This window comes from Paenibacillus humicus NBRC 102415 (assembly GCF_004000905.1).
Taxonomy (GTDB): domain Bacteria; phylum Bacillota; class Bacilli; order Paenibacillales; family Paenibacillaceae; genus Paenibacillus_O; species Paenibacillus_O humicus.
In genome coordinates, this window is record NZ_BIMD01000032.1 from 1 (window position 1) to 57,185 (window position 57,185).

Genomic DNA, 57,185 nt, shown 5'->3' on the forward strand with positions numbered 1-57,185 from the left:
AAGGCAGAATTTCTGCCTTGCCCCGCCCTTGATGCAGTGACGAGCCGTCAGTTCCGGAAAGCGAACGTCACGCTCGGATTGTCTGCGCTGACCGTATAGGCAAAATCGCCGTCCTGTATTCGGGCGCATCCCCGACGCCGCCGATGCTGCCGGATACGGTGAACGTGCCCCCATCCGTCCCTTTGCTGGCATAGACGCCGTCGGCCAGATTCGTCGGCGAGCTCAGCTGGGCGCTGCCGACGAGATTGACGATCGCCATGCCTTATGTCCCGCGCTCGACCATTATGATCTGGCTGCCTTGAGTTCTCAGGTATTCGGATTGTCCGGCCATCGCATTATGGAAGCTGTTGACGGCAGCAATGTCGGCATCCTTCCACAGATCCTTGCCGATATCGCCGAGCTTGGCGGCGAACTTGCCGCCTCCGGACGATTATTCTCGTTCTGCCTTTGCCTATTTCTGTTTTGTTTCCATCGCTGGTCCTTTGGAACGATAGAATCAAGTCTGCAAGAATACGGAGGCTGTGGATGTTTCGTGCCGGTCAGCCAGGGTCGCGGCACGTCGCTCCATATTTTTGGATCGGAGTTCCGTGCTGGACCTGCAGGTTTAGGGATCCGGAAAGATTTGCCTTGCTAGCCGGACGGCAGGAAATAATAGATTTCAGCAGCCGCAGCTGCCGGCTGGGCATCCGCTGCCGCGGCTGGCGAGGGGGGAAGGAGCCTGGGGGATCGCAGGCGGCATCCATGAGAAAAAACCAATCCGGCCTGCATCCGGATTGGTTGAACAAATACCCCGTTTTTTGAGGCTGAGCCTAGCTCCGTTTCCAGACGCTTTGCTCGTTGTGTCCTTCGGTATAAACGATCGTCTCGGGCTTCAGCTCCAGCACGACGATGTTGGGGTCCTCGGGGCCGTCCCAATACTGGCTCATGTCATCTTCCCAGAGCTCTTTCACGATGCCCTCGTCTTTTTTAATGCTCGCTGTCCCCTGCATGTCCACGATCACCCCGGGATGCTTGCGCCCCTCGAGCCCCAGCAGCAGGCTGGCATGCGGATTGTCCTCCAGCTGATCGACCTTATGGGATCTGCGGTCGGCGAGAAACAAGGCGTTCAGTCCGTCATGGAAGACGGCCATGTAACGAGAGCGCGGCTTGTCGTCCTCAATCGTGGACAACACGCCGTACTCGTATTTGTGCAAGGCTTCGGCAATTTTATTTTCCAGTTCGGCACCTTCAAGCTTGTTCGCCATAAGGCAATCTCTCCTGTCTGATGATGGAATAGGAAAAAAGAGTCGTCGTGTTCCTGTACCCTGCCTGGACAGGAATGAACCGAAGCGGGAGCGCTTTAAGGAAGGAGGCTTGGGGAACGGAACGCTCTCTCCGGAATCAGCCATTCATTTCGTCCTGACGATGTCCCTCATGTCGGCAGATTCCATGGAACGATCGGTTATGTTCCCATTCCTTAGGTTAATGTCCTGTAACAATGGAGAACGGAAGGAGGGGCTGGCTGTGAATGAGTGGATCGGCATGTTCTCATGGATGTTCATCCTGGTCATCGTCACGCTGCTGCTGATCAGCTTTAGTCTCTCCCTGGAAAAGCGCGCGGCCTGGAGAGAGGCGAGAGGAAGCCGCAGCCGTTACGATTCGATCTTCGAGCATAACCCGGACATGGTCTGCCTGTTCAATCCGGAGGGCGAGCTCATTCGGCTTAATCCGGCCGCCCTCAAGCTGACGGGATACCGATTCGGGGATTTGGCGGGACTTTCGTTCTGGCAGCTGATCCATCCCGACGACGCCATGCGTGTCAGCCGCAGCTTTCTGCGTGCAAGGCAAGGGATGACCCAGACGGCGGAGGTCCGAATCATCACGAAGGAAGGACGGGAGCTGGAGCTGTCCACGGCTTTCGTCCCGTGGAATGCCGGCTCGGGAGTAGCCGACATATATACGATCTCCAAGGATCTGACCCCGCGCAATGCGGCCCAGAGGGAGTTGTTGAAGGCGAAGACCGAGGCGGAGGAAGCGTTGAAAATCAAAAGCGAGTTCCTGGCTGTGATGAGCCATGAAATCCGGACTCCGATGAACGGCGTGCTCGGCATGAGCGACCTGCTGCTGGATACGGAGCTTAGCGAGGAACAACGGGAATATGTGCATATCATAAGGGGGAGCGGGGTCAACCTGCTGGCCGTCATCGACGACGTGCTGGATTATTCCAAGATGGAGTCGGGCCATATGACGCTTGCTTCCGACCCCTTTTCGCTGCGGGACGTCGTCCTGGATTCCATGCAGCTGTTCATCGGGAAGATGCGCGAGCGGCAGCTGCAGGCTCTGCTGGAGCTGGATTCCGGGCTCCCGGAAGTGCTTGTCGGGGATGAGATGAGACTGCGCCAGATTCTGACCAACCTGATCAGCAATGCGGTTAAATTCACGGAAGAGGGCGGAATCGCGGTCAAGGTCAGGGAGACGGGACGCAGCGGCTCGGAGATCGAGGTGGAGTTCCTGGTGGCGGATACCGGCATCGGCGTAGATACGGATAAGCTCGATCTGCTGTTCCAGCCGTTCAGACAAACCGATTCGTCCATCTCCCGTCTGTACGGAGGGACGGGGCTTGGCCTTGCCATCTGCAAAAATCTCGTCCAGAGGATGGGCGGCGGCATCCATCTCAAGCCGCTCGACAAAGGAACGGAAGTCGCGTTTCGGATCAAAGCCGGCTATAAGGACAGCCAAGCGGCATCCTTCGGGCAAGACGAGAACCGGAAGCAGTCCGTTTGATACTAAGTAAAGAAATAACTTGAGAAACTAGGAGGATCGAGTATAATAAAGAAAAAAGCTTCCAGCCTATGGGAGCCGGAGGGATGGAGAGAACCATGAACATTGCCGTTATCGCCGGAGGAAACCGGATCAATTCGACCAGTACGCTGCTGCTTCGGTATATGGAGAAGGAGCTGATTAAGCAGGACATCGAGGTGACGTTCATCGATCTCCACAAGCTTCCGCTGCCGCTGTATTCCGCGGATCAGCCTGAAATTACGCAGGAGCTCCAGCTTCCGATCTTCACTTCTCCCGAGACGATGGAGTACTTCGAAAACAATGTGAAGCAGCTGGTCGAGGCGGCGCAAAAAGCCGACGGCCTCATCCTCGGCACGCCGGAGTACCACGGCTCCTTCTCCGGTACGCTCAAAAACGCGCTTGATTATCTCGGCTCTGCCCAGTTTGAAGGCAAGCCGGTGCTCGTCGCGAGCTCCGCGGCGGGAGCTGTCGGAGTCAGCTCGCTGACGCAGCTCCAGACGATCGTGCGCAACCTGCACGGCATCAACTGCACGGAGTGGGTCTCCATCGGCGGAGACAACCGCAATTTCGGCGAAGACGGCGAGCCCGAGCAGGACAAGGTCAAGCAGCGCGTGCTCTATGCGCTGGAGCATCTGACCCGTCTGGTTCGTCAGCTGAGACTTTCCGGAGAGTAAGCTTTTCGAGCGAATCTTCTTCGGAGTAAGCTTCCTGTGCGAAACGTCTTCAGAGTAAGCTTCCTGTGCGGAGCGTCTTTGGAGTAAGCTTCCCGTGTAAAGCGTCTTCGGAGTAAGCTTCCTGTGCGGAGCGTCTTCGGCGAGCCGACGGGGTTCCTCTAGCGGCCGGTATCTATCCTTCCCTATTGGAGGGGTGGCATTTCCTTGACCGATGATGAGAGCTGCGCTGGCCGCTGCCTCAATCAAAAAAACCGCGCTTTTCCTTCGACAGGAGAAGCGCGGTTTTTTGGGTTGGCCCATGGCAAACCTGGATGGCCGTAAATCCGGTTTTGGGCCGGTCGTGGTGGACTAGCGGTTCGAGGCCGAGGACGCAGCAGGCAGTCTGCTTGAAACTCGCCTGCAGATGAGTCGCTAGAGCCGAAAAAATCGTCTAATTCGCCTGCACGCGATTGGTTATACCATTATTTCAAGGCTCGTACAGGGCAGGAATACATGGAATTGAATTCAACATAAGCGAAAGTCCTGCGCAGAGAGGGAAAAGCCCCTCGCTCCCGTTCCAATCTTGAAGCGAGAGTAGGATGCAAGCCGAAAAGAGGCCGTACCCAAGTCAACGGTTGACTTAAAGGCGGCCTCTTTATGCCTTAATCTCGATTGCCGGCTTTCCTCAATAGCCCCGGCCGTAATCCACGATGTTCCGCGCCGGCTTGCCGGTACTCACATATTCCTTGAGATTCTCGATGAACAGCGCCGCAATGCGCTCCTTATAGCGGTCGGTGTCGCCGCCGACATGCGGGGAAATGATGACCTGCTCCAGCTCCCAGAGCGGATGGCCCTGCGGCAGCGGTTCCGGCTCGGTTACATCGAGGCCCGCGCCTGCAATGGCGCCGGAGCGCAGAGCGTCGACGAGGGCATCCGTATCGACGGATTTGCCGCGTCCGATATTGATGAACACGGCGGAGTCCTTCATCGCTGCAAATTGCTTCTTGCCGTAGACGTTTTCCGTCTCGGATGTATGCGGCAGCACATTCACGACGTAATCCGCCTGCTCCAGAACGGAAGTCAGATCCGAGATTCCGAACACCTCGTCCATATGCGGGGTCGGCTTGGCCGTGCTGCGTACGCCAATCGTCGTCATGCCAAGCGCTTTGGCGATGCGGCCGAGCTCGGTGCCGATCTCGCCCGCTCCGATGACGGCCAGCGTGCGTCCGTACAGCTCGGTATGACCGCTGCGCTCCTGCCATTCGCCGCTCATCTGGGCGCGGATTGACAGATGCAGCTTGCGCGAGAATGCCAGCATCATGCCGAGCGCCGTCTCCGACATCGGGACCGGATGGACGCCGCTGCCCGTCGTTAGGATGACGCCGGCCTGCTCCAGCTTGTCCAGCGGCATTTTTTCCACGCCGGCAGACCAGGACTGGAGCCATTTCAGGCTGCCGCCTTCGCCGAGCGATTCCTTCTCGACGGCAGGGCTCCAGCCGCAGACGATCTCGGCTTCACGGAAGAGGGCGTCCTCCAGCTCCTTGGGCCGTCCGAATACGATGTTCCAGCCCGGCGCGGCGTCGCGCACCTGCTGTTCGAGTTCTGGCGTGAGTCCGTGCAGACAAATCATGGTTGGCATAAGGGCTCATCTCCTAACGGGGTTATGCAGCCGCAGCTGCCGATGGTTCTTCTCCTAGTCTATCAACGAATGCGGTCTCAATTCAAACATCGGCCGCGGTCATGTCTTGACATTGCCGATTCGTGTTTGTAAGATAGTCCCTAATCGAATATGAGACGGCAATGACCGAAGACATGATCTCCGATACCGGACGGCACAGAGAGGGAAGCCCAGGCTGCAAGCTTCCCCGGGAACCGGGCGTGGATTACCCCTTCGCAGCCGTCCGCCGAAGCCCGCGCTGCGGGTGGGTAGGCGGCACCGGCCGATCCCCGTTACCCGATTCCATGAGGACTCGCAGCTCCGCACGCAGGGCATTTTTTCGCCTTTGCGCCTAGCGCCTGCTTGTCGAACAAGGGTGGAACCACGAGCTGAACGCACTCGTCCCTTTCCAGGGACGGAGGCGTTTTTTTGTTGGGCGAAAAGCAGTTGTCGGCTGCTCTTCCCCTCCGGCGCCAGCGTCCGCTGCCGGATAAGGCGGCGAACAGCAAGCATGCGTTCAATATTCGGAAAGGGAGGAAGAAATCGTGGACATCAACATTCGGCTGGCAGACGGAAACGCAAGGAGGTACCCGCAGGGAACCACGGGCAGGGATATCGCAGAGTCGATCGGCCCAGGACTTGCCAAGCAGGCTGTCGCGGCAAAAATCGACGGAAGCTTGGCGGATCTCGGAGTCCCGGTACGGGACGGCTCGCTCGTCGAGATCGTCGCACTGAGCAGCGAGGACGGACTCGGAATCTACCGCCACAGCACGGCCCATATTCTGGCCCAGGCGCTCAAGCGGCTGTACGGCCAAGAAGCCGTCAAGCTCGGCATCGGTCCGGTCATCGCGGACGGGTTCTACTACGACATCGACATGGAACGAAGCTTGTCCAGCGAGGATCTGGCCTCCATCGAGCGGGAGATGGAAGCCGTCATCCGGGAAAACCTGCCGATCATCCGGAGAGAGGCGAGCCGGGAGGAGGCTCTTGCCCTCTTCCGAGATCAGGGGGAGCCTTACAAGGTTCAGCTTATTCAGGATCTCCCGGAGGATGCCGTCATCACTCTGTATGCTCAGGGCGAATTCGAGGATTTGTGCCGCGGTCCGCATCTGCCTTCGACGGGGCTTGTGAAGGCGTTCAAGCTGCAGAGCGTGGCGGGAGCGTACTGGCGCGGGGATTCGGCCGGTCCCATGCTGCAGCGCATCTACGGCACGGCCTTCTTCAAGAAGTCCGAGCTGGAAGAGCATCTGCAGCTGCTGGAGGAAGCGAAGAAAAGGGATCACCGCAAGCTCGGCAAAGAGCTCGGCCTGTTCATGTTCTCCGAGGAAGCGCCAGGGATGCCGTTCTATCTGCCGAACGGAATGACGATCCGCACGGAGCTGGAGGATTTCGCCCGGGAGCTGCAGCGCAGGCGGGATTACGACGAGGTGAGGACGCCGCTCATGATGAACAAGCGCCTGTGGCAGGAGTCCGGGCACTGGGACCATTACAAGGACAACATGTATTTCGCGCAGGTGGACGAGGCGGAATTCGCGCTCAAGCCGATGAACTGCCCGGGGCATATGCTGGTGTTCAAAAACAGCCTCCATTCCTACCGCGAGCTGCCGATCCGCATCTCCGAATTCGGCCAGGTGCACCGCCACGAGTTCAGCGGCGCTCTGAGCGGCATGACGCGAGTCCGGACGTTCTGCCAGGACGACGCCCATCTGTTCGTGCGGCCGGACCAGATCGAGAGCGAGATCGCTTCCATCATGGAGCTCATCGACCATGTGTACACGGTGTTCGGATTCACCTACGAGATCGAGCTGTCCACACGCCCGGAAGACTCGATGGGCTCTGAGGAGCTATGGGAGGAGGCGGAGCGCTCCCTGCGGCAGGTGCTGGAGAGCCGCGGCGTGAAGTATCGGCTGAACGAAGGTGACGGAGCCTTTTACGGGCCGAAGATCGATTATCATATCAAGGACGCTCTCAAGCGGAGCTGGCAGTGCGGCACGATCCAGCTCGACTTCCAGATGCCGGAGAAGTTCGGCCTCTCCTATGTGGGCGAGGACGGAGGCAAGCATACGCCTGTCGTCATCCACCGCGCCGTGTACGGGTCGATCGACCGGTTCATGGGCATTCTGACGGAGCATTACGAGGGAGCGTTTCCGCTCTGGCTGGCGCCCGTACAGGTCAGGCTGCTGCCGGTATCCGACAAGTATTTGGACGATGCGCTCCGGGTCAAGGCCCAGCTCCAGGCAGCGGGAATCCGAGTCGAGGCGGATGTCCGTACGGAGAAGCTCGGTTACAAGATCCGCGAAGCCCAGCTGCAGAAGGTGCCGTACATGCTGGTGCTCGGCGAGCAGGAGGCTGCTTCGGGCCGTGTAGCGGTACGCAAGCGCGGTGAAGGGGATCTCGGAACGATGAGTCTGGAGGATCTGATCATGAGCATGCGGGAGGAGATTGCTTCCCAGCGGAGAGGAGACGGGCCGTGCTGATCGATTTGACCCATGCGGTGCGCCACGATCTTCCCGTCTACCCCGGCGACCGGGAGACGGTGCTCATCCAGTCCAGCGAGATCGGCCGGGATGGGTACAACAACCACCTCCTGACGGCCAATATGCATGCGGGAACCCATATCGACGGGCCGATGCATCTGCTCGACGTTCACGATTATCTGAGCCGGCAGCCGCTGGAATCGTTCATCGGGGAAGGCTGCCTGATCGAGGCGGAAGGCCTTGAGAAGGTGGAATACCGGGCGGAATATGAGGAGTTGTTGAAGCCCGGAGGAATTGTTTTGATCCGTACGGGGCATGACCGGCTGTTCGGGAACCCTGACTATTTCCAAGATTATCCGGTGCTGAGCGAAGCCTTCGCAGAGCTTCTCGTACGCAATCGGGTGAAAATGGTCGGACTGGATACGCCGTCTCCGGACCGGTATCCGTTCGAGGTGCACAAGCTCTTGTTCCGCAGCGGGATTCTGATCGCGGAAAATTTGACGGGCCTGGAGAAGCTGTCCGGCCAGGGGGCGTTCGAGGTCATCGCGCTCCCGCTCAAGATTGAAGCCGACTCGGCGCTGGCGCGGGTCGTCGCGCGCATTCTTGAAAAGTAAGTTCCTAAAAAGCCCGAATGCCCAGCGATATGCGGCATTCGGGCTTTTCTTCGACGTTCGACGAAAGCTCCAGACAGAGCGGTTATTAGCATCGACGGGCCAATTCGGAATAAATCTCGAACAGATCGGAAGCGAACTCTCGTTCAGTTTATGAAAATATATTCTATTATTGTAAAATCTAGCAATGAATGTATTCTATTTATACCAAGATACGATGTATAAGGAAGCGCATGAGACATGGCGAAAGGAGAGGGAACCCTTTTTCTGTATTGAACGAGCCTGCCAGCGTAGAAATGAACATGAGGTCCGTAATTCAACACATCGCTAAACCGATCGGAGAAGGCCATAATAAATAGGCGAGACCGCTCCGGCGCAGAAAGGCTCTATTCCGAAAGGGATACACAGTCAGCCCGGACGGTATCGCAACTATACCCGCAGCGGGGAGGGCAGAAGGCTGCGGCATGATGCCGCAGAAAATTGTAAGCGTTTACGGCTTGTCCTCTATCATTCTCTCTATTATTAAGGAGGCAATTGACGAATGGCAAAAACGAAACGCGCCTCAATGCTGCTGCTTGCCCTGGCGCTGATCTTCGGATCGCTGTCGCTGCATCCGAATGCGGCTGAAGCGGCGACGAACCTCGCGCTCGGCAAGTCCGTGGCGGCAAGCGGCTACGCGGATGTCTACCAGGCATCGAACATCAACGACGGCAATGCATCGACTTATTGGGAAAGCGTCAACAATGCTTGGCCGCAATGGGTCCGAATCGACCTCGGAAGCTCGCAGAGCGTCGGCCAAGTCGTCCTGAAGCTGCCTTCGGGATGGGAAGCCCGCACGCAGAATATCCTCATCTCCGGCAGTACGAACGATTCTGCTTATACCACTCTGAAAGCCGCCGCCAACTACACCTTCGATCCCGCCAGCGGCAATACGGTCACCGTCTCGTTCACGGCGGCAAGCGTACGTTACGTGAAGCTGACGATCGCCTCCAACACCGCTTGGCCGGCTGGCCAATTCTCGGAGTTCGAGATTTACGGAGGAACCGCGCCGACACCAACACCAACGCCAACGCCAACGCCAACACCAACACTGACACCGACACCGACACCAACACCAACACCAACACCAACACCAACACCGACACCAACCGTCACACCAACGCCTACAGCCACCCCGACGCCGGGTCCCGGCTCGAATCTTGCCCAGGGCAAGCCGATCTCGGCCAGCTCGACGGTGTATACCTTCGTAGCGGCCAACGCCAATGACGGCAACACGGCTACTTATTGGGAAGGCGCCGGCGGCTCCTATCCCAACACGCTGACCGTCAGCCTGGGCGCGAATGCTGCCTTGAGCTCGATCGTGCTGAAGCTGAACCCGGATTCGTCCTGGGGCAAGCGCACACAGACGATCCAGGTGATGGGCAAAACCCAGAACGGAAGCTCCTTCACGAGCCTCGTCGCCGCCAAGGACTACGTCTTCGATCCGGCTACGGGGAACACGGTGACGATTCCTGTCTCCGGCACCGCGAGCGACGTGCAGCTCGTCTTTACGGCGAACACGGGCTCCTCGGCAGGCCAGGTCGCCGAGTTCCAGGTCATCGGCACGCCGGCTCCGAATCCGGATCTGACGGTTTCCGCTCTCACCTGGACTCCAGCCTCTCCAGTGGAAACAGACTCCGTGACGCTCACTGCAGCCGTCCGCAACATCGGAACGGCGGCATCGGCCGCCACGAAGGTCAACTTCTACCTGGGCAGCACTTTGGCCGGAACAGCCGATGTCGGCGCTCTTGCGGCAGGCGCTTCCGTCAACGTGCCGCTCAGCATCGGGGCCAAGGACGCAGGCTCCTATCAAGCGACCGCCAAGGTCGACGAGAACAACGCGGTCGTTGAACTGAACGAGAACAACAACAGCTTCACGGCCTCGTCGCCGCTCGTTGTCAGCCCCGTATCGAGCTCCGACCTCATCGCTTCCAGCGTGAGCTGGAGTCCGGGCAATCCGGCTGCAGGCAATACGGTCAGCTTCTCGGTCATCCTCAAAAACCAAGGAACGGCGGCATCCGCGGCCGGCGCTCACGGCATTACTCTGACGCTGTCGGACGCATCGAGCGGAGCGGTGCTGAAAACGCTTACCGGTTCCTACAGCGGCACGCTTGCGGCCGGCGCTTCGACGGCTCCGATCAGCCTCGGCACCTGGACGGCCGTGAACGGCAAATATACCGTCAAAACCGTCATCGCCGTCGACGGCAACGAGCTGCCGGTCAAGCAGGCGAACAACACGAGCACGCAATCGTTCTTCGTCGGACGCGGCGCGAATATGCCGTATGACATGTACGAAGCCGAAGACGGCGCTACGGGCGGCGGCGCCTCCGTCGTCGGGCCGAACCGGAACATCGGCGACATCGCCGGCGAAGCTTCCGGCCGCAAGGCGGTCACGCTGAACTCGACCGGCAGCTATGTGCAGTTCACGACGAAGGCGAGCACGAACACGCTCGTCGTCCGCTTCTCCATTCCCGACGCTCCCGGCGGAGGAGGCATCGACTCCACCCTCAACGTGTACGTGAACGGCAGCTTCGCCAAAGCCATCCAGCTCACCAGCAAATACGCCTGGCTGTACGGCAATGAAACGAATCCCGACAACAGTCCTTCCTCCGGCGGACCGCGTCATATTTATGACGAGGCCAACATGATGTTCGACACGACGATTCCGGCGGGCAGCACGATCAAGCTGCAGAAGGATGCAGCCAACACGACGAACTATGCGATCGACTTCATCAACCTGGAGCAGGTGGCCCCGATCGCCAACCCGAACCCGGCGAAGTACGTCGTTCCGGCCGGCTTCACGCATCAGGACGTGCAGAACGCGCTGGACAAATTCCGCATGGACACGACCGGCACGCTGGAAGGCGTTTATCTGCCGGCGGGAACGTACTCGACCTCGAACAAGTTCCAGGTCTACGGCAAGCCGGTCAAAATCGTCGGCGCAGGCCCTTGGTATACGCGCTTCACGGCGCCGGCCAACCAGGACAATACGGACATCGGCTTCCGCGCCGAAGCGACGGCCAATGGCTCGACCTTCTCCGGCTTCGCCTACTTCGGCAACTACAAGAGCCGCATCGACGGACCGGGCAAAGTATTCGACTTCTCCAACGTGGCGAACATGACGATCGACAACATCTGGACGGAGCATCAGGTGTGCATGTACTGGGGCGCCAACACCGACTACATGACGATCAAAAATTCCCGCATCCGCAACACCTTTGCCGACGGCATCAACATGACCAACGGCAGCACGAACAATCTCGTCTCCAACATCGAGGCGCGGGCGACGGGCGACGACAGCTTCGCGCTGTTCTCGGCGATCGATGCAGGCGGAGCGGACGAGAAGGACAACATCTTCGAGAACCTGACCTCGATCCTTACCTGGCGCGCGGCAGGCCTGGCGGTGTACGGAGGTTACGGCAACACGTTCCGCAACATCTACATTGCCGACACGCTCTGCTACTCCGGCATCACGATCAGCTCGCTCGACTTCGGGTATCCGATGAACGGCTTCGGCGCTTCGCCGACGACCAATCTGCAGAACATTTCGGTCGTCCGCTCCGGCGGCCATTTCTGGGGACAGCAGGTATTCCCGGCCATCTGGGTGTTCTCGGCGTCCAAAGTATTCCAGGGCATCCGCGTCAGCGACGTGGACATCATCGACCCGACTTATGTCGGCATCATGTTCCAGACGAACTACAGCGGGGGCCAGCCGCAAAACCCGGTCACCGACACGATCTTCAGCAACATCTCGATCTCCGGTGCGCAGAAGAGCGGGGATGCCTACGACGCCAAGTCCGGCGTAGCCATCTGGGCCAATGAAATGCCTGAACCCGGCCAAGGGCCGGCAGTCGGTTCCGTGACATTCAACAACCTGAAAATGACGAACAACTTCACGAATATCAAAAACACGACCTCAACGTTCAAGATCGTGGTCAACTGATATCGACATGCGCGAGACTGCCCGCCGGATACATCCGGCGGGTTTTTTTGGCTTGGCAGCCAGCCTATCACACGACGATGCTCTATCATTCCTGCGTTCTCATCCCCGCAATCAATCGGTCGAAATAGAGCTCAATCGAGGAATAATCTTCATCCATCCATTTTTCATAGAAGACCTGATGCTTCATGGTCTTGAAAAAGTCCATCAGAGCTTGCTTCAAGGTCATATCTTGCAGCATCAGCCATTTGGGATCCAGCAGCTTCCGAAAGACAAGATCGACCTGGGTCAGATAAAGCCGCGTATTGATGGGATAAAATACCCCGAGCTGAATGCCGCTCTCGAAGTAGTCGGACAGCTTGATTTTGCAAAGCTCTACGGCTTCAGCAAGCTTGACGGCCAAGCTCGGATACGTCGCGCTCAGATCCTGAATCAGAACATCCGTCAAGTAGTAAGACAGCTTGATCGTGAGCTTGAACGCCTGGGCGAAGGATTCGTTGTAGAACCTCCGCTCCTCGGCGGACGGCTGCGAGAGCCGCTCCGGCGACAGCCTCGGCGGAGCTTCCGACAGCATTTGATCGGATACGAACGCCGCGAATTTGTGGACAATGCAGCCCACAATTTCATCTTTGGAAGCAAAATATTTATACATCGTCGCTTTGCTGATATCCATATATTTGGCCAGTTCATCCATTTTGAGCGGGCTGATGCCATGCTTATGGACATAGGGCATCAAGCGCAAGACAAGCTTCTCCCGTTTCTCGAACAGCGGATCAAATGGGGTTTCCGACATTTTAACACACCTCCAGGTTGGCCCCTTTAGTATAAATCATCTCTTCTTGAATATAAACGTGATATACGAATTGAACTTTTTTTATAAAATTAGTTTACTTTGTATGGTCTCCTATGCTACTTTAGGGGCAAGAAAATGAATACGCTTGGGGGAGATTGTCATGTCCACACAAACTGGAGAGTCCTTGCCCGTTCGTTCGCTTCTGGCTCCGCTGATTGCGATTGTCGTCGGGCTGTTCATGGTGATTCTGGATACGACGGCGGTGAACGTCGCTATTCCGGTACTGGCGGATGACTTGCATAGCAAGCTGAGCTTGATTCAATGGACGATTACGGGCTATTCGCTCGCGCAGGCTGTCGTCATTCCGATGGCGGGATGGTTCTCCGACCGGTTCGGGGCGAAGCAGACGTTCATCGTCTCGATTATCTTATTCACGGCGGGATCCATCCTTTGCGCTTTCGCGGGCACCGCAGAGCAATTGATCTTCTTTCGTGTCGTGCAGGGGCTGGGCGGCGGAATGGTCGTGCCGATTGCATTTGCGATGACCTACCGGATCAGTCCTCCCGAGTCGGTGGGCCGGATCATGGGCATGATGGGACTGCCTATCCTGCTTGCGCCTGCGCTCGGACCGGTCGTCTCCGGCTATCTCGTCGATTACGTCAGCTGGACGTGGATTTTCCTCATCAATATTCCGGTCGGGATTGCCGGAGTGGTCATGAGCGCCATGTTCCTGCCGAATCTACCGAAAAAAGCCTCGGCTCCGCTGGATTACGCCGGCATCGCGCTGGCGCCGTTCGCCTTCGGCGGCCTGTCGTACGGACTGAGCGAAGCGGGGGAGGGATGGTCCTCGGCAAAAACGATTGCCGGCCTGGCCGTAGGAGCTGTCGCGATGATCTTGTTTGCCGTCGTTGAGCTGCGGCGCCAAAAGGAGCCCCTGCTGGAGCTGAGGGTATTCCGGTCCATTCAATTTACGCGGGGAATTCTGGTGCAGTGGGTGATGCAATTCGCCATGTTCGGATTGATCTTCGCCATTCCGTATTTCATGCAGCGATTGATGGGAATGAGCGCGTTCGAGGCCGGGCTGTGGACGCTGCCGCAGGCGCTGGCCTCCGCGGTCATGATGCCGTTCAGCGGAAGGCTGTTCGATCGGATCGGAGCGCGTCCTTTGGTAATTGGCGGCTTGATCCTGATTACGGCCGGGGCTTATCTGGTCTCTCTCATCGATCCGAGCGACAGCCCGTGGCTGTTCTTGGTCCCGCGCGCGCTGATCGGATTCGGGACGGGAATGTCGTTCATTGCGCTGAATACGCACTTGATCCAAACGGCGCCCAAGGAGCTGGTCGGCAGGGTAACTTCGCTCACAAGCGCCGCCCAGCAGGTCGTCGGTTCGTTCGCGATCGCGGGACTTACGACGCTTCTGGTCAATCGCACCGACCATTATGCGCGCAAAGGGGAAGCGGTGCTTCCGGATGCGATGTCGCATGCGTTCCACAACGCGTATCAATTGATCGCCATTCTGGCGGCGGCAGGGCTGCTGCTGGCGATTACGCTGAAGAGGCCGGCCATCGAAAAAGCGGACCGGCCGGCTGTAGTCGCGGACGCAGGTCTTTGATGGAAGGCGATGAGGAGACGGCGCGGAGCCGGCCGCTCGGCTGGTCAGGAATCCTCGAGATCGGAACGTGGATCTCTTGACGCGCAGAATGCAAAAGACACCCGAAACGGGTGTCTTTTGCATTCTTGGGGTACAGCTGCGAGGCCATTCATGCGCCTTGCCCATGCAGCTCTCTATCCTTGGGCAGCAGCAGGGTGAAGATGCCGAGCAGCGGAAGGTAAGAGCAGATCTTCATGACCAGGCCGATGCTGGTCGCGTCCGCGATCTCGCCGAGCAAGGCGGAGCCGAGTCCGCCAAGTCCGAAGGCAAGGCCGAAGAACAAGCCGGAGACGAGGCCGATTTTGCCCGGCAGCAGCTCTTGGGCGTAGACCACGATGATAGAGAAGGCCGAGGAAAGCACGAACCCGGCGCATACGCACAGAACGGCCGACCAGAAGGGACTCGCATAAGGAAGCAAAAGGGAGAAAGGAGCGGTTCCCAGGATGGAGAGCCAGATGATATTGCGGCGGCCGAAGCGGTCTGCCAGCGGTCCGCCGATGAAGGTGCCGACGGCGGAAGCGACGAGGAAAGCGAACAGATACCATTGGGCCGACTGCTTGCCGATTCCGAAATCGTCGATCAGGTAGAGCGAGTAGAAGCTGGTGAAGCTGGACAGGTACACATGCTTGGAGAAGACAAGGAGCACCAGGATGCCGATGGAGAACTTCACCTTGCCCGAAGACAGCCTCGGCAGGGCGGAGCTTGCGGCCGCGGCCGTATTTTTGGGGCGGGGAGCGGCGTTGATGGAACTATACCAGCGCGCGACGAAAGTCTGGATCGCGATGCCTGCAACGGCGGCCGCGACGAACAGCAGCACTCCCTTTTGGCCAAGCGGGATGAAGATAAGCGCCGTCATGACGGGGCCGAGCGCGCTGCCGATATTGCCGCCGACCTGGAAGATCGACTGGGCGAGTCCTCTGCTGCTGCCTGCGGCCAGATAGGCGACGCGCGACGATTCGGGATGGAAGATGGCCGAGCCGACGCCGATTGCTGTTACCGACAGGAGAATGGTCACGAAATTCGGCGCAAGCGCAAGACAGACGACGCCGACGAGCGTGAAGCAGACGCCGAAGGGCAGGATGTAAGGGCGCGGCTTTTTGTCGGCGAACAGCCCGACGAGAGGCTGCAGGAATGAAGCCGTTATATTCATCATAAAAGCGATCAGGCCGATCTGCCCGTAGCTGAGATGCTGGGTCTCGCGAAGGACGGGAAAGAGGGCCGTCACGGTCGATTGCATGGAATCGTTGAGCAGGTGGACCGTGCTGATCATGAACAGGATCGGGAAAACGGTGGCATTCGTCGATATTCTACGGGCGACAGCTTGTGACATGGTTTCGGTTTCCTCTCTGTTCCAAGTGGTCTATTCATCTCTAGCTTCAAAACGTGGGGCTTCAGCTGTCATCAACCGAAATAAGCGGACATCCGCTTGCTCTGGCGGACATCGACCGGATCGGTTGGCATCAGCTGGCCTTGGCAGACATCGGCCGAATAAGCGGACAGGCATAAGGGATATCGGCTGGCATTAGCTCACATACAAGGCAGGGTTCTTTGCCGTCAAGGAATATCCCAGCCATAATCATGGCGGTAGCGGTCAAGCAGCTTCTCATAGTCGGAGCCGTAAGCTTCGGCCAGCTGAGGACCGAAGTCGCGCTCCATGTCCATCATCAGCAGGTCGTGATGGAATGCCTGCAGGAGCATTCCGGATACGGACGGATGGTCCGTCTCCAGGGCGGAAGGCTTGCCGGGCTCGTTGAAGCTGCCGAGCAGCCCGTCCTTCCAGTCGCAGAGGATGTAGAAGCCTCTCGATTTTTCCGGAAGCCACATCTCCATCCGCTTGTGGGTGAATACATGCCTGAGCCCGGTCTCGACCTCGCCGATCGTAATGACGATGACCGTCTTGCCCCGGCTTTCGGCTTCGGCCAGCATCGGCTCCAATTCATGGAAGTCCTCGCTCCATATATCGACGACGACGGTGCGGCGGGCGCCAGCGATCAGCCGGCGGATCGCGGTCCGCATATTCCCTTCGCCCGTCCAGGTATAGAAGCCCGGCGCAGGAGGCTGAGGCTTCAGATCCCGCTCCAGAATGCCGGCATTCTCTTCGAACTCCGAGCGCAGCTGGCGAATGACATCCTCGATGGGAATGGCGGCGTACATGGATGTCTCGCCTTCCGACACGCGGCAAATCCCCTTTTCCACGAGCGACCTCAGAGCCGCATAGACGTTCGTGCGCGAGACGGACACGCGCTTGGCGACTTCGTAGCCGGACAGCACAGGCTCTTCATGCAGCGCCAGATAACAGCGGGCTTCCAGCTCGGACATGCCGAGCCGCTTGAGCCGATCGATCATCGATGCCGACCCCCTTTATGTAGTAGTATTAATGAATACGACTAATTGGAATAAGCTGATTATGCCATTGAATCCGATTTTCCGTCAACAATAAAGATGAGCGGCAATTCCGAAAGATTTCCAGCCGGATATCATTATTCGCCGGCAGCTTTTCGATCGTAGGCGCAGCCTGCCCGAACTTTGCGGACGACGGACTTCGGTTAGGATCGCATGCTCCACTATGGTAAAGTAATAAGATCACGCATTTCCGCCCTGTAGGGGCAAGACTGTACATAAGGAGCTTGGTTGCCTCATGGAAATCTTCATCATGGTGATGGCGCTGCTGGTCCTGATCGGGGTCTCCAACATCATCAACCGCTTCATTCCGTTCGTTCCGGTGCCGATCATTCAGATCGCGCTCGGCATCGTGGCCGCCTATTTCCCGTGGCTGCATCATGTGCCGCTGAATCCGGAGCTGTTCTTCGTCCTGTTCATCGCGCCGCTGCTGTTCAACGACGGCAAGATCACACCTCGCGAGGAGCTGTGGAAACTGCGCTCCTCCATCCTGCTGCTGGCGCTCGGCCTCGTGTTCGCGACCGTGCTCGTGGCCGGCCCGTTCATCCACTGGATGATTCCCGCCATCCCGCTCTCGGCGGCGTTCGCGCTGGCGGCGATTCTGTCGCCGACGGATGCCGTCGCCGTCGGCTCCATCGCGAGCCGCGTCAAGCTGCCGGGCAGCATCCTGCGGCTGCTGGAGGGCGAGGCGCTCATGAACGACGCCTCCGGCCTCGTCGCGTTCAACTTCGCCATCGCGGCGACAGTGACCGGCTACTTCTCGCTGACCAATGCCGTCGGCAGCTTTTTCGTGATCGCGCTCGGAGGGCTGGCGCTCGGAGCCGCGCTCGGCTTCGCCGTCGTCTGGCTGCGCGTCTGGCTGCGCCGCTGGGGGATGGAGGACGTCACGGTCCATATGCTGATCCTCATCCTGACTCCGTTCGTCATCTACCTTGCGGCGGAGCATCTGCATGTGTCCGGCATCCTGGCCGTCGTGGCCGCAGGCGTCGTCCATGCCATCGAGAGGGATCGGATGGGTCCGTCCACGATCAAGCTCAACGTCGTCTCCGACAGCACCTGGTCGGTCATCATCTTCTGCCTGAACGGCCTTGTGTTCATGCTGCTCGGCCTCGAAATTCCGGATGTCATCCAGGTGGTCTGGGAAGATCCGAACTACAACAACGGCAAGGTCATCGGGTACATTTTCGCCATTACGGCGCTGCTGCTCCTGCTCCGCATGGCTTGGGTATGGGCCAAGGAACGCAAGTTCAAGACGTCGCTGCTGACCGCCTTGTCCGGCGTGCGGGGCGCGGTGACGCTGGCGGGCGCGTTCTCCATCCCGCTCTTCCTCGGGGACGGCTCCGTGTTTCCGGAACGCAACCTGATCCTCTTCATCTGCGCCGGCGTCATCCTGATCACGCTGCTGCTCGCCAGCGTCATGCTGCCGCTGCTGACACGCTCGTCCGAAGACGGCAAGACCAAGGATATGGAGGCGGCGTCCAAGGAAGCGGAGCGCCGCGCGCGCATTCTGGTGCTGGACGCCGGGCTGAGGACGGTGCAAGGGGAAATGCGAGAGGACAACCAGGCGGCCGCTCTTGAGCTGCGCGCCGATTATGTCCAGCGCATCCAGCAGCTGCGGCTTGGCCTTGCTTCGGAGGCGGAATCCAGAAGCGCCGTCGTCGACCTGCGCCTTCACGCTCTCGAGGCGGAGCGCAAGGTTGCCCGCGAATGGCTGGAGGAAGGCAGAATCACGCCCGACATGGAAGAAGCCTTCCAGCATTATCTCAACCGCGTCGAGCTGGCCCTGACGAACCGGGTCAAGCTGCTGGCTACGCTGCTTTACGGCTTGTTCCTCCGCCTGTTCACCAAGCGGGGCAGGCACCGCAAGGCCAAGCTCAAGGGAACCCGGAGCAAGGAAGCCTATCTGGAGCTCAAGCAAGCTTCGGTCAAGGCGGCCGGGGAACGGATCAAGGAGCTGGAAGGCCGTTACAGCAAGGATATCGTGCTTGCCATGGTGGCGCATTACCGCGAGCTGGAGCTCCGTCTCTGCAGCGGCCAGGCGGCGCTCGGCCGCCCGCTGGGCTCCAAGGAAGGGCGCAAGGAGCTGGAGCAGAAGGCCGTCCAGGCCGAGCGCAATGAAATCCAGCGCTTGTTCGAGAGCGGGAACATCGACCGGAAGCTTGCAGGTAAGCTGAGGGTTTACGTCAATTACCGGGAAGCCAGCCTGCACGAGAACGAAGAAGTAGGGGCCCATGCCCATTAGGCTTCTATAGCTCGCTGTACGACGGCAGGCCCCATGACAAGGCTGATCCAGCCCAGTCAGCGGAGCAGATGGAATGATTCCGGAGAAGCGGAAGGAACGCTTGCGAAATGGTTTTCTCCGAAAAACGTTGGCGTTGACCTTTTAGCCTCGATTCCAATCCTGGGAATTGTCCAAAAATCCGGAAGTTACCGCGATCTGAACGAACATTCCGCCTGCACAGCGGCATTCATGAAAGGGGAATTGAGCCCGATGGACGGCATTCAGGAGCAGAAGCAAATGCAAGAGCAGGTGTTGGAGCCGATACGGTACCTGCCGATGGACGACAGCCATTACGACGACTCCGTCTCTCTGTGGAAGAGGATGGACGGGCTGGTGCTGAGCGGGGCTGATTCGCGCGAGGCGATCTCGGCCTATCTGGAGCGGAATCCCGGCCTGAGCCTGATCGCCTCAGCCGGGGACAAAGTCGTCGGCACGCTCATGGCGGGCCATGACGGAAGGCGCGGCTGGCTGTACCATCTGGCCGTAGACCCTAAATTCCGGGGAAGAGGCATAGGCAGCGAGCTCGCGGAGCGTTGCCTGCGCGGACTCGGAGAAGCCGGCATCGAGCGCTGTTATCTCATGGTCATGGAGAGCAACGACGGGGGAGCGGCTTTCTGGACGAAGGCCGGCTGGGAGAAGCGGGACGGCATTCTGCTGTTTTCGAGGGATCCGGAGAAGCCGGCTGCCGGCGCGGACAGATCGGGAGCCGCCGTCTCCAAGGAAGAGAAGAGGGCGGGAAGCAGCTGCAGCTGCTGAGCTTGGCCGACAAATCCGAGAATGGAAGGCGGGGCGGTTCATGCACACAACAAAGCTGCCGAAGGAACAGAAGAAGCAGCTCATCGGAGAGCTGCAGCATTATTTCCTCATGGAAAGGGACGAGGAGCTCGGAGAGCTGCCTGCGGAGCTGATGCTGGACTTCATGCTCTCGCTGCTGTCGCCGGTCATCCGCAATCAGGCCGTCGAGGATGCCGTCCGAACCGTGCGCGAGCGGATGGGGGCGCTGGAGGAGGACCTGTATTCTCTTCAGCAAGCGAGCCGGACGGCGCGGAAATGAACAGCGGCTGGGATATGGCGCCGCTTGAAAGAACCGCGGCTGAAAAAGAAGCGAAGCGGAAAAAGAACCGAAGCGGGAAAAGGATCGCAGCCGAAAAACTGCAAAAGAATTGAACAAGCCTGTCCTGCAGCCGGCGAGACCGGCGCGGGACAGGCTTTTTTTTATTCAATACATGTTCTTGCCGTAGAAAATCTCGTCCATCTCGCCCTTGAGCTTCTCGGTTATCTCCTGCTGCTCTTCCTCGCTCAGCTTGTCCTTCGTATAACCGAACAAGTAGTTGTTGAGATCGAACTGCTTCAGCTTGCACTTCGTGTGGAAGATGTTCTCCTGATAGACGTTCACGTCGATCATGTGGAACAGGTCCTTCGCCTCGTCCGGAATGTAATTCTGGATGGAGCTGATATCGTGGTCGATGAACAGCTTATGTCCGGTAATGTCGCGGGTGAAGCCCCGCACCCGGTAGTCCAGCGTCATGATGTCGGTATCGAAGGAGGAGATGAGATAGGTCAGCGCCTTCAGCGGACTGATCTCGCCGCAGGTGGACACGTCGATGTCCGCGCGGAACGTGCTGATGCCTTCGTCGGGATGGAATTCGGGATACGTATGGACGGTGATATGGCTTTTGTCGAGCTGGAGGACGACGTTGGAGGGCATCGGTCCCGGAGATTCGCCGAAGGTACCCTGGGGAACCTGCACGACGGGGCCTTCGGAGACGAGCAGCGTGACGCTGGCGCCCTGCGGCTCGTAATCCTGCTTGGCCGTATTGAGCACATGCGCTCCGATGATATCCGACACATGATGAAGGATGTGGTTGAGACGGTCGGAGTTGTACTGCTCGTCGATGTAAGCCAGGTAGGCCTCGCGCTCCTGCTTGTTGCGCGTGTAGCATATATCGTACATGTTGAAGCTCAGCGATTTGGTCAGGTTGTTGAACCCGTGAAGGGCGATGACCTGCTCGTGGGTCAGTTTCATCCGGCAATCCTCTCCTTTGCGCGCCTGTGCCAAGTTATTCGTACTATTACCCCGGCCTGCAAAAGTTTACCCTCGCCCCCTTCTTGCCTGTGCCGGGGGAGGCAGGCGGCGAGGCTGAGCATCGCCGGATACGTTTAGCGCGCCAAGCGCCAGAGCCGCAAGGTTTGCAAAGCGTGCCAAGCACGCAAAGCTCATCGCCCGACCGGCATGGCGGCGAGGCCTCCCTATCCAAGCCTCCTTCCGCACAGGAGACAGCCTTTAAGCGCTGCTCCTCAGGAACGGGAGGGCAGGCTTAATCAGCCCTGCGTCTTGGGCACCGGCGGCACCGCCTGCTCCGCCTTGCCGCCGCCCCGCCTGCGCGAAGCCCGGTCGGCCGGATCGAACCGCCGCTGCACATATCCGAGCACGATGTCGGCGAAGATGGCGAGCAGGGCGGCAGGAAGAGCGCCGGCATAGATGCGCAGCGAATTTTGGCCGTTGATGCCGGCATACACTTCGCGGCCGAGGCCGTCGCCGCCCACGAGCGGGGCGATCGTGGCCACCCCGATGGCGATGACGGCCGCGATCCGGATGCCGGTCATCATATAGGGCAGCGACAGCGGCATGCGCACGCTCCACAGCAGCTGCCAGCGGCTCATGCCGACGCCCCGGCCGGCTTCGAGAAAGCTGCTGCCGACCTGCTGCAGACCGACATAGGTGTTGCGCACGATCGGGTTGAGGGAGTACAGGAAGAGGCCGGCCATGACGGTCGTGTTGCCCAGACCCATCCAGAGCATGAGCAGGACGAGCATCGCTAGGCTCGGCACGACCTGAAGGATGCCGGTGATCGCCAGGATGATCCGGGCGAGCGGCCTGCTCCTGGTGCACAGGATGCCGAGCGGCACGCCGGCCGCAAGCGCGAGCAGCACACCGGCCGCCACCAGCTGCACATGCTGGATGAAATATTCGGACAGCAGGCCGCGGTTGCGGTACAGGTAGTCCCAGAAGTCGGCAAGCGTCTCTCGCTGCTCGGGCATTATGGAATCAGTCCTTTCTCCTTCAGGTAGGCGAGCGCGACTTCGCGCTCGCTCTTTTTCTCGATGTCGACCTGGTAGTTGAGGCTCACCATCGTGTCGCGGTCCATCGTGCCGAACAGCGGGGCGATCGCTTGCTTGATCTCCGGATGGCGGGCTTCCATGTCCTTGCGCATGACGGCCGACGCGTCATAGGGCGGGAAGAAATGCTTGTCGTCCGCCAGAGTGGCCAGATCGAATGCTTTCAGCCGGGCGTCGGTCGAGTACGCGAGGACGATGTCGACCTGCTTGTTCTTGACGGCGGAATAAACGAGGCTGAGCTCCATCGGGTAGGACTTGGCGAAGGAAATGCCGTAAGCCTTCTGAAAGGCCGGGTAACCGTCGCTGACCCGCTCCAGCCAGGAAGTGTCCACGCCGAAGCGCATGGAGGCGGCATCCGGCTTGATGTCGGATATCTTCTTGTAACCTTTCTGCTCCGCGACCTCGCGCCGGACGGTGAAGGCGTACGTGTTCTCGAAGCCGAGCGGATCCATCCAGTCGAAGCCGAAATACTTGTCGAAGCCTTCCTTGGCTTGGCGCAGCACCTCGGCGCGATCCTTGGTCGGCTCAACGGGAAAGTGGTTGTTGAAGATCTCGCCGGAATACAGCGTGGCCAGATCGATGTCGCCCCTGTCGAGCGCGCTGAATACGAGCGGGCTGGCAGCCAGGTCGGGAATGACCTTCACCTGCAGATCCGTGCTGCGTTCAATGAGGGCTTTGTACATTTCGGCCAGAATCTTCGTTTCGGTAAAAGTCTGGGCGCCGATCCGCAGGTCCGCCTTGCCTGTGCAGCCCGGCGCGAGCAGAAGGAACGCCAGCAGCAGCGGCAGCGCCGCTATGCGGCCTGCCTTTCCGGAGTATTCCGGCTTTTCCGGCCGGCTTGACGCCTTCAGGAACGCGGATCGTGCCGCCTGCCTTGCCGCCTTAAGGAACGCGGACCGATCCCCCGGCGGGTTGATCGCCTTAGGGCGCGCCCTCCCAATCACGGACATGCCTGTCCAATGCCTTCTCCTCACGCGGCTGCGCCTCCCCTCAAGCCGAAGCGGCGGGTCAGGGCGCCTTCAATCCAGCCGAGCAGCAGATCGGCTGCCAGCGACAGCGCGATCGCACCGAGCGCACCGGCGACGATGAGGTAGGGCTGGTTGACGCCCATGCCGGAGACAATCAGCTGTCCGAGGCCGCCGGCTCCGATCAAGGTCGCCAGAGTGGCCCAACTGATGACGTAGACGGTCGTCAGCCGGATGCCGGACATGATGTAAGGCACGGCGAGCGGCAGCTGGACGCGCAGCAGCCGCTGAGCGGACGAATAGCCCATGCCGCGCGCCGATTCCAGCACATGGGGATCGACGCTGCGGAAGCCTTCATAGGTGTTGCGGAGCACCGGCATGATGGAGTAGAGCAGCAGCGCGAGCACCGCCGGCTTGACGCCGATGCCCATGAGCGGAATCAGGATGGCGAGCAGCGCCAGGCTCGGAATCGTCTGCAGCAGGTTGGCTGCGAAGAACACGGCGCTGTTCAGCCAGCGGATCCGGTTGTAGACGAGCAGCACGCCGAGCGGCAGCGAGATGGCGCAGCCGAGCAGCACGGCGGCGAGCGAAATGCCCAGATGCTCGCGCAGCGCGGTCAGGATGTCGGGAAAGCGGTCCCGGACAAAAGAAAAGAAGCCGCTCATGAACGATCCTTCCCTTCGTCGTCGGAACGCTCCGGCGCCGTCCCGCCGTGTCCGACGCTATCCGAATTTTCCCTGCTGCCGGGGCTTATGGAGATCGAGGAGGTTCCCGTCGGTTCAGCGTCCGTTCCGCTCTGGCGGATGTCTCCGCCTTCTCCGCCTTGACCGCCTGGGGCTATGGTTTCGCCCAAGCTTTCTTGGCCCTTGCGGACTTCTCTCTCCGCACTGCCGCGAGCACCTTGATCGTCAGAATCTCTCTCCTCACCGCCGAGAGCTCTTTGCCCGCCAGCATCGGAGACGCTGTCCCCCGCGGAACCGCCGTAACCTCTCGTTCCGGTATCCCCTTCACGCTCCCCGTCGCCTCCATCGCCGAGCGACGGCAGCAGCTCCGCCAAGTGGCGGACGACGCTGCCGCGGGTAATAAGTCCGATGAAGCGCCCGCCTTCGTCCACGACAGCAACGTTATGCAGCCGGTGGCTGGCGAGCAGCTCAACGGCCTGCGCCAGCGGAGTGCCGGACTGGACGACGTAGCGCACCGGCATCATGACGTCGGACACAGTCTTTTCCTCTTCGCCGTACCGGTCCAGAACGTTGTAGATCGACACGCTGCCGAGCAGGCGCCGCTGGCGGTCCACGACATAGAGGGAATCGACCTTGCGCCGTTCCATCGTCAAAATCGCTTCGGCCAATCCGCGGTTCGGATAGGTGACGGCCGGCTGGGTGACCATGACGTCGTTGACGGAAGCGGAAGGGGAATCGATCGAAGCGTTCGCTCCTTCAAACTGCAGCGCTTCTTCCTGTCCCATGCCCGCGTCCAAGCGCTTCTGCCCGATGAAGGTTCGGACGAAGTCGTTGGCCGGCCGGCGCAGAATCCGGTCCGGCGTATCGCTTTGCACGACTTCGCCGTCCTTCATGAGGACGATGCGGTCGGCGATCTTGAGCGCTTCGTCCATGTCATGCGTGACGAAGATGATGGTCTTGTGTAGCTCCTGCTGCAGCCGCGCCATGTCTTCCTGGAGCTGCTCGCGGCTGAGCGGATCGAGGGCGCTGAACGGCTCGTCCATGAGGATGATGTCGGGATCGGCTGCCAGAGCCCGGATGACCCCGATCCGCTGCTGCTGGCCGCCGCTCAGCTCCGAAGGGTACCGGTCGCGGTATTGATCCGGATTCAAGCCGACCATCTGGAGCAGCTCGTCGACGCGGCGCGCGATCCGCTCCTTGTCCCAATGCTTGAGGCGGGGAACGGTGGCCACGTTGCGTGCGATCGTCATGTGAGGGAACAGCCCGACGCTTTGAATGACGTAGCCGATGCTGCGGCGCAGCTCTACGGGATCGATCGATGCGATGTCCTTGCCGTCAATCGTGATGGAGCCGCTGGTCGGAACGACGAGGCGGTTGATGAGCCGCATCGTCGTCGATTTCCCGCAGCCGCTCGGTCCGATGAGGACGGTCATCTCGCCTTTGCGGAATTCGAGGTTGATATCTTTGAGGGCATGGAAGCCGTCGTCGTATTTCTTGTGGACATTCTTGATCACAATCATGGCACGCAACCTCCGCCCGATTCCTGAAGTGGTAGTTAAAGTATGGCCTTCCAGCGCCGTTTCATCCGCAGGAATTCCTTCCCGGGAACAGAAGGGGCGGTTGGACTTGAGCCTCTCGAATCAGCAGCGGAGAACAGGGATTTCGGGCTTCATGCCCGTTGCAGCCGTGGACGTATTGGCGCTGCTTCCCCGGTTAATGCTACAATTTAATTCTAGAGGAGGCGATTGACGTGGCGTTTTGGCAGCCTTCCAAGTTGACGGTCTATCTGGTCGCCGGCGTCGCGACTTATCCTTCCACGTTTCAGGAATGCAGGCGCATGCTGGATCGGCTCTTTGGCGAGCAGGGCACGGAGGCGACCATGGAGGTGCTGTTTCCCTATGGCGATTATTCCCGCAAGCTGTGGCGGCAAGTATGGGAGGTCCGGTCGGATCTGACCCGGCTGCTGCTCCCGAGCCGGATCGGAGCCCGCGCGATGATCCGCGATCTCGAGCGCTCCTATACGGGCGGACCGGTGCTTCTGCTCGGCCACAGCGGCGGAGGAGTGGCGGCATGCCGCGCCGCGCGGCTGCTGCTGGAGCAAGGCATATCGGCGGATGACATTCGGGTCGTCCAGATCGGTTCTCCCCGGGTGCCGGTTCCGGATGAGCTGCAGGAGAGCAGCGCGTATTTCTATGCGCTCGACGGCAGAGGCCGGCCGGACGATCCCGTGACGCGGCTCGGGAGCTGGGGAGGCTGGCTGCGGCTGCCTGGCGGAATTCCAGCCTGGAACCGAATGCGCTACGCGCCGGGTTATGTGAGGGGGCTGCCGGTCATCGGGGGGCATACGAATTATTTCCGCCACCAGCTTCCCTATGTGGACGGAGAATCCCGCAGCAATCTCGACAAGACGATCGGCGCCGTGGCGGACTGGTTGAAAGGCGACCTGCCTTCCGTTAAACTGCAAAAAGGTAAGTAAATATAATTCGAATAGAGAAAGGGGCAGGCCCATGTACGAGATTCGCCGCAACGAGGACCGTTCCCATCGCGAGAACGAGTGGCTGAAAAGCAGCCAGAGCTTCAGCTTCGGGGATTATTATGAAGAGGGCAACCGCAGCTTCGGCTCCATGGTCGTGTTCAACGAAGATATCGTCGCCGGAGGCCGAGGCTTCGGCGCCCATCCGCATCGCGAGATGGAGATCGTGTCCGTCGTCCTCAGCGGCAGGCTGAAGCATGAAGACAGCTCCGGCGGCAGCGCCGAGACGACCTACGGCGGCGTTCAGCGCATGACGGCCGGTACAGGCATCGTGCATTCGGAGGTCAATCCCGACCCCGACGAGCCGGTTCATTTCCTGCAGATCTGGTTCACTCCCGAGACCAGGAAGCTGGAGCCGTCCTACGAAACGAGCTTTTTCGACCCGAAGTCCATCCATGGACAGCTGCTGCCGATCGTCTCCAGGGATGCTGCGGGACCTGGAGCTGCAGGCATCCATCAGGATGTGAACCTGTTTCTGAGCGCTCTCGACGGCGGACAGGGCATCACCCACTACACGCGCGGAGAGCGCCTGCTGGCCGTCTTCGTGCTGGACGGCAGCCTTGCCGTGGAGGGCGTCGACGGAGAGCTCGCCCAAGGCGATATGCTCCGGGCTTCGAGCTTCGACAAGCTGGAGCTGAAGGCGGGCCCGGACGGGACGCGGCTGCTGCTGATCGACATGGCTCCAGTCGGCAAGGGAGGCGATCCGGCATGAGCGAGCGGCTTCTGATCAAGCTGGTCATCGGCCGGACTCTCCTCGATACAGGGGCGCATTCCCTTGCTTTCCAGGTGGAAGAGGGCGGCAGGGGATGGCTCATTACGGTGTCCAACCTGGCTGCGGCCGACGCGTCCTATATCGGAGACAACATCGATCAGCTGAATTTCTTTCACTTTATAAGCGACGATTCCTCCGGACTTATCCGCAAGTTCTGGCTGTACGACCTGGACAGGCCTTCGTATGTGTACGATCCGGCGATGCAGGAAGCGGTATTCGAGGTGGATTCCAGGGTGGCTTACTCCAATGAGAAGGTGTAACCGCCCAGCAAGCGGTTTCATAGGATAGGGCATGAGGAAGGAGGAAGGGACTTATGGCAAATACGTATACGTACACGAGGCGCGAGGAAGTGGCCAATGCGGTCACGCATGGAATCGGCACGGCGCTGAGCGTCGCGGCACTCGTGCTGCTCATCGTGTTCGCGGCCGAGAAGGGAACGGCGCTGCATGTCGTCAGCTTCACGATCTACGGAGTGGCCATGCTGCTGCTGTATACGGCTTCGACGCTGGTGCACAGCTTCCGGGAGGGGCGGGCCAAGCAGGTGATGGAGGTGCTGGACCACTCCTTTATTTACGTGTTCATCGCGGGTACCTATACGCCTCTGCTGTTCCATATGGTCGGCGGCAAGCTAGGGTGGACGCTGTTCGGCATCATCTGGGGGATCACGGTATTCGGGGTGCTGTTCAAATCGTTTTTCGTGACGAGATTCCTGTTCACCTCGACGCTTCTGTACATTGCGATGGGATGGCTGATCGTATTTGCCTGGGGCCCTCTTACGGCTCACCTCGCTTCCGGCGGAGTCACTCTGCTCATTGCCGGCGGACTGCTCTACACGGTCGGCTCGGTCTTCTATGTCTGGCGGGGATTCCCTTACCATCACGCGGTATGGCATCTGTTCGTGCTGGCCGGCTCGGCGGTCCATTTCTTCGCGATTCTGCTCTACGTGCTTCCCTGGAGCTGATGCAGCGATAGGCGATTCGGCTCCCCGCAGCAAGCTATATGGCAAAACAAAGAGGCTGTCCCTGAAGGTCATGAACATGACCGGGGGCAGCCTCTTTGTTAGATCCAGCGCATCCGTCTACAGCATATCGGAATCGATGATGCGCCAATGGAGGCGCACCGCCTGCTCCAGCTTCTCCTTGTCGCGGCTGCGGAACAGCTCGGCGATCAGGCGGTGCTCGCCGTTGATTTCCTGCAGGAGGGCGGCCAGCCTTTCCTTGTCCTCGCTGGCATAGGATTGGCGGAGAAATCCGTTCTTGAGGGAATCCAGCATCTCGATCAAGGTGGAATTGCCGCATCGGCGGAGATAGCATTCGTGGAACTGGGCCTGATGCTCGTAGTAACGGCTGAAGTCATAGGCATCCAGATCGTCCTGGATCGCCGCGACCAGATCGTCGAGCGCCTCAAGGTCCCTATCGCTCAATTGATCGACAGCCAGCGTGGCGGCCAGCGAATCCAGCGTTGCGATCAGGAGGGAGTAGTCCTCCTTTTTTTTCTGGTCGAAAGCTTTGACGGTGAAGCCCCGTCGAGGCAGGTATTCGAGCAGGTTGTCCGAGCTGAGCTGGAACAAAGCCTCGCGGGTAGGCGTCCTGCTGATGTCCAGCCTTTTGCATATTTCGGCCTCGTTGATCTTGGAGCCGGGAAGCAGCGTTCCTTCCTGGATCCGCTGGGCGATGTACTCATAGACATGATCCTTGAGGGACTGGTACTTCGGCTGCATGCCTTCACTCCTCTATTGAAGCGTTGCTAGTTATCCTGCATGGATATGCAAAATATTTGTATAAATACTCCATATGACACATATTATCATCGGTTTTGAGCTTCATCAAGGGCATAAAAGGAATAAGGATGACAGTTTAATGTTCGGTTTATGCACATGTATTCAGCTAATCAAGAAAATCATTGTTGGATTCCATTTTCTATGTTATTATTCCTTTCATACGCGATAAGCGCTTCCATGCTTGTATATTGTATACAAATGAAGCGTGTTTTAACCGTCCGGATCTCTTTTGGCCGGGTGGAGGCAGGGCGCCTGGATGTTTCGCTGCATCCGGGATTTTTTATCCGTCATATTGTATACAAAATACAATATGCATTTATAAGGAGAGGAAAAACATGCAATCCGCAGAAGCCATCGCTTTATCCGAGCGGCATGCCGCCCGCAATTACCACCCTCTGCCCATCGTCATCGAGAAGGCCTCCGGCGTCTGGGTGCACAGCCCGGAAGGCGAGCGCTACATGGACATGCTGTGCGCTTATTCGGCACTGAACCATGGCCATCGCCATCCGGCGCTGATCCGGGCGCTGCAGGACCAGGCTGCCAAGGTGACGCTGACTTCCCGGGCGTTCCACAATGACGCGGCGGCTGCTTTCTACGGCAAGCTGGCCGACTTCACGGGCAAGCCGAAAATACTGGCCATGAATACGGGAGCCGAGGCGGTGGAGACGGCGCTGAAGGCCGCCCGCCGCTGGGGCTACACAGTCAAGGGAATTCCGGAGGGACGGGCGGAAATCATCGTCTGCACGGGCAACTTCCATGGAAGAACGCTTGCGATCACCTCTTTTTCTTCGAGCGAGGAGTACAAGAGCGGATTCGGCCCTTTCCTGCCGGGGTTCAAGCTCGTTCCTTACGGCGATCTGGAGGCGATGGAGGCGGCGGTCGGGGACCATACCGCCGCCGTGCTCATCGAGCCGATCCAGGGAGAGGCGGGAATCGTCATTCCTCCGGACGGCTACCTGCGCGGGATCCGGGAGCTGTGCAGCCGCCGCGGCATGCTGATGATCGCCGACGAGATCCAGACCGGCTTCGGCCGCACCGGCAGGCGCTTCGCCTGCGATTGGGAAGAGGTGGAGCCGGACATGTACGTGCTGGGCAAGGCGCTCGGCGGCGGCATCATGCCGATCTCGGCCGTGGCGGCGGATGAAGATGTGCTCGGGGTGTTCGAGCCGGGCTCGCACGGGTCCACATTCGGCGGCAACCCGCTTGCCTGCGCGGTCGCTTCCGCGGCGCTGGACGTTCTGGAGGATGAAGCTCTGGCGGAGCGTTCCGAGCGTCTGGGAGCTTATTTGCTGGAAAGGCTGCATGCGATTCAAAGTCCCCGCATCCGGGAAATCCGCGGCCGCGGACTGTTCATCGGCATCGAGCTGGACCGTCCCGCGCGGCCGTATTGCGAAGCTTTGATGTCCAGGGGCCTTCTATGCAAGGAAACGCATGATACGACGATCCGTCTAGCTCCGCCTCTCGTCATTGCCGAGGAGGAGATCGACTGGGCGCTGGCAAGACTGGCGGAAGTGCTTGAAGCCGACATCGACGACAAAGGAGACGGTAACGATGATGAACATGGCGACGGACATGAATGAGCGGCTGCGGAGCGGGCAGCGCAAGATTCAGCTGATCAAGGTGCCTTTCTGGCTCGGCGGGGGCCGTGCGGGCACGGAGCTTGGACCGGAGAGCATCATCGAGGCCGGACTCAAGCGGCAGCTGAAGGCGATGGAGCTGGAGCTCGCGGAGGAATGGGAAGTCGACGTCCCGGGAGATGCTGCGGAGCCTGCCGCACCCGGATGCTTGATGAAGCATAAGGCCGAGGTGGCGGAAATGGCTGGGCTGGTCGGCGAGAAAGTGTATCGGAGCGTCAGCTCGGGGGCTTTTCCGCTCGTGCTCGGGGGAGACCACAGCGTCGCCATCGGAACGCTGGCCGGACTCAGCGGACATTACGGCAAGCTGGGCGTCATCTGGTTCGATGCGCATGGGGACTTGAACCACGAAGGCACGACCCCCTCGGGCAACATGCACGGCATGGCTCTGGCTGCTGCGGTCGGACACGGCTCCTTCACGCTGGCGGACATTCCGGGAGCAGGTCCGTTGATCCGGCCCGAGAATGTCGTTCTCGTCGGAGTAAGGGACCTGGATCCCGGTGAAAAGGAGTTCATCCGCTCGTCCGGCATGACTTGCTTCACGATGCATGAGATTGACCGGATGGGCATCCATGCGGTCATGGAACAAGCGATCGCCGCGGCAGGCCGGAATACCGACGGCGTCCATGTCAGCTTCGACCTGGATTGTCTCGACCCCATGCAGGCGCCGGGCGTAGGAACGCCGGTTCCCGGAGGTCTGAGCTACCGTGAAGCCCATTATGCGCTGGAGCTGCTGGCGGAAAGCGGAATCGCCACTTCGCTGGAGCTGGTGGAGGTCAATCCGATCCTGGATCCTGCGCGCCGGACGGCCAGGGCAGCGGTTGAGCTCGCGGCTTCCTTGCTCGGTAAGCGTATTTTATAGGCAGAAGGGCTGCGATGCGGGCTGCTGCATGATTATACGGGGCAGCCCCTTGCAAAAAGAGGGGTTTAATAGGCTGTTTGGTTGCTGTTTGGTAGATTTTCATCGCATAAAAAAGCGATTCAGGTCGGTAAATATCGAATCGTATACCAAATCGTAATATTTGAGAAGATAGATTGAGAGAATGGGATCGCAATGTTATAATTCCTACCATACGTTATACAGTGTTTTGTATATTGTATACATACCTAAGGGGGAATGTAATTTTGTCCAGCCGCTTGAAGCTGAACAGAAAGCTGTTGTCTGCCGTTATTGCCGGTTCGATGCTTGCATCGCTGCTGACTCCTGCGGCATCCGCCGCGCTGCCGGAGACTTATGAGGCGGCGACCGTCCAAACGACGGCCGCAGAAACGAGTGCTCCGCTTGACGGATCTCTTGTGCAGGGAGCGCCGGGGTACGAGGCGTACCGGTACATGCTCAATCTCACGGAAACGATCGGCACGAGGCCGGCCGGTTCCGCCAAAGAAAACGAGGCGCGGGATTATATCCGGGACGAGTTCGCCGCCATGGGATACAGCCCGACCGTCACCGAGTTCGTGTACAACGCCAAGAACGGCGGCAAAAGCTATAATGTCGTCGCCGAGAAGCATGGCGAATCGCCCCGCACGATCATCGTCGGCGCTCATTACGATTCCGTGAAGGCGCCTAGCCGCGGCGCGGACGACAATGCGTCTGGCGTCGCCGTCATGCTTGAATCTGCTAAAGCGGTATCGCAGCAGACCGTTCCTTATACGATCAAGTTCATCGCATTCGGTTCCGAGGAAGCCGGTATGCAGGGCTCCACAGCCTATGTGGCCGCCATGTCCGAGGCCGACAAGGCCAATACCGTCGCCATGATCAACCTGGACAGCCTCGCTGCCGGGGACAATATGTACGTCTACGGATCTGCCGGTAAGGGCGGCTTTGTTCGCGATCAAGCGCTGGCCATCGCCGGCAAGCTCGGCCTGAACCTGCAGACGCAGGGCGGGGACAATCCCGACTATCCGGCGGGTACGACCGGCGACTGGAGCGACCATGCTCCGTTCAAGAGCGCCGGAATTCCTTACGCTTATCTGGAAGCGACCAACTGGACGCTGGGCAAAAAGGACGGCTCTACCCAGACCACGGAAGGAGCCATCTGGCATACCGCCAAGGATACGCTGGCGTATCTGAGCGCCAACTATCCCGGCCGGATCGAGGAGCGTCTGAGCACGTTCTCGTCCGTGCTGACGAACCTGCTGCTGGAAATCAACGAGCCGTCCAAGAAGCTGACCTTGAGCAGCGACAAGGCCTCGATCACCGAGAAGCGCACGATTACGGTCGATATGGATCTTCCGTCAGGTATGACGGCTTCGGATGCCGTTGATCTGAAATGGACTTACGGCGGCAAGCCTCTCGCCGACTGGAAGAAATACAACGCGCAGAAAGGCGATTACTCCGGAGCTCCCTTCATCTATCTGGAAGGCATGCCTGTTGTAAGCGGACGCCATCTTACCGCCAGGATCACGTTCGATCTGCCTTATGACCGCGTCAACGTGTCCGGCACCCCCTACCGCCAGCTGTATCCGAAGCTGCTCGGCACGAACGAGCTGATGGTTTCCGGCGCGGAAGGGGCGGTCGCTTCGGCGCCGATCAAGCTGAACGTCTATGACACCTACCGCACTTATGACGAAATCAAGCCTGAGATCGACCGCATTACGGCGGGCGCGAAGAGCGGCCGCTACATCGAGACCCGCGTGCTCGGCAAGTCCGTCCAGGGCCGCGACATCAACTTTACGATTCTGGCCAAGGACAAGGCGTCCGTCGACCAGTATGTGAACGAGACGCTGCCAGCCATGATCAACGATCCGGCCGGATTGCAGGAGAAGATCCGCAGCGGCAAGCTGACGGACTACAAGGTGCCGGTCTGGATCAACAACATCCATCCGGACGAAGCTCCGGGCGTGGATGCGATCCTGAACTTCTTTGAGGAAATGACCAAGAAGGACACGATCCAGTACGACACGACCGACAGCTCCGGCGCCGCGCGCCAGGTAAGCTTCGACGTGGCGGATGCGCTGGACGATGTCATCTTCCTGCTCAACTACACGCAGAATCCGGACGGCCGCTACCTCAATACGCGGGCCAATGCCAACGGCTTCGACCTGAACCGCGACAACTCGTACCAGACCCAGCCGGAGACGCAGATCGTCGCCAGCGAGATCGCCAAGTGGTCGCCGCTGTCCTTCCTGGACTTCCATGGGTTCGTCGGCCAGTTCCTGATCGAGCCGTGCACGCCTCCCCATGATCCGAACATCGACTACGACCTGCTGATCGACAGCATGGTGGAGCAAGCCGATGCCATGGGCCGCGCAGCTGTCGCCAACACGAAGTACGATGTGTACCACATCCCATATCTGGAAGCCGAAAAAGCGGCCGCAGACCCGAGCTACAAGCCGATCGCCAACGCGACGGGCTGGGACGATGCTTCTCCCGCCTACACCGCCGTATTCGCCATGCACCAAGGCGCTCTCGGCCATACGATCGAGATTCCGGAACTGAATGAGGATTCCACGACGGCGCTGCTGTATACCGCGCTCGCCTCGACGGATTACGTCATGGCGAACAAGCAGAAGCTGTTCCTGAACCAGCTGGAGGTGTACAAGCGCGGCATCGAGAACGTGGACAGCCCGGCTGTCGACAAGTATCTGGTCAATGCCAAGCATGAGTCCATCGGCCGCCCGCGCGCCGAGGGCAAAAGCTTCTTCCCGGAATACTATGTCCTTCCAGTGGACGAGTCCAACCAGAAAAACGCGCTCGAAGCGGTCAACATGGTGAACTACCTGATCCGCAACAGCGTCAAGGTCGAGAAGACGACCGATTACGTCACCATTGAAGGAAGAACTTATCCTAAAGGCACTTATCTTGTTCCTATGCATCAAGCCAAGCGCAGCTTCGCCAATCTCGTGCTGTATGACGGAATCGATGTGTCCGACTTCAGCGAAATGTACGCCGACATCGTGCAGAGCTTCTCTTATATGAGAGGTTTCGACCGCTACGCAGTTTACGCCGAGAACGCATTCGCAGGCAGAACGGAAGCGGTCGCGGCAGCAGCCAAGCCCGATACGGCGATCAACGGCTCTTATTCCCACTATGTCATCCGCAGCAGCAGCAACGATGCGATCCGGGCGGTCAACGAGCTCACCGCTGCCGGCAAAGCGGTTACGCTGCTGACGGCAGATGGACCGGATTACGAGAAGGGCGACTACCTCGTCTCGTATGCGAACCTGAAGCTCGTCAAGGACAAGTATTCCCTGGTCACCATTCCTTGGTATTCCGCGGGCTCCGTCCCAAGCGGCAAGCTGCTGAAGTCCGCAGCCGTGTCCGCAACCGGCGTTCCGGCTTTCGTACTGAGGGATCTCGGCTTCAAGATTGCGGCCGACCAGGCCGGGGCGGATGTGCTGGTCAATACGACCGGCAGCAAAGCTTCTATCGAAGCCGGCAAGCCGTTCATCGCATATGGAAGATCGGCTATGAGCACGCTGAAGGGAACGGGACTGCTTCCGGGGTTCGATTTCGCGACGACGGGCAGCACCCATGAAGGCTTGATCAAAGCGGTCCTGAATCAGGACAGCGTCATTACCGCTCCTTATCAGGGAAATGATTATCTGTACACGCAATCCGGTTCTTATATCAAATCCGTTCCGGAAGGCGCTGAAATTCTGGCCTCGGCAAGCTCTGCAGAAGATTTCTTCATTGCCGGCTGGTGGCCTGGGCATGAAGTCGTCAAAGGCAAGGTCATGGGCTTCAAGCTGGCCGACAAGGCCTTGAACGTGACCGTCTTCGCCGGCGAGCTGACCAACAAGGCGCATCCTCAGGCTCAATTCCGTCTGCTCGCCAACGCCATCTACGCGGCGGCGCCTGCAGCGGCAGCCGCTTCCATGGACGATGGAAACGGCGAAATGCCGACTTCATCGTCTACGCCTTGGACACCGGCACCGACTGTAACGCCTGCGCCGGTACCTAGCGCGACACCAAGCGCGACGCCGGCTCCATCGCCTTCGGTTCAGCCTTCGGCTTCTCCGACGCCGGCGCCGGCCCACAGCTTCCGCGATCTCGACTCCGTCAGCTCCTGGGCCGGGGATGCAATCGCAGAGCTGTACGCCAAGGGCATCATCAAAGGTCTGGACGAAAACCGCTTCGGTCCTAAGAAGGAAGTAACCCGCGCCGAGTTCCTGACCATGCTCGTGCGGGCGCTCAACCTGCCGAGCGGATCGGCGAGCCTGTCGTTCGGCGACGTCAACCGGAATGCCTGGTATTATGACGCTGTCGCTGCCGCTGTGCAGGCTGGCATCGTCAAAGGTACGGGAGACGGAAAGTTCGAGCCCGGCCGGGCGATTACGCGGGAAGAGATGGCGATCATGGCCGCGAATGCATTGAAGCTGGCCGGCGGCATCGCAGCGGCTGATGCCTCTGCAGCGCTTGCAGCCTACAAAGACAGCGGCAAGATCGCTTCCTATGCCAAGCCTTCCGTAGCGCTGCTCAGTGAAAAAGGAATCCTTACAGGCACTGGCAACGGCGGATTCGAGCCGAAAGGCAAGGCCAACCGCGCTCAGGCAGCCGTCATCATCAGCCGGCTGCTCCACGTGTCCTAACGGATTGAAGTGAATGAAGGAAAGAACTGTTCCGAACAGTTCTTTCCTTGTTCATTTCTGCTTTGAAACCATAAATAGCAAGAGAGCATGAATAAATATCTTTATTCCTAAATAACTACATCATAAAAAGTCGGAAATGGCATCATTTTGAAACTTATGCTTTAGACGTTGTGATTGCTTATTATCGGTGTTATACTGGCATTCGTAATTATTTATTCGTTTTTTCGCATATTTACTTTTGCATAGCCATCGGACGGGTTAAGCCAGCTCCACATCGATTAAATAGAGGCAGGAGAGATGATCATGAAGAAGGTTTGGACAGTAGCGATCGCGGCCATGCTGGTGCTGACCGCATGCGGCCAGAAGGGCAACGTCGAAAGCAATGCGGGCGGTGCCGCGAACACGGGCGCAGCCGAGAATACGAATGCGGGCACGGAGCAAAAAACGCTGGTGCTCGGCACGAGCGCGGATTATGCGCCGTACGAATTCCACAAAACGGTTGACGGCAAAGACACGATCGTCGGCTTCGACATCGAGATCGCCAAGGAAATCGCCAAGGATCTCAACGCGAAGCTGGAAATCAAGGACATGGACTTTGACGGCCTGCTGCTGTCGCTCAATACGGGCAAAGTCGATTTCGTCATCTCGGGCATGACGCCTACCGAGGAGCGCGCCAAAGCCGTCGACTTCTCGAAAATCTACTATATGGCCGATCAAGGCGTGCTCGCCAAAAAAGGAAACGAAGGAAACTTCAACACGCTGGACGATCTGAAAGGCAAAAAAATCGGCGTCCAAAAAGGTTCAATCCAAGAAGGGATCGCCAAAGAAATCGAAGGCGCCAAGCTGACTTCGATCGCCAAGATCCCGGAACTGATCCTGGAGCTGAATTCGGGCCGCGTGGACGCTCTGATCCTGGAGAAGCCGGTTGCCGACCAGTACGTCAAAGCCCAGGATACAGTCGCCCTTACGAATGTGAAGATCGAGCAATCGGCAGATGAAGCGGGCTCCGCCATCGCCATCAAGAAAGGCAACCAGGAGCTCGTCGATTCCATCAACAAAACGATCGACCGTCTGAAGGAAAGCGGAGAGATCGACCGCTTCGTCGTCGAAGCCAATGAACTGGTCGGAAAATAAGGAACGGATGGTGCGAATAAAATGAATCTCGATTTTTCCGCACTCAACGGATACTGGTCTTACTTTGTGGACGGAGCCTGGCTTACGCTCCGTCTTTCCGTTTTGGGAGTGCTGTTCGGCACTTTCTTCGGCGTATTGCTTGCCCTTGTCCGCCTTTCCCGGATCTGGGTGCTCAAATTCCTGGCGGTAACGTACATCGAGATCATCCGCGGCACCCCTATGCTCGTGCAGATTCTGATCATCTACTACGCGCTGCCTACGGTCGGCATCAACCTGCCGGCATTCGTCGCGGGCGTCGTCGCCTTGACGATCAACAGCGCCGCTTATATGGCGGAAGTATTCAGGGCGGGCATCCAGGCCATCGACAAAGGCCAGACCGAAGCGGCCCGCTCCCTCGGGATGTCCCGCGGCATGACGATGCGGCTCATCGTGCTGCCGCAGGCTTTCCGCAACATGCTGCCGGCCATCGGTAACGAGCTTATCGTCATCATCAAGGATTCCTCGCTCATTTCGGTCGTCGGCCTCGCCGAGCTGCTGTACAACGCCCGGACGATCCAGGGCGTCACGTTCCGCTCGTTCGAGCCGCTTTTGGTCGCAGGCGGCATCTACTTCATCATGACCTTCACGCTGTCCCGCCTGCTTATCTTGCTTGAGAGGAGGATGGGCCAACGATGATCGAAATTCAAGAGCTCCGCAAGTCGTTCGGCAAAAACGAGGTGCTGAAGGGCATCAGCTCGACCATCAGCAAGGGCGAGGTCGTAGCGGTCATCGGCCCGAGCGGCTCCGGCAAGAGCACGTTCCTGCGCTGCCTGAACCGGCTCGAGGAGCCGACCGGCGGCACGATCCGCTTCGAGGGCCGCGACGTGACGGGCGCCCAGAAGGATCTGAACTCCATCCGCCAGAAGATGGGCATGGTGTTCCAGCACTTCAACCTGTTTCCGCATATGTCGGTTCTGGACAACCTGACCGTGTCTCCGCGCAAGGTGAAGGGGCTCGGCAAGGAAGAGGCCGAAAAGATCGCGCTTGAGCTGCTGCGCACGGTCGGCCTCGAGGACAAGCGCGATGCCCGTCCCGACAGCCTGTCCGGCGGCCAGAAGCAGCGCATCGCGATCGCCCGCGCGCTCGCCATGCAGCCGGATGTCATGCTCTTCGACGAGCCGACCTCCGCGCTGGATCCCGAGATGGTCGGCGAAGTGCTCGACGTCATGAAGAAGCTGGCCCAGCAGGGCATGACGATGATCATCGTCACCCATGAGATGGGCTTTGCCCGGGAAGTCGCCGACCGCCTGATCTTCATGGACGGCGGTTATATCGTAGAGGAAGGCAATCCCCGTGAGGTGTTTGCCGCTCCGCAGCATGAGCGCACGCGCGAATTCCTTTCCAAAGTTCTATAAGCGGGGACTGAGCATCAACCGAACCATGAAAGCCCTGGGGCTTTCATGGTTTTTTTGCCTTCCTGTCCATCGATCCTGTTCCGAATCCGCTTCTGCCTGAAGATCATCGGAACGGCGAGGCGTTAAGGCAGCCCGAATCAGCTCGAGGATTTAAGGTCTTTGATTTGCTCGATATGCCGCTGCTCATGCAGATACAGCAGCTCAACCCATTGATCCAAGGGCAGATCGCCGAACCGGGGATGATTCACAGCTATTTCCTTCAACATGGACTTAGGTTCGATACTATCCAGAAAGCCGATGAAATTTGATCGGGAATCGTTCAATTGCTGGACGATCTGAGCAACCTGAAAGGGGCCGGCATCGGGTTCCGAGACTTTGGGGGCTGGAAATTTCTCGGACCGGTCCGAGACGCTCTGAATCGGTTTTCGGGCGGGCTGCAAACGGTCGCCATGTTCAACTCCGAAGGAAAGGGCTTTGAGGAACAGCTTTTCCGTCTTCAACAAGTGGTGGCATACCTGAGCGATGCTCCACTTGCCGCTCCCGGCCATCCCATTGAATTCATCGTCGGTCAGAGCTGAGATCTCCTGCAGCAGCTTCATTCTTGTTGCGTGCAAATAGGGTTTCAAATCCTCCATGCTCTATCGCCTCCATATACGGTTGGTCCTTTCAGCCCATTGTACATCAAGGTATTAGGACTTGGTACTAATATTCAAGAGTACTTGTCCACGGGATGAATCGACCTTTCTTTCGCCGTCCACAACGACAGCATTTTTTAGCTTGCGCTCATTGATAAATATCCCAGATTTCGCAACATTTCCATCGGAACTGCGTTTTACTCTAAGTGCGATAAGCGACTCGGCCTTTTTTTACCGATTAGAATCAAAGGAGACCCGATCCATGAAACCGATGAAATGGCTGCTCATGCTTTCCTTGTTATTGCTTCCTGTGTACGGCGGCAACGCGAATGCCAGCCCTCTGGACGGAGCCCAGACGCTCGTTCTGACCAAAAACAGCACCAAAATGATGATCAACGGCGCTCCTTACAACGCGGTGCAGCCGCTTACGATCAGCAAGGACTACTCCTACGCCGCCTTCAGCTCGCTTGCCAAGCTGTACGGCTATCAGGTCTCGTACGATGCCAAGACGAAGGAATCCATCGCGATCAGCGCCAAGGGCGAGATCCGGTTCAAGATGAACACGAAGGATATCCTTGTCAACGGCACGAAATGGACGGGAGAAGCGCCCGCCTACTCCTTGAAAGGATCGCTCATGATTCCGATCCGCACCTGGGCGCTCATATCCGAGAGCAAGATCGCCTTCTCCGGCAAGACGGTCACGCTGACCTGGCAGCAGTCGACGCCCAGCGCAGCGTTCCAGGTGACGCCGCAGCCGCTGTACGCTGGCGATCCTGTCCAATATGTGGACCAATATGCTTCGCCGGCCGGGCTGCCGATGCAGAATGAAGAATGGACCGGCCGCCAGGATGTATTCGCCGCGGCGGGAACGTATACGGTGACAAGGCGTGTTCAGGATTCCGCCGGCACCTGGAGCGATCCGTACTCGGTGACTGTGCAGGTCCTTCCGGTGAACATGCCGCCGGTGGCGGATTTCTCGACAGACAAGACAGTCTACCGTCAAGGCGAGCAGGTTCAGTTCACGGATCTCAGCACGGACGACAACAACGCGATCGATCCGGCCAAGACGAAGTGGACCGGGCGCCAGCTGGGCTATTTCGAGCCGGGAGAAAAAACAATCACGCTGAGCGTGACGGATACGCAAGGCCTCACCTCGACGGTGAGCAAGACGATCACCATTTCGAATGAAGTGCTCTACACGGAGACGGAGTTCGGCATGCTGTTCACTCCTGTCGGAGAGAAGTACAAAGTGGACGGAGGAGCGGTGCTGAGTATTCCGACTTTGTCTTATGATTTCCAGTCGGAGCCGTCCCGGATGATCCGGAGCAACAGCCCGGAGCTGTGGAAGCAGGAGGGCATCGCGTACGATGACCAGTTCTCCGGCAATATCCGCTTCCTCTTCCATAACAAGAACACGCTCAGCTACAATGTCCGCATGTACCTCGTCGTTACGAACGAAGGCAATATGCCGGCGAACTTCAGCGTGGGAGCGGTCGGCACCGGCGGACCGGATCCGTCCGAGATCCGTACCGGCAAGCTGTCCACTGTGCGTTACCTGAGTGCTCTGCAGGCCAATGGCGCAGCGGTGACGACGCAGGTGAAGCCGGGACAGTCGCTGAAAGTGCTGCCGCAAATCTCCGAGTCGGCGATCAAGCCGGGAATGGTGTACTCGGCCTACGCGGATGTCGCCGCCGACCAGACGCTCCGCTTCCGCGTCGTCGTTGTCGCGGACGGCAAGGATCCGCTGCAGAACCTGGATTCCATGGAGCTGATGCCGGCCGACGGAATCCATACGCGCGGCTCTTTCAACAATACGACCCGCGACATCCAGATCGACGGCGTCCTCGGCACGAAGGACGAGCGCGTCGTGCTCGGCGACAACGTGCTGGATCCCTACCTGGACGGCTACGACAACACGACCGGAACGCTGCAGTACAATGTCGGCAATTTCGGCGTCCTTTACAAAATGAAAGTGACCTTGGCGCCGCGCACGATCGTCTCCCTCAATCCAAGGGGAGGATTGTATGCGGGAGGTTTCCTCGTCAACGGGCAGCTGGTGCCGGTTACGAACAATGACCAGCTGAAGGACCAGAACGAAGCCGCCGTCATCTACCGTTCCGGAAACACGCAGGAAACGGTGGAGCTTGTCTACATGATCGCCTCGGGCAGCAACCTGCCGATAACGATGATGTTCCAGCCGATGCCGGCTGTGAAAGGCTGATCGATCCGGTTCAGGCCTGATCCAAGGTTTGATTCAAAGCCGCAAAAAACCGTCCGGTTTTCCGGACGGTTTTTGCTTTTCCCAAACGATGGCATGTACGGAGGTAAGCGGATGTCATCGCGCTCCGACGCGGCTGGATCCATCCAAGGAGCCTGGCCATTCTCATATGGCCAGGCAGGGCGGTCGCTGGCGTTATTGCCGTCCCGGCCGGATCTTGACCCCTTATCCTGAAGCCTTACCGCAGAGGCCTGCGTTCCGCGTTTGTTTCCTTCCTGGCGACGGCCATGCGGTAAGCCTCCAGGCTAGCTTGCAGAAAGGCTCCTTCATCGGCAGTCAGCCCCCGGAGCTCGACGTTGAGACAATCGGGGAGGGAGCCGGCGGCCGCTTGCAGTCCGAGCAGATCGTCAGAGGACACCTCGAACAGCCGGCAGAGGCGGGCAAGCATCCGAAGATCCGGTTCGTTCACGTTGTTCTCGTATTGGGAGACGGTCGACTTGGCGATTCCGAGAACGTCGGCCAGCTGCTGCTGCGTCCATCCTCGAACAAGCCGCAGCTCCCGGAGCCGGCCTCCGATAGCCGGCTCCGGAGCGGAGACGGGGTGGTCAGGCTTGGACATGGCGCCATCATTCCTCCGATCGAAAAAAGGCGGCCGGGAGACGGCCGCTCGTTTTTCTATTGTACCGGAGAACGGGCACGCTTGCGACTGCATGCTTGGATGAAACGACTGGCTTCGATGAGGCAGCATTCACATCTCGGCAGGCAGCTTGCAGACAGCTCGCAGACAGCTCGCAGGCAACTCGCAGGCAGAGAGCAGGCGGCTCCCTGACTGGGCGCTGCGGCAGCTGAGCTCCCATGATGTTCCGACGGCTGCGGGGCGGATCGGGCTTGCCTGCGGCGCTACTTCCCGCCTTCGCCCGGAAGGCTCGGAGAAGGACACCAGCCGATCGGATCCATGCACATGGCGTCGACGAATTCGGGCTCCTCCAGCGCGAGCGCGCGGAAGTAGCTGCTCAGCACATGGTTTCCCGATATGCCGCCGCCTTTGAAATCAAGCTCGCTCGAATGGCGGACATGCGAGTAATAGTAGATCGTCTTGGTTCGCGGATCCTGATAGACGAGCGGAGGCAGGTGGACGACGATATCGTCCTTGTTGGCGATGCGGAAGCTTTGGGGAACCGCCTTGTTGTATGCGGCGACGAATACCGGATTGCCGACACGGGGCGCTGCGAACGTATACACGACGGGAGCGGAGAAATCGCTGTTCTCCGCCAGATCGACCGCCGCCAGGGTGGCCAGCGCGCCGCCGAGGCTGTGTCCGGTCACGAACAGCGGATTGCCGGCCGGAGCTTGGCGCAGCAGCTCCATGACTTGCGGCCTGGCGCTGCGGTACAGCTCCGTGAATCCGCGGTGAGTAGCTCCGCCTTCGGGGATGAGATCGAAGTCCACCTGATCGGCCATGAAATCGGTGATCCATTCCAAGGTGGAGCTGGTGCCGCGGAAGGCGAGAATGGAAGCGCGGGCCGACTTCGCGACAAATCCGAACGGCTGGGAATACCCGTTCAAGCCTCCGGCTTGAAAGGTGCCGACAAGCTCATATTCCTCCGGAAGCCGGATCGTTCCCATGCCTTGGAGCTGCATATAAGTCTGCCCGCACATCGCCGCGAGAAAGAGAGCGGTGCGGGGATCCATCTCCGGGGAGGCGCTGCTCAGTTTGACCTCTCTGCTCACGCTTCCAACTCCTTTGCCGCTGTATGCTTGTGTATGCATTATATGCAGACGGCCAAGGATATGCGCCTATGGACGAGGGCTGGGAGCGGAGAATAAGCGCAGACGGGGATGTGCCGGAATGAAACCTGGAAAGCACCCCCGCGCTTCTGCCGGCCTACAGATGCTCGATCAAATCTCCGGCAATCAGGGAGGCCGGGGAGCGGCGGGCGGCTGCGGCGCGGTCTCCCGCCGCTCCATGGCGCCAGACGCCGAGAGCGGCTGCGGCTGCCGGGCTCTTTCCTTGGGCGAGCAGACTGCCGATGATGCCTGCGAGCACGTCCCCGGTGCCGCCGGTCGCCATGCCCGCATTGCCGGTCGGATTCACGAAGCAGGTGCCGTCCGGAGCCGCGATGACGGTGCGGACTCCCTTCAGAACAAGCGTGACCCCGTGACCGGAGGCGTAGCGCCGGGCTGCTTCGATGCGGTTCCGCTGCACTTCCGGCGTGGACCATCCGGTCAGTCTGGACATCTCGCCGGGATGCGGGGTGAGGACGACGCCGCCCTGGCGGCGGGGCCAGGAAGCGAAGTGCTTTTCTGCGGCGAGATGGTTCAGCGCATCGGCATCCAGCACGAGCGGCAGCGATTCCGGCAGAGCTTCCCACAGCCGTCGCAGCCAGCCGGGAGGAAGCTTGCCGAGGCCGGGGCCGATGACGAGCGAGTCCATCTCCGCAGCCGCGGAGGCGAGCTCGACGGGATCGACTTCCTGCCAGCCGCCGCTGCCTCCATCCTTAAGCGCAGCCAGCATGAGCTCCGGGCGCAGGCCGATGACGGCTTCCGCCATGCGGTCCGGCAGCGCCCAGGTGACGAGACCGGCTCCTGAGCGCAGCGCGGCTGTCGCGCAGAGCAAGCCGGCTCCGCTCATGAGGCGGCTTCCCGCAGCCGTCAGCACATGGCCGTACGTCCCTTTGTTGCTGTCGGCCTGACGTCGGTCATCCGGCTCCTCCCCCAGCGCATTCCGCAGCACGCGTTCAGACAGCATATGGACGGCTGGCAAGCCCAGGGCCGCAGCATCGAGAGAGGCGCCGATCGGAGCGACGAGGACGTCGCCGGCCATTCCGGCGCCTGGATATTGGGCCAGGCCGATCTTGGCGAGGCCGAAGGCGACGGTAGCCGAAGCCTGGATGCAGGGATCCGATACGGCGCCTGTATCCGGTTCGACGCCGCTCGGCAGATCGGCCGAGACGATCGGCAAGCCGCTGCCGTTCGCTTCGCGGATCAGCGAGGCGACGGGCTCGCGGAGCGGGCCGGAGACCGTACCGGTTCCGAGCAGAGCATCGACGATGCCTCCGAAGCCGTTCCAGTCGATTGCGCCCGGCTCGTAGACTTGTTCATCCGGCTGGAGCGCAGCCGGAAGCTTGTGCAGCAGCCGGCGCTGGCGGACGGCTTCCTCGTCCAGCTGCTCCGGAGGAGCGGAATAGACGATGCGCGCCGGCACGCCGAGCAGCGCGAGATGCCTGGCGGCCGCGAGGCCGTCCCCGCCGTTGCGGCCCTTGCCCGTCAGAATGGCCCAATGCCGTACCTCGCCGCTGTTGCTGATCGTATGGACGCCGGACCGGCAGCTGCGGACAGCGCCTGTGCCCGGACTTCCCGGCAAGCGCCGGGCATACGGGCCTTCAAGCTCATGGCCGAGGGCAAATCGGTATACCGCCTCGGCCAATGCGCGGCCGGCGTTCTCCATCAGAGTCGCCGCCGTCAGGAGACCGCCTTCCATCGCTTTCTCTTCCAGGCGGCGCATTTGCTGTGCGGTTGCGAGATTCATAGTCATCTCCTCCTTCTCGAGGCTGCTGCTTCCCTACCTCTCTTACCCTGGTTCGGATTCCTTCAATAAAATCCTTGTTCCGGAACGCAAAAAAAGCTTCCGCTTCCCGAAGGAAGCGAAAGCTTTCCGGCGTAGGCCCGTCCGGGACCGGACGGGCTTCGGCCTGCTGCTTATCCGTTCGCGCTGCCCTGTTAAGGGGTTGTTCTCCGGCCCGTAATGAGCGAGATGACGAACAGGATCAGGAAGATGAAGAAGAGGACCTTGGCAATGCCTGCCGCTGCGCCGACGATGCCGCCGAAACCGAAGATTGCCGCCACGATGGCGATGATAAGGAAAATAACTGCCCATCTCAACATGGGATTCACCGTACCCTTCATAAGTTAGTTTACGGATTCGACAGCCGGGCAGGACTGGATGCCTGCCCTTCTGTCAAACCCGCCGGACGACTGTGCCGTCCGCTGTTGTAGCAGTATTAACCGAGCCCGCAGGGGCCGAAACAACAGAGGGCATGCCTAAATTTTCCTACATCTATGACAAGATATTGCGAGAGACAAGGGCATGACGAGATAGGGCGGGAGAAAGGGGCGGGAGGCGCGACATTGCCCAGGACGCAGGGATGGATATCTCCTTCTGCATAGGCGGAATGCCGGCAGCCGCGGACAGGAGGAGGAAGAAAACGGCTTGATTGGATCGGCGGCCTGACGGGTAAAGACGTAAAAATCAAGCGGGCAGTCGCATGACCGCCAAGGAGGAAATGAAATGAGCATGATCTTGGAGATCAGCGTACTGATTATCGCCCTTTCGATCGCCGTTCTCGTCGGATTTTTGGTTCAGACGCTGCGCAAAGCCCAGCATTCGCTGGAAGCGGCAAGCGGAGCGATCCGCGAGGTTCAAGGGGCCGTCAAGGAATGGAAGGGCGATGTGGATGCCCTCGTCGTGAGCGTCAAGGATTTGACAAATCAGGTCAACCACCAGATCGATGCCGTCGATCCGTTGATGGCTTCGGTTCGCGAAGTCGGCAAGACGGTGCACGAAGTGGCGTCGGCCGCGCGGGAGTTCTCCTCCGGCTGGACCAACAAGCTGCGCCGCAAGGCGCATGAGTCGGCCGTTCATGCTCAGCTGGAAGAAGGCGCGGCAAGCGCGGCGGCTGCATCCGAGAAATCTCTTAGCGGCGCGGCTGCCGCTTATGCCGGAACGGCGGTCCCGCTGCGGTCCGGTACGCCGGCGACGGGAGAACGCCCGTCCAAGGTTCCCGTTCTTGCGGAGGAAGCTTCTTCCTCTCCGGCATGGGTAGGCTGGCTGGATGTAGGCATTCAGGCGGCGCGCCTGCTTCGTGCAGGCAAGAGCAAGGCGTAAGCAATCGGCCAGCCGGCGGAAGGCTTCCGCTGGCTGGACTTTATCGGCTACATGGGCTACCATTAGGACAGAAAAAAGGCGGCAGAGGGACAAATCTTCCTTCTGTTTTTGCCATGATTTCCGGGGAGATTACATTAACATGCGCATAGTAGTAGTAGACGACAACGCGATGAATATAACGGTCGTTCAGGAAATGCTCAAGCGGGCCGGATACAGGGATATCCGGGCAGCCTCCTCGGGCATGGAGCTGTTCTCGATTCTCGGCTTGTCCGAGAATGGGGAAGAGATGCGCGAAGGAGCGCCTGATCCTGGCGTCGATCTGATCCTTCTCGATATGATGATGCCCCGCATCGACGGCATTGCGGCATGTCTGGCCATTCAGGCATCGGAGCGGCTTAGGGATATTCCTGTCATCATGGTGACGGCCATGGGAGACTCCAAGAAGCTGGCCGAGGCGCTCGATGCCGGTGCGATCGACTACGTCACCAAGCCGATCAACCGGATCGAGCTGCTCGCCCGAATCCGCGTGGCGCTGCGGCTCAAGCAGGAGAAGGATTGGCATAAGGAGCGCGACAGGCGCATCCGGGAGGAGCTTCAGCTCGCGAAGGAAGTGCAGTCGGCCGCACTGCCTGCCCGCCTGGAGGAAAGCGGCATCCGGATCGACGCGCTCTATCAGCCGTCCGAGGAGCTCTCCGGCGACCTCTATGCCTGGAACCGGATCGATGAGAACCGCTACGGCATCGCCGTCATCGATGCGATGGGCCACGGGATCTCTTCTTCTCTCGTCTGCATGTTCATCGCTTCCGTCCTGCGGGACGCGATGGTGACGAGAGTGGAGCCGGTCAGCGTCATGGAGGAGCTCAACCGGCGGGCGCTGCAGCTGCAGTTCGCCGATCAGCTCATCCAGTATTACTTCACGGCTCTCTATCTGGTCGTGGACCTGGCCAGCGGCACCGTCGAGTATGTCAATGCGGGCCACCCGCCGGGCATTCTGGTCCGCTGTGATGCCGCCCTTCCGCAGGAGAGGCTGTCCGGCGGCGGCATGGCGGTCGGAATGTTCGAGGACGTCTCCTTTACCAAGCATGTCCTGAAGCTGCAGCCGGGCGATCAGCTGCTGCTGTTCACCGACGGCCTGCTCGAGCTCGTCACCGGCCCGGAAGAGAGCCGGCTGGATACGCTGCTGGATCATTTGGCCGGCACGGTGCGCCATACCGGATCCCTGCAGGAGCTGGTGGGCGGAGAAGAAGGACTGGAACGGCCCGATGACTGCTGTCTGGTCCGGATTCAGATCAGCTGAAGAGGCTCCTGTCCAGCGAATCAAATGAGAAAGGCTGCACGCCTGTCATCCGGGGATGACGAGCTTGCAGCCTTTTTGCATCCGATTCAGCGCTTCTTGATCCATTTGTACCAGACATAGTAGACGAGAAGGGGGGTAGGGAAATGAAGAAGGCCCCAGATGCCCCAAAACCAGCGGCTGCGTCCCCGGCGCCCCGCATCGATGAACAGCCAGGTGCTCTGGGCCAGCAGCAAGGTGAAGACGAGGATCCAGACATAGATCGGCACATCGCTGATGGAAGGGTTATTCCTGCTCATGGGCGGCAGCCTTTCTTCCGGAAGCAAGCTTGAGCGCGCACGCGGCAGCCGCTCCGACGGTAACGAGAAGCTGGGCCGCGAGATAAGGAACGAGCGCGAACGCGGCTGCGCAGAATACAACCCCGAGCACGAGCGCGGCGACGCCCCAAAAGAGGAGGAGATCGCGAAGCAAAGCCTGGCGCTGTCTCGCCTGGACGGTTCGTACAAGCCCCTCCAGCTCGCTCAGGCCGGGGCTCCCTTCATCCGGCACCTCCCGGTCCAGCTGCCGCAGCTCGCGGACAAGTCTCGCTTCGACATCCATTTCCATGCCGTTCGCCGATTCCTTCTCATCCCATTCCTTCATGGGCATCCAGCTCCTTCCGCAGGCGGGCCAGACCGTGATGGACGCGCGACTTGGCCGTCCCCGGCGATACGCCTGACATCGTTCCGATTTCTTCGTACGAATAGCCGTAATAATGCTTGAGCAGCACGGCGGCTCGATGTTCCACCGACAGCGCCTCCAGCGCCTCCAGCAGCTCGATGGACAAGCCGGGACAGGCTTGCTGCAGGCGCAGCCGTTCGGAGTCCCGGTACGCCCTCAGCCAGCGGCTTCTCCGGTCCTGCTTGCGCCTGTCGTCGAGAAACGCATGAGTCGCTATCTGCAGCAGCCAGGTTGTGAATTTTGCTTCCGCCCGGTAGCTTCTGATCCCTTCAATGGCTCGGATCGCCGTTTCCTGAGCCAAATCCTCGGCATGAGGAAGGCTCAGCGTAAGCTTGATCAAGTACTTTTTCAAAAAGGGATAATGCTCGTGAAGCAGCGAAGCCAGCGCTTCCGGGCTGCCCTTGCGTGCGAGAGCTTCCCGGCTGCCCATAGAAATGTCCGCAGCAAGCTTGCTTGAATCTGTCATCTTCGCTCCATCCTGACCCGCCGGCGTTTTTGGCCCGCCTCGGCTTGTTTGTTGTCGGCCGTTAGTATATTTGTCGCCTGCCGGCGTTGAAACGTTCACCGGGAATCAAAAAAAGAATAAACGCTTTGCATCGCGCAAAGAGGTTTATTCTTCTTCGGATGGAGACCCCGGATAAGGCCGCCGGCTGCGACCGCCCGCGGAAGGCGATTTCCGGAACTTGCGGCGTTGACGGCGCTCGGGAGCCCGTGCGGCCGATCTGGAATTCGGAGAAGCCGAAGCCGAGGAATCGCCGGAAGGAGTCGACGGCCGGTCGGTGAGCAGATCGCCGGTCCAGCCTTTGTGCCACAGCCAGGCATAGAGAGCGCAAGTAACGGCAACGACGGCAACGCACATGATGATGAAGCCCCATTCGGAATTTCGGCCCGGCAGATGATGGAAGTTCACGCCCCACAAGGTTCCGGCGATGGTGGACGGAACGAACAGGGCGGTGAAGATGGTCAGCGTCTTCATGATGTCGTTGCCGCGGAAGTTCGCGATCGCGTCGTCCATGGCGATCAGCGTGTCCATCTCCGACGTGTAATGGGTCAGCAGCGAGTCGATCCGCTCCAGCTTGTAGCTGAGCCGCTGGAAGGAGGCCGACTGCACGATACCATCCATGAACGCTTCCTTGGCGGCGTCATGCACTTCGCGGACGGGGAGGAAGAGATGATTCCAGTGAAGCAGGTCATGGCGCCGCTCGAAGATGACGGGCAGCAAGGCGGTCCGGTTGCGGTTATGCACCGCATTCTCGAGTCCGGTCAGCCGCCGCTCGAATTCGTCGAGGCCGCTGTGGAACACCTCAAGGGCGGCGCTCAGCAGCACGGCGAAGCCTTCGGGAGCGGTGGCGCAGCGTTCCATCGATTCGGACCAGGCGGAGGTCTGCAGCCGCAGCGGCAGCCGCAGATCCTCATGCCAGGTGACGAGGCGCGATTCCTGCAGCCAGAAGTGGAGAGGGCGGGTGTCGCGTCCTTGCTCCGACAGCTGGATCATCAGCGTGCCGGAGAGAATGGAGACGCCGCCGCCTTCCTCCGTGTACGAGACGAGATTGTGGCGGCGCTCCGAGGCTTCCCGAATCCATGAGCTGCAAAAAGGAAGCTCTCCGCACAGCCTGGACGTCTGCTCGGCGCGGCCTTCCTCGGCCGCAGCCTCCACTTGATCCGACGGGCCGGGAGGAGGCGACGGGGTTCGCGACTTGCGGCTTCCGAGAGGGGGAGGAGGCGCTTCATCCGTGCTTCCCGGGGCTGCGGAATCCCGCTGCTCTTGAATGATATGCCATTCCCAGCCTGCCGCATAACGGAGCTTGCGGTGAATCATCGGCGCGCCTCCTTCCATGATGAATCGATCTTCAACATCATACCCCGAAGAGGTGCTGCTTACAACCGGACTCCGGGCAAGATGAAAAAACCGCATCCGGCAAGCCGGATGCGGCCAGTGAAAGACGATAGGAGGGCAAGAGGCGCCGAATCAGGCTTCATCATAGGCTTGTCCGTCTTCCGACAGGAGCCGTTTGAGCTTGTCGATGGCTCTCCTCTGTATGCGCGAGATGCTCATCTGGGAGACGCCTAGCCGATCGGCGATGAGACGCTGCGGAATGCCTTCCTCGAACGCGAGCATAAGCACCTGCTGCTCCTCCGGCTTCAACTGCTGGAGAGCGGCCTGCAGGTCCATCTTCTTGTCGACGGAATCGAAGTCGTCCGCCTGGGAGCCGATCAGCTCGCCGAGCGTCGTCGTGCTCTCGTCCTCCGATATCGGCGTATCGAGCGAAATATAATGATACAAGTCGCGGCCGCCGAGTATTTCCAGCGTTTCCTCGGTCGTAAGCTCCATCCGCTCCGCAATCTCTTCTACCCGGGGAGACCGCTCGAGGCGTATGGTCAGCTCGTCGATAGCCTGCTGGACGGCAATCCCTTTTTCCTTGATTCGCCGCGGAACCTGAATATACCAGGATTTGTCCCTCAGGTAGTTCTTCATATGGCCGATGATGCTTTTCATCGCATAGGGCTCGAACTGAACTCCCATCGAAGCGTCGAACTGGGCGAACAATCGAAGCAGGGCCATCTGGCCTACCTGATACAAGTCTTCGTATAGATCGGGCCGATTCCGCGCGATTTTGCCGGCTGCCATCTTGACCATCGGTTCGTAATGGGTGATAAGCAGCGTAGCCGTATCGTTGTTGGGATTGCTTTGATATTCCAAAATCAAGGCCGTGCCCGCTTGCGGCGATTGGCTAGCCGGGTTCATGGTCATGCCAATTCCCCACTTTTTACCAGACGTTTGGTAAGAACGACCTCCGTCCCGATCTCGCTGCGCACTTCGACCTCATCCATAAGCGCCTGCATCAGGTAGAGACCGAGTCCTCCCGCCTGAATGTCATGGATGGACTTGCCATGCAGAGGCTCCGCTTTTTGAGCGACGGAAGCGGCGTCGAAGCTGGCTCCTTCGTCCTTGACGATGATCGACAGCGCATCGGGGGTGCGGACGAAACGGATCTCCATTTCACCGGCTCCGTCCGAATCCGCGTGCCCCGCATATGCATAGAGCACAGCGTTGTTGCAGGCTTCGGATACGGCGACCTTCATATCTTCGATTTCTTCATACGTGAAGCCGACTTTGGTCGCGACTCCGTACAAGGTAAGACGAATCAGATCCAAATATTCGGATCTCGCCGGGAGGCGTAGAACAATTTTCTCTTCTGCAGAATTCATATCTTTTTTCGGTCCTTTCTCGGCGCAGGCGGAATTCTTAGGATTTGGTCAAAAAAGGAGTGATGCCGGTCATATCGAACAGCTTGCGGATACCCGGAGGGATGGCTTCGACCTCGAAGGGGGCGTTCTTGGCATGACGGGCTTTGAGCACGGAGACGAAGATGCCGATTCCCGTACTGTCAATATATTTAAGGTCGCTCAGGTTAAGGATGAGCTCGCGGTCGGTCAGCTCCATAAGGGGAGCCATGGCGGCTCTGAGCTGGGACGCGGAGTCAAGGTCAAGCTCTCCGCTCAGGTAGACGATGCAGCGTCCTTCCTGAGTTTCGGTGCGCAGTTGGAACTTCTCGTTCTGGTTCATAGATCCCTCTCCTGATTAAGTGTCATAACAAAATGATTTCATTAAATGCTCATACAGCATAAATAACCTGTCCGTGGACATCTGAAACAGCTTTTGAACCGGTTTATCCATAAATATATTCTTTCCAGCGGCAGTTTTTCCTTCCAGAGGCATGGGTAATGAACCCTAAGCGAAATCGCAAGCGAAGGGAGGAACCGCACATGGATAACCGCAACGTACAAGTCGAAGAACGGCATGTCGAGCATAAGTCGGACTCCAGCATGGTGGCGGCCACATTCATCAAATACGCCGCTTACATCATCATCTTCTTCGGAGTGCTGTACTTCTTGATCCGCTATATCATCCCCATGTTCTGATCCGGTATGCGCCATGGCCCCGCGCGGTCCGCATGGGGCGGACACCGCGGGGGAATAGTGAGAATCGGCCCTACAATTCCGAATTGAAGGAGGAAGTCAGAATGAGCAAGACGATTGCTGTTTTCGACAATCAGGAAAATGCCGTCAAGGCGGTTCAGGCGCTCCGGAGCGGAGGATTCGCGCCGGATGAGATCAAGGTTCTCGGACGGGACCGCGACTCGATCCGCTTCATCGAATCCGACACCGACGTCCATGCCGACGAGCTCCAGGACATCAAGGAAGCCCGCCGCAACGACTCGGGAGCTTACCCGCTGGATCGAACGGGCTTTGTCGTCGGCGCCGCGCCGTTCGGCGGCAATACCATTTCCAGCGGCGGAGCGCCGTTTTTCGCCGGCGGATACGTGCTTGCCGACGATGTCATCGGCGGAGATACGCCGTTCGAGTCGATCTTCAAGGAGCTTGGGCTCAGCGAGAGCCTGGCCGAAAAGGCGAGGGACGCCGTTGCGGAAGGCGGAATCGTATTGATCGCCGATCGCGAGGACGGGTCGGACAACGTCTACGAGGCCGATGGTCCTTCCCAGGATACGCTGGCCGGAGCCGAGGCGATCTTCCGTTCCAATGGCGCCACGACGATTCTGACCTAAGGAATGCCTTGCCATGCGGCCGCCTGCGGGCGGCTTTTTTGCGTTGCAGCCGAATCGCATTTATATAGAAGAAACAGCCCTACAGATGCTGTGCGGGGTCAAAAACGAGCCTAAACGGAAGCAGGAGGCCTCTTTTGCGGACAATAGTCCGGTAGGCGGCGGCTCAGCCGGTTTGACGCTCCAAACGTTTTAGAAGTAAAATTTAATTCAATGAGTTAATTTCCGGGCCCTAACGCCTGGGTATAGAGAGAAAGCGAGAGTGGTGAAAACCGTATGAGTACCGCAAGTCCAACCGCTGCGGGAGGAGCAGCCGGATTCAAAAGAGCTCCTCTGGTAGCTGCATTGATTATAGGAGCTTTCGTGTCGCTGCTCAACCAGACGCTGATCAATGTCGCCCTGCCCCAAATGTCCGAGGATTTGAACATCACGACGAACACGGCCCAGTGGCTCACGACGGGCTTCATGCTCGTCAACGGCATCCTTGTTCCGCTGAGCGCTTATTTGGTCGCCCGTTTTTCAACGAGGCTGCTGTTTATTTTATCGATGGTTCTGTTCTGCATCGGCACCGTCGTCTGCGCCGTCGCGGGAGGGTTCCCGGTCCTGCTGACGGGCCGCTTGATCCAGGCCGCCGGCGCCGGCATCCTCATGCCGCTCATGAACGTCGTGTTCCTGACGATCTTCCCGGTCGAGAAGAGGGGCCAGGCGATGGGCATGATGGGCATCGCCATGATTTTCGCGCCGGCCGTCGGCCCGACGCTGTCGGGATGGGTCATCCAGCATTACAGCTGGCCGGTGCTCTTCTACATCGTCCTGCCGATCGCACTTGTCTCGCTCGTTCTCGGCATTTTCCGCATGCGCAACGTGCTGCCGCAGTCCAAGCCCGTTCTTGATTACTGGGGCGTCGTCCTGTCGACCACCGGCTTCGGCGGCCTTCTGTACGGCTTCAGCGAAGCCGGCACGAAAGGCTGGGACAGCCAGCTCGTCCTCTGGATGCTCATCATCGGGGGCGTCAGCCTCGTGCTGCTCGTATGGCGGCAGCTCGTCATCAAGAACCCGATCCTGGAGTTCCGCGTCTTCAAATTCGATATGTACACGCTGACGACCATCATCAACATTCTCGTGACGATGGCCATGTACGCCGCGATGATCCTGCTTCCTCTGTACCTGCAGAAGATTCTGGGCTTCACGCCGATGAAGGCCGGTCTGCTGCTGCTTCCCGGCGCGATCCTCATGGGCATTATGAGTCCGGTCACCGGCATCATCTTCGATAAAGTCGGAGCCCGCTGGCTCGCGGTCACCGGCCTTGCCATCACGGTCGTGACGACGTTCGAATTCAGCAGGCTGACCGACAACATGAGCTATACACATCTGATCTGGCTGTATACCGCCCGGATGTTCGGCATGTCCATGCTCATGATGCCGATCATGACCGCGGGCCTGAACCAGCTCCCAAGGCGGATGATCGCATACGGAACGGCGATGTCCAATACCTTGAGGACCGTTGCCGGCGCTCTCGGCACGGCGCTGCTCGTGTCGATCATGAGCAGCAGCGCGAAGAGCAAGGGCGCCGAGATGATCACCGCCGCAGGACTTGATCCGAAGGACGCCGCGAACGCCAAAGCCGTCCTGCATATCACCCAGGAAGCGACGATCCACGGCATCAACCTGGCCTTCCTGGTGGCGACCTGGATATCCGCAGCCGCGCTCGTGCTGGCGTTCTTCATCCGCAAGACACAGCCGCATGTCGAGGTCACCTCGACACCGGACAGTCCCGCGAAGCCTGCGGGCTCCGCCCAGACTCCGGCAGCAAGCTCGCAGCAATAAAAAAGAACGTTAAAAAAACCTCCTTTGTCCGTTCCACGGGCAAAGGAGGTTTTTTACGTCATATTCTCCCCGGACGGTCGAGGGCGACAAGGCTGGCCAGCGGATGCTCGAAGCCGAGGATGAAATCGCGGAGAATGGATGCCCCCAACATGCTGTGTACGGTTCCGTTGCCCCCGTAGCCAAGGCAGTAGTAGACGTTCCTCCAGGCAGGATCGCGGCCGATGAAGGGGAGATTGTCCAGCGACTCTCCGAACGCCGCGCTCCATCCGTATTCGAGCGTGCTGTCCAGCATGGGGAACATGGAGGCGAGGCTGCGGGACAGCTTGTCCATCCGGCGCAGGCGCTCCTGCCCGTCATGGACAGGAACGGCCGTCGGCTCGTCCAGGCCGCCGATGACCACTCTCCCCTCGGGAGTCGTACGGACGTACAGGTAAGGACGGGCCGTCTCCCAGATCATCATGCGCTCGTGCCAGTCTGCGAACGATGACTGCACCGGCGTGACTCCGGCAAAGGAGCGGTTGATCTCCGCTTTGAGGAGCTTTCCCCTCAGCTCTTCGGGCTCGTAGCCGACGGCATAGACGACATGCTCGGCCTCGACGATCGAGCCGCCTGCCGTCTCCAGCCGGTGGACTCCATCGGTGCCGGTCGCATGCCGCGCCACCTCGGTTCCTTCATAGACGGCCGCTCCGTTCGCCGCCGCTTCCGCGGCAAGGGCATGAACCAAGCGGAAAGGGTTCACTTCCGCATCGCCCCGGGTCACGACCGCTCCCGGACCGGAAAACGGGAAGCGGGACCGGATATCCTCGGCACTCCAGTAATCGACGGGAAATCCGGCTTCATGCAAGGCTTTATACTCCTCCTGCACGCCCGCAAGGTCCTCCTCCGTGGAAGCGAGGTAGAGGCTGCTGCGGCGGCGGAAGCCGGTGTCCGCCGGAAGCGACCCTGCCACCTGGGCGAGGCGCTCCACCGATTCCTTGCATGCGCGGTAAAAGCGTACCGCATCCTGCTTGCCGATCTGCTCCATCAGGCGGCAGAGCATGATGTCGTTGGAAAACTGCAGCAGGCCGGTATTGGCCGCACTGCTTGCCCCGGCGACGGTATCCCTTTCCAGCACGCAGCATGAGATGCCGCTCCTCGCAAAGAGAAGCGCGCACAGCGCGCCGGACATGCCCCCCCCGATAATAGCGGCCTTCACCTTCGCATGGCCTTCAAGGGCGGAGTAGGAAGGAACGGCAGCAAGCGTATGAGGCCAATACAGGGTTCCAGCGTGATGGTCTTTCATGGCGGTGCACCTCCCGCCTTATTATGAACGATTACGCTGAATTCATGAGGATACGCCAAAAAGCGGCGCCGTCCGATGATGGACAGCGCCGCTGCTTGGGGGGGGTCAGTCCTGGGCCGGATCGGGAACGAGCCCATCCTCTTCGAGCTCGGAATTGGTGCGCATCCTTTCCATGTCCTTGCCGAGCCGCTTCATATCCTGCTCGTCCTGAACCATGGAGCCGTTGCGCGCATCCTCGATATCCCGGTGCTTGCTGCCGGCCTGGCCGTCAGGCTGGGGGAATTCCTCCCGGGTGCCTCCGCTCATGGCCATCGCCCTCCTTAGTTGTTGAAGCTGGAGTTGGATTTGGTGATGGAAGGGGTGTCCTTCATCGCCTTGTCGTGGTTGTCGGAAGCTTCGCTCTTGATGTTGTCCATATGCCGGGTCGTCTCCGAAGCGACCTTCTGCGCATGGTCCTTCACGTCCGCCACGGCATCCTTCGTTTCCGCGATCGCGGTCGCCGCCGTTTCCTTGATGGCATCCTGCTGGATCAGCGCCGCATCCTTGGCCTTGGCGGCCAGCTCCTGAACCTTGGAGGTGAGGGCGGAAGCCTTCTCGCCCGCCGTGCTTGCGACGCCCTTCGCCTGCTCGGAGAGCATGGCTCCCTGACGCTTGGCGTATTCAGCCGCATCCGAGGATTTGCGGGCGAGATCGGAGCGGAGCTCCTTGCCTGCCTTCGGTGCGAACAGCAGTGCCGCCGCCGCGCCGATCGCGCCGCCGATCAGAAGTCCCTTTGTCATTCCGCCGCTTTTTGCCGTTGTTTCGTTTGCCATATCCGTTCATCTCCTTCAAGTGGTTGTTGTTGATTTTATAAACGTCTGCACGTCCGTTGAAACCTTAATTGCGGTCGCCGGCAGAAGGTTATCTTTGGAAGGAGTGGTGAACGGGCC

The 57,185-nt window shown here is 59.4% G+C and carries 52 protein-coding genes and 1 pseudogene; 26 read left to right on the plus strand and 27 right to left on the minus strand.

The genetic code is table 11. The features are described from left to right. Nucleotides 1–67 precede the first annotated feature (67 nt). Nucleotides 68–259, minus strand: a complete 192-nt coding sequence (locus PHU01S_RS17535) for a hypothetical protein (RefSeq protein WP_127508905.1) — start codon at nt 257–259, stop codon at nt 68–70. A 39-nt stretch (nt 260–298) separates the two neighbouring features. Between PHU01S_RS17535 and PHU01S_RS17540 the strand changes: the two genes are divergently transcribed. Next, nucleotides 299–634, plus strand: coding sequence for a hypothetical protein (locus PHU01S_RS17540; protein ID WP_127508908.1), 336 nt, complete (start codon nt 299–301; stop codon nt 632–634). A 175-nt stretch (nt 635–809) separates the two neighbouring features. Here PHU01S_RS17540 and PHU01S_RS17545 read toward each other — a convergent pair whose 3' ends face one another. After that, nucleotides 810–1,244 (minus strand): pyridoxamine 5'-phosphate oxidase family protein, encoded by a 435-nt coding sequence (locus tag PHU01S_RS17545; protein ID WP_048747364.1) that lies wholly within the window; start codon nt 1,242–1,244, stop codon nt 810–812. 259 nt (nt 1,245–1,503) lie between these two features. Between PHU01S_RS17545 and PHU01S_RS17550 the strand changes: the two genes are divergently transcribed. Continuing rightward, nucleotides 1,504–2,763, plus strand: a complete 1,260-nt coding sequence (locus tag PHU01S_RS17550; RefSeq protein ID WP_164763101.1) for a PAS domain-containing hybrid sensor histidine kinase/response regulator — start codon at nt 1,504–1,506, stop codon at nt 2,761–2,763. Between the two features lie 95 nt (nt 2,764–2,858). Beyond that, nucleotides 2,859–3,455, plus strand: a complete 597-nt coding sequence (locus PHU01S_RS17555; protein WP_048747376.1) for an NADPH-dependent FMN reductase — start codon at nt 2,859–2,861, stop codon at nt 3,453–3,455. A 664-nt stretch (nt 3,456–4,119) separates the two neighbouring features. Here the strand turns inward: PHU01S_RS17555 and PHU01S_RS17560 are convergent. After that, entirely contained in the window at nt 4,120–5,073 is a 954-nt protein-coding gene (locus tag PHU01S_RS17560; protein WP_127508917.1) for a D-2-hydroxyacid dehydrogenase, read from the minus strand. 563 nt (nt 5,074–5,636) lie between these two features. Here PHU01S_RS17560 and thrS point away from each other — a divergent pair. From thrS to PHU01S_RS17575, 3 genes are all read left to right on the plus strand, one after another. Further along, nucleotides 5,637–7,568 (plus strand): threonine--tRNA ligase, encoded by a 1,932-nt coding sequence (thrS, locus tag PHU01S_RS17565; RefSeq protein ID WP_048747362.1) that lies wholly within the window; start codon nt 5,637–5,639, stop codon nt 7,566–7,568. Then, entirely contained in the window at nt 7,562–8,182 is a 621-nt protein-coding gene (locus tag PHU01S_RS17570; RefSeq protein ID WP_127508920.1) for a cyclase family protein, read from the plus strand. The genes thrS and PHU01S_RS17570 overlap by 7 nt, the downstream gene beginning before the upstream one ends. Before the next feature lie 538 nt (nt 8,183–8,720). After that, nucleotides 8,721–12,161: a galactose-binding domain-containing protein gene (locus PHU01S_RS17575; protein ID WP_127508922.1), complete on the plus strand. Its 3,441-nt coding sequence runs from the start codon at nt 8,721–8,723 to the stop codon at nt 12,159–12,161. 85 nt (nt 12,162–12,246) lie between these two features. Here PHU01S_RS17575 and PHU01S_RS17580 read toward each other — a convergent pair whose 3' ends face one another. Then, nucleotides 12,247–12,951 carry a TetR/AcrR family transcriptional regulator gene (locus PHU01S_RS17580; RefSeq protein ID WP_048746396.1) on the minus strand — a complete coding sequence of 235 codons (705 nt, stop codon included), beginning with the start codon at nt 12,949–12,951 and terminating at the stop codon, nt 12,247–12,249. Between the two features lie 160 nt (nt 12,952–13,111). Here PHU01S_RS17580 and PHU01S_RS17585 point away from each other — a divergent pair, with 160 nt between their 5' ends. Then, nucleotides 13,112–14,563, plus strand: coding sequence for a DHA2 family efflux MFS transporter permease subunit (locus PHU01S_RS17585; RefSeq protein ID WP_048746398.1), 1,452 nt, complete (start codon nt 13,112–13,114; stop codon nt 14,561–14,563). 148 nt (nt 14,564–14,711) lie between these two features. Here the strand turns inward: PHU01S_RS17585 and PHU01S_RS17590 are convergent, their stop codons facing one another. Both PHU01S_RS17590 and PHU01S_RS17595 read right to left on the minus strand, forming a co-directional pair. Then, nucleotides 14,712–15,932, minus strand: coding sequence for an MFS transporter (locus PHU01S_RS17590; RefSeq protein WP_049867995.1), 1,221 nt, complete (start codon nt 15,930–15,932; stop codon nt 14,712–14,714). Between the two features lie 224 nt (nt 15,933–16,156). After that, nucleotides 16,157–16,948, minus strand: coding sequence for a TrmB family transcriptional regulator (locus tag PHU01S_RS17595; RefSeq protein WP_021877718.1), 792 nt, complete (start codon nt 16,946–16,948; stop codon nt 16,157–16,159). Nucleotides 16,949–17,240: 292 nt separating this feature from the next. On the opposite strand from PHU01S_RS17595, the gene PHU01S_RS17600 reads away from it, so the two are divergent. The 3 genes from PHU01S_RS17600 to PHU01S_RS17610 all read left to right on the plus strand — a co-directional run bounded on the left by PHU01S_RS17600 (nt 17,241) and on the right by PHU01S_RS17610 (nt 20,337). After that, a complete protein-coding gene (locus tag PHU01S_RS17600; RefSeq protein ID WP_021877717.1) occupies nt 17,241–19,244 on the plus strand; it encodes a Na+/H+ antiporter in 2,004 nt (667 codons plus the stop codon). A gap of 228 nt (nt 19,245–19,472) precedes the next feature. Then, nucleotides 19,473–20,039 carry a GNAT family N-acetyltransferase gene (locus PHU01S_RS17605; protein WP_246029268.1) on the plus strand — a complete coding sequence of 189 codons (567 nt, stop codon included), beginning with the start codon at nt 19,473–19,475 and terminating at the stop codon, nt 20,037–20,039. Between the two features lie 40 nt (nt 20,040–20,079). Further along, a complete protein-coding gene (locus tag PHU01S_RS17610) occupies nt 20,080–20,337 on the plus strand; it encodes a DUF2164 domain-containing protein (RefSeq protein ID WP_021877715.1) in 258 nt (85 codons plus the stop codon). 165 nt (nt 20,338–20,502) lie between these two features. Here PHU01S_RS17610 and speD read toward each other — a convergent pair whose 3' ends face one another. The 5 genes and pseudogenes from speD to PHU01S_RS17635 form a co-directional block, all read right to left on the minus strand. After that, complete coding sequence (gene speD / locus PHU01S_RS17615) at nt 20,503–21,309, minus strand: adenosylmethionine decarboxylase (RefSeq protein WP_048746399.1); 807 nt, start codon at nt 21,307–21,309, stop codon at nt 20,503–20,505. 296 nt (nt 21,310–21,605) lie between these two features. Continuing rightward, complete coding sequence (locus tag PHU01S_RS17620; RefSeq protein WP_127508925.1) at nt 21,606–22,325, minus strand: ABC transporter permease; 720 nt, start codon at nt 22,323–22,325, stop codon at nt 21,606–21,608. Beyond that, nucleotides 22,325–23,353, minus strand: coding sequence for a glycine betaine ABC transporter substrate-binding protein (locus PHU01S_RS17625; RefSeq protein WP_083436421.1), 1,029 nt, complete (start codon nt 23,351–23,353; stop codon nt 22,325–22,327). The genes PHU01S_RS17620 and PHU01S_RS17625 overlap by 1 nt, the downstream gene beginning before the upstream one ends. A 20-nt stretch (nt 23,354–23,373) precedes the next feature. After that, the gene (locus PHU01S_RS17630; RefSeq protein WP_048746404.1) at nt 23,374–24,033 is read right to left on the minus strand and encodes an ABC transporter permease; all 660 of its coding nucleotides are present in this window, start codon (nt 24,031–24,033) and stop codon (nt 23,374–23,376) included. A 362-nt stretch (nt 24,034–24,395) separates the two neighbouring features. Beyond that, nucleotides 24,396–25,571, minus strand: a pseudogene (locus tag PHU01S_RS17635) (betaine/proline/choline family ABC transporter ATP-binding protein); the annotation flags it as partial. Nucleotides 25,572–25,801: 230 nt separating this feature from the next. Between PHU01S_RS17635 and PHU01S_RS17640 the strand changes: the two are divergent. Genes PHU01S_RS17640 through trhA form a run of 4 tightly spaced genes read left to right on the plus strand, consistent with a single transcriptional unit; the run spans nt 25,802 to nt 28,317 of the window. Next, nucleotides 25,802–26,527, plus strand: coding sequence for a lipase family protein (locus PHU01S_RS17640; protein ID WP_127508932.1), 726 nt, complete (start codon nt 25,802–25,804; stop codon nt 26,525–26,527). A 31-nt stretch (nt 26,528–26,558) separates the two neighbouring features. Beyond that, nucleotides 26,559–27,296: a pirin family protein gene (locus PHU01S_RS17645; RefSeq protein WP_021879394.1), complete on the plus strand. Its 738-nt coding sequence runs from the start codon at nt 26,559–26,561 to the stop codon at nt 27,294–27,296. After that, nucleotides 27,293–27,616 (plus strand): hypothetical protein, encoded by a 324-nt coding sequence (locus PHU01S_RS17650; RefSeq protein ID WP_127508935.1) that lies wholly within the window; start codon nt 27,293–27,295, stop codon nt 27,614–27,616. Before PHU01S_RS17645 ends, PHU01S_RS17650 begins: the two co-directional genes overlap by 4 nt. A 53-nt stretch (nt 27,617–27,669) precedes the next feature. Then, nucleotides 27,670–28,317, plus strand: a complete 648-nt coding sequence (gene trhA, locus PHU01S_RS17655; protein WP_021879396.1) for a PAQR family membrane homeostasis protein TrhA — start codon at nt 27,670–27,672, stop codon at nt 28,315–28,317. A 117-nt stretch (nt 28,318–28,434) separates the two neighbouring features. Here the strand turns inward: trhA and PHU01S_RS17660 are convergent, their stop codons facing one another. After that, nucleotides 28,435–29,076, minus strand: a complete 642-nt coding sequence (locus tag PHU01S_RS17660; RefSeq protein WP_021879397.1) for a GntR family transcriptional regulator — start codon at nt 29,074–29,076, stop codon at nt 28,435–28,437. 395 nt (nt 29,077–29,471) lie between these two features. On the opposite strand from PHU01S_RS17660, the gene PHU01S_RS17665 reads away from it, so the two are divergent. From PHU01S_RS17665 to PHU01S_RS17690, 6 genes are all read left to right on the plus strand, one after another. After that, on the plus strand, nt 29,472–30,716 hold the full coding sequence (locus PHU01S_RS17665) for an ornithine--oxo-acid transaminase (protein WP_127508938.1): 1,245 nt from the start codon (nt 29,472–29,474) through the stop codon (nt 30,714–30,716). Further along, nucleotides 30,688–31,632: an arginase gene (rocF, locus tag PHU01S_RS17670; RefSeq protein WP_232313279.1), complete on the plus strand. Its 945-nt coding sequence runs from the start codon at nt 30,688–30,690 to the stop codon at nt 31,630–31,632. Before PHU01S_RS17665 ends, rocF begins: the two co-directional genes overlap by 29 nt. 263 nt (nt 31,633–31,895) lie before the next feature. Next, the gene (locus PHU01S_RS17675; protein WP_246029269.1) at nt 31,896–36,302 is read left to right on the plus strand and encodes a M20/M25/M40 family metallo-hydrolase; all 4,407 of its coding nucleotides are present in this window, start codon (nt 31,896–31,898) and stop codon (nt 36,300–36,302) included. Between the two features lie 303 nt (nt 36,303–36,605). Further along, complete coding sequence (locus PHU01S_RS17680) at nt 36,606–37,436, plus strand: ABC transporter substrate-binding protein (protein ID WP_127508941.1); 831 nt, start codon at nt 36,606–36,608, stop codon at nt 37,434–37,436. A gap of 21 nt (nt 37,437–37,457) precedes the next feature. Continuing rightward, nucleotides 37,458–38,111: an amino acid ABC transporter permease gene (locus tag PHU01S_RS17685; RefSeq protein WP_021879402.1), complete on the plus strand. Its 654-nt coding sequence runs from the start codon at nt 37,458–37,460 to the stop codon at nt 38,109–38,111. Beyond that, complete coding sequence (locus PHU01S_RS17690) at nt 38,108–38,830, plus strand: amino acid ABC transporter ATP-binding protein (protein WP_021879403.1); 723 nt, start codon at nt 38,108–38,110, stop codon at nt 38,828–38,830. Before PHU01S_RS17685 ends, PHU01S_RS17690 begins: the two co-directional genes overlap by 4 nt. A 137-nt stretch (nt 38,831–38,967) precedes the next feature. On the opposite strand, the gene PHU01S_RS17695 is transcribed toward PHU01S_RS17690, so the two are convergent. Beyond that, nucleotides 38,968–39,465 (minus strand): DinB family protein, encoded by a 498-nt coding sequence (locus tag PHU01S_RS17695; protein ID WP_127508945.1) that lies wholly within the window; start codon nt 39,463–39,465, stop codon nt 38,968–38,970. 262 nt (nt 39,466–39,727) lie between these two features. Between PHU01S_RS17695 and PHU01S_RS17700 the strand changes: the two genes are divergently transcribed. Next, nucleotides 39,728–41,686: a stalk domain-containing protein gene (locus PHU01S_RS17700; protein WP_127508948.1), complete on the plus strand. Its 1,959-nt coding sequence runs from the start codon at nt 39,728–39,730 to the stop codon at nt 41,684–41,686. 235 nt (nt 41,687–41,921) lie between these two features. Here PHU01S_RS17700 and PHU01S_RS17705 read toward each other — a convergent pair whose 3' ends face one another. From PHU01S_RS17705 to PHU01S_RS17720, 4 genes are all read right to left on the minus strand, one after another. Beyond that, entirely contained in the window at nt 41,922–42,302 is a 381-nt protein-coding gene (locus tag PHU01S_RS17705; protein WP_021879406.1) for a helix-turn-helix domain-containing protein, read from the minus strand. 281 nt (nt 42,303–42,583) lie between these two features. Further along, a complete protein-coding gene (locus tag PHU01S_RS17710) occupies nt 42,584–43,414 on the minus strand; it encodes a lipase family protein (protein ID WP_232313272.1) in 831 nt (276 codons plus the stop codon). A gap of 154 nt (nt 43,415–43,568) precedes the next feature. After that, the gene (locus PHU01S_RS17715) at nt 43,569–45,212 is read right to left on the minus strand and encodes an NAD(P)H-hydrate dehydratase (RefSeq protein ID WP_127508951.1); all 1,644 of its coding nucleotides are present in this window, start codon (nt 45,210–45,212) and stop codon (nt 43,569–43,571) included. Between the two features lie 191 nt (nt 45,213–45,403). Continuing rightward, entirely contained in the window at nt 45,404–45,568 is a 165-nt protein-coding gene (locus tag PHU01S_RS17720) for a DUF1328 domain-containing protein (RefSeq protein WP_048746322.1), read from the minus strand. Between the two features lie 403 nt (nt 45,569–45,971). On the opposite strand from PHU01S_RS17720, the gene PHU01S_RS17725 reads away from it, so the two are divergent. Both PHU01S_RS17725 and PHU01S_RS17730 read left to right on the plus strand, forming a co-directional pair. Further along, nucleotides 45,972–46,568: a DUF948 domain-containing protein gene (locus tag PHU01S_RS17725; protein WP_127508954.1), complete on the plus strand. Its 597-nt coding sequence runs from the start codon at nt 45,972–45,974 to the stop codon at nt 46,566–46,568. A 139-nt stretch (nt 46,569–46,707) separates the two neighbouring features. After that, the gene (locus PHU01S_RS17730) at nt 46,708–47,865 is read left to right on the plus strand and encodes a PP2C family protein-serine/threonine phosphatase (RefSeq protein WP_127508957.1); all 1,158 of its coding nucleotides are present in this window, start codon (nt 46,708–46,710) and stop codon (nt 47,863–47,865) included. 86 nt (nt 47,866–47,951) lie between these two features. Here PHU01S_RS17730 and PHU01S_RS17735 read toward each other — a convergent pair whose 3' ends face one another. The 7 genes from PHU01S_RS17735 to PHU01S_RS17765 form a co-directional block, all read right to left on the minus strand. Continuing rightward, entirely contained in the window at nt 47,952–48,161 is a 210-nt protein-coding gene (locus PHU01S_RS17735; RefSeq protein ID WP_048748214.1) for a hypothetical protein, read from the minus strand. Further along, a complete protein-coding gene (locus tag PHU01S_RS17740; protein WP_048748215.1) occupies nt 48,148–48,504 on the minus strand; it encodes a YxlC family protein in 357 nt (118 codons plus the stop codon). The genes PHU01S_RS17735 and PHU01S_RS17740 overlap by 14 nt, the downstream gene beginning before the upstream one ends. Then, complete coding sequence (locus PHU01S_RS17745; protein ID WP_127508960.1) at nt 48,488–49,048, minus strand: sigma-70 family RNA polymerase sigma factor; 561 nt, start codon at nt 49,046–49,048, stop codon at nt 48,488–48,490. Before PHU01S_RS17745 ends, PHU01S_RS17740 begins: the two co-directional genes overlap by 17 nt. Nucleotides 49,049–49,192: 144 nt before the next feature. After that, nucleotides 49,193–50,401, minus strand: a complete 1,209-nt coding sequence (locus PHU01S_RS17750) for a magnesium transporter CorA family protein (RefSeq protein WP_164763102.1) — start codon at nt 50,399–50,401, stop codon at nt 49,193–49,195. Nucleotides 50,402–50,551: 150 nt separating this feature from the next. Further along, nucleotides 50,552–51,334 carry a sigma-70 family RNA polymerase sigma factor gene (locus PHU01S_RS17755; protein WP_094248204.1) on the minus strand — a complete coding sequence of 261 codons (783 nt, stop codon included), beginning with the start codon at nt 51,332–51,334 and terminating at the stop codon, nt 50,552–50,554. Then, nucleotides 51,331–51,792, minus strand: a complete 462-nt coding sequence (rsbW, locus tag PHU01S_RS17760) for an anti-sigma B factor RsbW (RefSeq protein ID WP_021880238.1) — start codon at nt 51,790–51,792, stop codon at nt 51,331–51,333. The genes PHU01S_RS17755 and rsbW overlap by 4 nt, the downstream gene beginning before the upstream one ends. Nucleotides 51,793–51,829: 37 nt before the next feature. Then, entirely contained in the window at nt 51,830–52,150 is a 321-nt protein-coding gene (locus PHU01S_RS17765) for an STAS domain-containing protein (protein WP_021880239.1), read from the minus strand. Nucleotides 52,151–52,350: 200 nt separating this feature from the next. Between PHU01S_RS17765 and PHU01S_RS25860 the strand changes: the two genes are divergently transcribed. The 3 genes from PHU01S_RS25860 (at nt 52,351) to PHU01S_RS17775 (ending at nt 54,974) form a co-directional block, all read left to right on the plus strand. Continuing rightward, nucleotides 52,351–52,506: a hypothetical protein gene (locus PHU01S_RS25860; RefSeq protein ID WP_021880240.1), complete on the plus strand. Its 156-nt coding sequence runs from the start codon at nt 52,351–52,353 to the stop codon at nt 52,504–52,506. 101 nt (nt 52,507–52,607) lie between these two features. Then, nucleotides 52,608–53,150 carry a general stress protein gene (locus PHU01S_RS17770; protein WP_164763103.1) on the plus strand — a complete coding sequence of 181 codons (543 nt, stop codon included), beginning with the start codon at nt 52,608–52,610 and terminating at the stop codon, nt 53,148–53,150. 273 nt (nt 53,151–53,423) lie between these two features. Beyond that, nucleotides 53,424–54,974, plus strand: a complete 1,551-nt coding sequence (locus PHU01S_RS17775; RefSeq protein WP_048748219.1) for a DHA2 family efflux MFS transporter permease subunit — start codon at nt 53,424–53,426, stop codon at nt 54,972–54,974. Between the two features lie 58 nt (nt 54,975–55,032). Here PHU01S_RS17775 and PHU01S_RS17780 read toward each other — a convergent pair whose 3' ends face one another. From PHU01S_RS17780 to PHU01S_RS17790, 3 genes are all read right to left on the minus strand, one after another. After that, on the minus strand, nt 55,033–56,256 hold the full coding sequence (locus PHU01S_RS17780) for an NAD(P)/FAD-dependent oxidoreductase (protein ID WP_021880244.1): 1,224 nt from the start codon (nt 56,254–56,256) through the stop codon (nt 55,033–55,035). A gap of 105 nt (nt 56,257–56,361) precedes the next feature. Then, nucleotides 56,362–56,562, minus strand: coding sequence for a hypothetical protein (locus PHU01S_RS17785; protein ID WP_021880245.1), 201 nt, complete (start codon nt 56,560–56,562; stop codon nt 56,362–56,364). 14 nt (nt 56,563–56,576) lie between these two features. Then, entirely contained in the window at nt 56,577–57,068 is a 492-nt protein-coding gene (locus tag PHU01S_RS17790; RefSeq protein ID WP_021880246.1) for a YtxH domain-containing protein, read from the minus strand. Nucleotides 57,069–57,185 lie beyond the last annotated feature (117 nt).

Bases quoted from the DNA above. Each gene is read 5' to 3' on its own strand.
- PHU01S_RS17535 (WP_127508905.1), bottom strand. From the start codon at position 259: ATGGCGATCGTCAATCTCGTCGGCAGCGCCCAGCTGAGCTCGCCGACG.
- PHU01S_RS17545 (WP_048747364.1), bottom strand. From the start codon at position 1,244: ATGGCGAACAAGCTTGAAGGTGCCGAACTGGAAAATAAAATTGCCGAA.
- PHU01S_RS17555 (WP_048747376.1), top strand. From the start codon at position 2,859: ATGAACATTGCCGTTATCGCCGGAGGAAACCGGATCAATTCGACCAGT.
- PHU01S_RS17560 (WP_127508917.1), bottom strand. From the start codon at position 5,073: ATGCCAACCATGATTTGTCTGCACGGACTCACGCCAGAACTCGAACAG.
- PHU01S_RS17575 (WP_127508922.1), top strand. From the start codon at position 8,721: ATGGCAAAAACGAAACGCGCCTCAATGCTGCTGCTTGCCCTGGCGCTG.
- PHU01S_RS17580 (WP_048746396.1), bottom strand. From the start codon at position 12,951: ATGTCGGAAACCCCATTTGATCCGCTGTTCGAGAAACGGGAGAAGCTT.
- PHU01S_RS17585 (WP_048746398.1), top strand. From the start codon at position 13,112: ATGTCCACACAAACTGGAGAGTCCTTGCCCGTTCGTTCGCTTCTGGCT.
- PHU01S_RS17590 (WP_049867995.1), bottom strand. From the start codon at position 15,932: ATGTCACAAGCTGTCGCCCGTAGAATATCGACGAATGCCACCGTTTTC.
- PHU01S_RS17595 (WP_021877718.1), bottom strand. From the start codon at position 16,948: ATGATCGATCGGCTCAAGCGGCTCGGCATGTCCGAGCTGGAAGCCCGC.
- PHU01S_RS17600 (WP_021877717.1), top strand. From the start codon at position 17,241: ATGGAAATCTTCATCATGGTGATGGCGCTGCTGGTCCTGATCGGGGTC.
- PHU01S_RS17605 (WP_246029268.1), top strand. From the start codon at position 19,473: ATGAAAGGGGAATTGAGCCCGATGGACGGCATTCAGGAGCAGAAGCAA.
- PHU01S_RS17610 (WP_021877715.1), top strand. From the start codon at position 20,080: ATGCACACAACAAAGCTGCCGAAGGAACAGAAGAAGCAGCTCATCGGA.
- speD (WP_048746399.1), bottom strand. From the start codon at position 21,309: ATGAAACTGACCCACGAGCAGGTCATCGCCCTTCACGGGTTCAACAAC.
- PHU01S_RS17620 (WP_127508925.1), bottom strand. From the start codon at position 22,325: ATGCCCGAGCAGCGAGAGACGCTTGCCGACTTCTGGGACTACCTGTAC.
- PHU01S_RS17625 (WP_083436421.1), bottom strand. From the start codon at position 23,353: ATGTCCGTGATTGGGAGGGCGCGCCCTAAGGCGATCAACCCGCCGGGG.
- PHU01S_RS17630 (WP_048746404.1), bottom strand. From the start codon at position 24,033: ATGAGCGGCTTCTTTTCTTTTGTCCGGGACCGCTTTCCCGACATCCTG.
- PHU01S_RS17645 (WP_021879394.1), top strand. From the start codon at position 26,559: ATGTACGAGATTCGCCGCAACGAGGACCGTTCCCATCGCGAGAACGAG.
- PHU01S_RS17650 (WP_127508935.1), top strand. From the start codon at position 27,293: ATGAGCGAGCGGCTTCTGATCAAGCTGGTCATCGGCCGGACTCTCCTC.
- trhA (WP_021879396.1), top strand. From the start codon at position 27,670: ATGGCAAATACGTATACGTACACGAGGCGCGAGGAAGTGGCCAATGCG.
- PHU01S_RS17660 (WP_021879397.1), bottom strand. From the start codon at position 29,076: ATGCAGCCGAAGTACCAGTCCCTCAAGGATCATGTCTATGAGTACATC.
- PHU01S_RS17665 (WP_127508938.1), top strand. From the start codon at position 29,472: ATGCAATCCGCAGAAGCCATCGCTTTATCCGAGCGGCATGCCGCCCGC.
- rocF (WP_232313279.1), top strand. From the start codon at position 30,688: ATGATGAACATGGCGACGGACATGAATGAGCGGCTGCGGAGCGGGCAG.
- PHU01S_RS17680 (WP_127508941.1), top strand. From the start codon at position 36,606: ATGAAGAAGGTTTGGACAGTAGCGATCGCGGCCATGCTGGTGCTGACC.
- PHU01S_RS17685 (WP_021879402.1), top strand. From the start codon at position 37,458: ATGAATCTCGATTTTTCCGCACTCAACGGATACTGGTCTTACTTTGTG.
- PHU01S_RS17690 (WP_021879403.1), top strand. From the start codon at position 38,108: ATGATCGAAATTCAAGAGCTCCGCAAGTCGTTCGGCAAAAACGAGGTG.
- PHU01S_RS17695 (WP_127508945.1), bottom strand. From the start codon at position 39,465: ATGGAGGATTTGAAACCCTATTTGCACGCAACAAGAATGAAGCTGCTG.
- PHU01S_RS17700 (WP_127508948.1), top strand. From the start codon at position 39,728: ATGAAACCGATGAAATGGCTGCTCATGCTTTCCTTGTTATTGCTTCCT.
- PHU01S_RS17705 (WP_021879406.1), bottom strand. From the start codon at position 42,302: ATGTCCAAGCCTGACCACCCCGTCTCCGCTCCGGAGCCGGCTATCGGA.
- PHU01S_RS17715 (WP_127508951.1), bottom strand. From the start codon at position 45,212: ATGAATCTCGCAACCGCACAGCAAATGCGCCGCCTGGAAGAGAAAGCG.
- PHU01S_RS17720 (WP_048746322.1), bottom strand. From the start codon at position 45,568: ATGTTGAGATGGGCAGTTATTTTCCTTATCATCGCCATCGTGGCGGCA.
- PHU01S_RS17725 (WP_127508954.1), top strand. From the start codon at position 45,972: ATGAGCATGATCTTGGAGATCAGCGTACTGATTATCGCCCTTTCGATC.
- PHU01S_RS17730 (WP_127508957.1), top strand. From the start codon at position 46,708: ATGCGCATAGTAGTAGTAGACGACAACGCGATGAATATAACGGTCGTT.
- PHU01S_RS17735 (WP_048748214.1), bottom strand. From the start codon at position 48,161: ATGAGCAGGAATAACCCTTCCATCAGCGATGTGCCGATCTATGTCTGG.
- PHU01S_RS17740 (WP_048748215.1), bottom strand. From the start codon at position 48,504: ATGAAGGAATGGGATGAGAAGGAATCGGCGAACGGCATGGAAATGGAT.
- PHU01S_RS17745 (WP_127508960.1), bottom strand. From the start codon at position 49,048: ATGACAGATTCAAGCAAGCTTGCTGCGGACATTTCTATGGGCAGCCGG.
- PHU01S_RS17750 (WP_164763102.1), bottom strand. From the start codon at position 50,401: ATGATTCACCGCAAGCTCCGTTATGCGGCAGGCTGGGAATGGCATATC.
- PHU01S_RS17755 (WP_094248204.1), bottom strand. From the start codon at position 51,334: ATGACCATGAACCCGGCTAGCCAATCGCCGCAAGCGGGCACGGCCTTG.
- rsbW (WP_021880238.1), bottom strand. From the start codon at position 51,792: ATGAATTCTGCAGAAGAGAAAATTGTTCTACGCCTCCCGGCGAGATCC.
- PHU01S_RS17765 (WP_021880239.1), bottom strand. From the start codon at position 52,150: ATGAACCAGAACGAGAAGTTCCAACTGCGCACCGAAACTCAGGAAGGA.
- PHU01S_RS25860 (WP_021880240.1), top strand. From the start codon at position 52,351: ATGGATAACCGCAACGTACAAGTCGAAGAACGGCATGTCGAGCATAAG.
- PHU01S_RS17770 (WP_164763103.1), top strand. From the start codon at position 52,608: ATGAGCAAGACGATTGCTGTTTTCGACAATCAGGAAAATGCCGTCAAG.
- PHU01S_RS17775 (WP_048748219.1), top strand. From the start codon at position 53,424: ATGAGTACCGCAAGTCCAACCGCTGCGGGAGGAGCAGCCGGATTCAAA.
- PHU01S_RS17780 (WP_021880244.1), bottom strand. From the start codon at position 56,256: ATGAAAGACCATCACGCTGGAACCCTGTATTGGCCTCATACGCTTGCT.
- PHU01S_RS17785 (WP_021880245.1), bottom strand. From the start codon at position 56,562: ATGAGCGGAGGCACCCGGGAGGAATTCCCCCAGCCTGACGGCCAGGCC.
- PHU01S_RS17790 (WP_021880246.1), bottom strand. From the start codon at position 57,068: ATGGCAAACGAAACAACGGCAAAAAGCGGCGGAATGACAAAGGGACTT.